The organism is Curtobacterium sp. MCLR17_040, from assembly GCF_003234735.1.
GTDB lineage: Bacteria > Actinomycetota > Actinomycetes > Actinomycetales > Microbacteriaceae > Curtobacterium > Curtobacterium flaccumfaciens.
In genome coordinates this window covers 57,672-106,435 of sequence record NZ_QKTE01000012.1, presented here as the reverse complement: position 1 = coordinate 106,435, position 48,764 = coordinate 57,672, and the positions used below count along the sequence as shown (strand labels likewise).

At 70.7% G+C, this 48,764-nt stretch carries 38 protein-coding genes and 1 pseudogene (1 of these 39 only partly in view); 12 read left to right on the top strand and 27 right to left on the bottom strand.

The features are described from left to right. Positions 1-512: hypothetical protein (locus tag DEJ01_RS11810; RefSeq protein WP_220038685.1), on the top strand; the 512-nt coding region annotated here is incomplete at its 5' end. Positions 513-519: 7 nt separating this feature from the next. Here the strand turns inward: DEJ01_RS11810 and lepA are convergent. Beyond that, complete coding sequence (gene lepA, locus DEJ01_RS11805; protein ID WP_017886664.1) at positions 520-2,367, bottom strand: translation elongation factor 4; 1,848 nt, start codon at positions 2,365-2,367, stop codon at positions 520-522. A 291-nt stretch (positions 2,368-2,658) separates the two neighbouring features. Continuing rightward, positions 2,659-3,825 carry a pyridoxal phosphate-dependent aminotransferase gene (locus DEJ01_RS11800; RefSeq protein ID WP_111093064.1) on the bottom strand — a complete coding sequence of 389 codons (1,167 nt, stop codon included), beginning with the start codon at positions 3,823-3,825 and terminating at the stop codon, positions 2,659-2,661. A 222-nt stretch (positions 3,826-4,047) separates the two neighbouring features. Here DEJ01_RS11800 and rpsT point away from each other — a divergent pair, with 222 nt between their 5' ends. Continuing rightward, positions 4,048-4,308: a 30S ribosomal protein S20 gene (gene rpsT, locus DEJ01_RS11795; protein WP_017886662.1), complete on the top strand. Its 261-nt coding sequence runs from the start codon at positions 4,048-4,050 to the stop codon at positions 4,306-4,308. Positions 4,309-4,494: 186 nt separating this feature from the next. Here rpsT and holA read toward each other — a convergent pair whose 3' ends face one another. The 13 genes and pseudogenes from holA to DEJ01_RS11725 all read right to left on the bottom strand — a co-directional run bounded on the left by holA (position 4,495) and on the right by DEJ01_RS11725 (position 21,670). Then, positions 4,495-5,514: a DNA polymerase III subunit delta gene (gene holA / locus DEJ01_RS11790; RefSeq protein WP_027465301.1), complete on the bottom strand. Its 1,020-nt coding sequence runs from the start codon at positions 5,512-5,514 to the stop codon at positions 4,495-4,497. A 625-nt stretch (positions 5,515-6,139) separates the two neighbouring features. After that, a pseudogene (locus tag DEJ01_RS18575) lies at positions 6,140-7,309 on the bottom strand (ComEC/Rec2 family competence protein); the annotation flags it as partial. A 621-nt stretch (positions 7,310-7,930) separates the two neighbouring features. Next, entirely contained in the window at positions 7,931-8,689 is a 759-nt protein-coding gene (locus DEJ01_RS11775; RefSeq protein WP_111093062.1) for a ComEA family DNA-binding protein, read from the bottom strand. 107 nt (positions 8,690-8,796) lie between these two features. Next, positions 8,797-11,358: a leucine--tRNA ligase gene (gene leuS, locus DEJ01_RS11770; RefSeq protein ID WP_111093061.1), complete on the bottom strand. Its 2,562-nt coding sequence runs from the start codon at positions 11,356-11,358 to the stop codon at positions 8,797-8,799. Positions 11,359-11,408: 50 nt separating this feature from the next. Next, positions 11,409-13,097, bottom strand: coding sequence for a thiol reductant ABC exporter subunit CydC (gene cydC / locus DEJ01_RS11765; protein ID WP_111093060.1), 1,689 nt, complete (start codon positions 13,095-13,097; stop codon positions 11,409-11,411). Further along, positions 13,094-14,791, bottom strand: a complete 1,698-nt coding sequence (cydD, locus tag DEJ01_RS11760) for a thiol reductant ABC exporter subunit CydD (protein ID WP_111093059.1) — start codon at positions 14,789-14,791, stop codon at positions 13,094-13,096. The genes cydC and cydD overlap by 4 nt, the downstream gene beginning before the upstream one ends. A gap of 10 nt (positions 14,792-14,801) precedes the next feature. Further along, positions 14,802-15,806 (bottom strand): cytochrome d ubiquinol oxidase subunit II, encoded by a 1,005-nt coding sequence (gene cydB / locus DEJ01_RS11755; protein WP_110864636.1) that lies wholly within the window; start codon positions 15,804-15,806, stop codon positions 14,802-14,804. 16 nt (positions 15,807-15,822) lie between these two features. Next, positions 15,823-17,235, bottom strand: a complete 1,413-nt coding sequence (locus DEJ01_RS11750) for a cytochrome ubiquinol oxidase subunit I (protein ID WP_071405716.1) — start codon at positions 17,233-17,235, stop codon at positions 15,823-15,825. Between the two features lie 273 nt (positions 17,236-17,508). Beyond that, positions 17,509-18,432, bottom strand: coding sequence for an ABC transporter substrate-binding protein (locus DEJ01_RS11745; RefSeq protein ID WP_110864635.1), 924 nt, complete (start codon positions 18,430-18,432; stop codon positions 17,509-17,511). Continuing rightward, positions 18,429-19,157: an ABC transporter permease gene (locus tag DEJ01_RS11740; RefSeq protein ID WP_071405717.1), complete on the bottom strand. Its 729-nt coding sequence runs from the start codon at positions 19,155-19,157 to the stop codon at positions 18,429-18,431. Before DEJ01_RS11740 ends, DEJ01_RS11745 begins: the two co-directional genes overlap by 4 nt. Beyond that, entirely contained in the window at positions 19,154-19,870 is a 717-nt protein-coding gene (locus tag DEJ01_RS11735) for an ABC transporter permease (protein ID WP_110864634.1), read from the bottom strand. Before DEJ01_RS11735 ends, DEJ01_RS11740 begins: the two co-directional genes overlap by 4 nt. Beyond that, the gene (locus DEJ01_RS11730) at positions 19,867-20,793 is read right to left on the bottom strand and encodes an ABC transporter ATP-binding protein (protein WP_027465271.1); all 927 of its coding nucleotides are present in this window, start codon (positions 20,791-20,793) and stop codon (positions 19,867-19,869) included. Before DEJ01_RS11730 ends, DEJ01_RS11735 begins: the two co-directional genes overlap by 4 nt. A 229-nt stretch (positions 20,794-21,022) precedes the next feature. After that, positions 21,023-21,670: a TetR/AcrR family transcriptional regulator gene (locus DEJ01_RS11725; RefSeq protein WP_111039135.1), complete on the bottom strand. Its 648-nt coding sequence runs from the start codon at positions 21,668-21,670 to the stop codon at positions 21,023-21,025. A gap of 153 nt (positions 21,671-21,823) precedes the next feature. Here DEJ01_RS11725 and DEJ01_RS11720 point away from each other — a divergent pair, with 153 nt between their 5' ends. Both DEJ01_RS11720 and DEJ01_RS11715 read left to right on the top strand, forming a co-directional pair. Further along, positions 21,824-22,888, top strand: coding sequence for an App1 family protein (locus tag DEJ01_RS11720; RefSeq protein ID WP_110864632.1), 1,065 nt, complete (start codon positions 21,824-21,826; stop codon positions 22,886-22,888). Between the two features lie 78 nt (positions 22,889-22,966). Further along, entirely contained in the window at positions 22,967-24,928 is a 1,962-nt protein-coding gene (locus DEJ01_RS11715) for a glycoside hydrolase family 15 protein (RefSeq protein WP_258375701.1), read from the top strand. 114 nt (positions 24,929-25,042) lie between these two features. Here the strand turns inward: DEJ01_RS11715 and DEJ01_RS11710 are convergent, their stop codons facing one another. From DEJ01_RS11710 to DEJ01_RS11685, 6 genes are all read right to left on the bottom strand, one after another. Further along, positions 25,043-26,416 (bottom strand): glucose-6-phosphate dehydrogenase, encoded by a 1,374-nt coding sequence (locus tag DEJ01_RS11710; RefSeq protein ID WP_111093058.1) that lies wholly within the window; start codon positions 26,414-26,416, stop codon positions 25,043-25,045. 158 nt (positions 26,417-26,574) lie between these two features. Next, on the bottom strand, positions 26,575-26,991 hold the full coding sequence (locus DEJ01_RS11705; protein ID WP_027465267.1) for a cytochrome c oxidase subunit 4: 417 nt from the start codon (positions 26,989-26,991) through the stop codon (positions 26,575-26,577). Between the two features lie 4 nt (positions 26,992-26,995). Next, the gene (gene ctaD, locus DEJ01_RS11700) at positions 26,996-28,732 is read right to left on the bottom strand and encodes a cytochrome c oxidase subunit I (RefSeq protein WP_027465266.1); all 1,737 of its coding nucleotides are present in this window, start codon (positions 28,730-28,732) and stop codon (positions 26,996-26,998) included. 11 nt (positions 28,733-28,743) lie between these two features. After that, a complete protein-coding gene (coxB, locus tag DEJ01_RS11695; RefSeq protein WP_027465265.1) occupies positions 28,744-29,646 on the bottom strand; it encodes a cytochrome c oxidase subunit II in 903 nt (300 codons plus the stop codon). A 292-nt stretch (positions 29,647-29,938) separates the two neighbouring features. Next, the gene (locus tag DEJ01_RS11690) at positions 29,939-30,307 is read right to left on the bottom strand and encodes an iron-sulfur cluster assembly accessory protein (protein ID WP_035808216.1); all 369 of its coding nucleotides are present in this window, start codon (positions 30,305-30,307) and stop codon (positions 29,939-29,941) included. A gap of 58 nt (positions 30,308-30,365) precedes the next feature. After that, entirely contained in the window at positions 30,366-31,817 is a 1,452-nt protein-coding gene (locus DEJ01_RS11685) for a dipeptidase (RefSeq protein ID WP_111093057.1), read from the bottom strand. A gap of 52 nt (positions 31,818-31,869) precedes the next feature. Between DEJ01_RS11685 and DEJ01_RS11680 the strand changes: the two genes are divergently transcribed. Continuing rightward, complete coding sequence (locus tag DEJ01_RS11680; RefSeq protein ID WP_111023129.1) at positions 31,870-32,445, top strand: DUF3043 domain-containing protein; 576 nt, start codon at positions 31,870-31,872, stop codon at positions 32,443-32,445. A gap of 233 nt (positions 32,446-32,678) precedes the next feature. On the opposite strand, the gene DEJ01_RS11675 is transcribed toward DEJ01_RS11680, so the two are convergent. The 3 genes from DEJ01_RS11675 to hisD are packed head-to-tail and all read right to left on the bottom strand — an operon-like array spanning position 32,679 to position 35,573. After that, positions 32,679-33,755, bottom strand: coding sequence for a quinone-dependent dihydroorotate dehydrogenase (locus DEJ01_RS11675; protein WP_084741082.1), 1,077 nt, complete (start codon positions 33,753-33,755; stop codon positions 32,679-32,681). Further along, positions 33,752-34,252, bottom strand: coding sequence for a transcriptional regulator NrdR (gene nrdR / locus DEJ01_RS11670; protein ID WP_111054959.1), 501 nt, complete (start codon positions 34,250-34,252; stop codon positions 33,752-33,754). Before nrdR ends, DEJ01_RS11675 begins: the two co-directional genes overlap by 4 nt. Positions 34,253-34,265: 13 nt before the next feature. Further along, on the bottom strand, positions 34,266-35,573 hold the full coding sequence (hisD, locus tag DEJ01_RS11665; protein WP_111093056.1) for a histidinol dehydrogenase: 1,308 nt from the start codon (positions 35,571-35,573) through the stop codon (positions 34,266-34,268). A gap of 53 nt (positions 35,574-35,626) precedes the next feature. Between hisD and DEJ01_RS11660 the strand changes: the two genes are divergently transcribed. From DEJ01_RS11660 to DEJ01_RS18185, 4 genes are all read left to right on the top strand, one after another. Further along, positions 35,627-36,985 carry a hypothetical protein gene (locus tag DEJ01_RS11660; RefSeq protein ID WP_111093055.1) on the top strand — a complete coding sequence of 453 codons (1,359 nt, stop codon included), beginning with the start codon at positions 35,627-35,629 and terminating at the stop codon, positions 36,983-36,985. Then, positions 36,982-38,436: a glycosyltransferase family 2 protein gene (locus tag DEJ01_RS11655; RefSeq protein ID WP_111093054.1), complete on the top strand. Its 1,455-nt coding sequence runs from the start codon at positions 36,982-36,984 to the stop codon at positions 38,434-38,436. The genes DEJ01_RS11660 and DEJ01_RS11655 overlap by 4 nt, the downstream gene beginning before the upstream one ends. Further along, positions 38,436-41,030, top strand: a complete 2,595-nt coding sequence (locus DEJ01_RS11650) for a glycosyltransferase (protein WP_111093053.1) — start codon at positions 38,436-38,438, stop codon at positions 41,028-41,030. The genes DEJ01_RS11655 and DEJ01_RS11650 overlap by 1 nt, the downstream gene beginning before the upstream one ends. Positions 41,031-41,176: 146 nt before the next feature. Continuing rightward, positions 41,177-41,332: a hypothetical protein gene (locus tag DEJ01_RS18185; protein ID WP_175529707.1), complete on the top strand. Its 156-nt coding sequence runs from the start codon at positions 41,177-41,179 to the stop codon at positions 41,330-41,332. 17 nt (positions 41,333-41,349) lie between these two features. Here the strand turns inward: DEJ01_RS18185 and DEJ01_RS11645 are convergent, their stop codons facing one another. Beyond that, complete coding sequence (locus tag DEJ01_RS11645) at positions 41,350-41,928, bottom strand: SGNH/GDSL hydrolase family protein (RefSeq protein WP_111093052.1); 579 nt, start codon at positions 41,926-41,928, stop codon at positions 41,350-41,352. Between the two features lie 50 nt (positions 41,929-41,978). Between DEJ01_RS11645 and DEJ01_RS11640 the strand changes: the two genes are divergently transcribed. Beyond that, positions 41,979-43,094 carry a glycosyltransferase gene (locus tag DEJ01_RS11640; protein ID WP_146247604.1) on the top strand — a complete coding sequence of 372 codons (1,116 nt, stop codon included), beginning with the start codon at positions 41,979-41,981 and terminating at the stop codon, positions 43,092-43,094. A gap of 20 nt (positions 43,095-43,114) precedes the next feature. Then, the gene (locus DEJ01_RS11635) at positions 43,115-43,987 is read left to right on the top strand and encodes a DUF6270 domain-containing protein (protein ID WP_146247603.1); all 873 of its coding nucleotides are present in this window, start codon (positions 43,115-43,117) and stop codon (positions 43,985-43,987) included. Here DEJ01_RS11635 and DEJ01_RS11630 read toward each other — a convergent pair. Further along, positions 43,977-45,716, bottom strand: a complete 1,740-nt coding sequence (locus DEJ01_RS11630; protein ID WP_146247602.1) for a glycosyltransferase family 2 protein — start codon at positions 45,714-45,716, stop codon at positions 43,977-43,979. The two genes, DEJ01_RS11635 and DEJ01_RS11630, sit on opposite strands and share 11 nt — an antisense overlap. Continuing rightward, the gene (locus DEJ01_RS11625; RefSeq protein ID WP_181438431.1) at positions 45,713-47,275 is read right to left on the bottom strand and encodes a glycosyltransferase family 2 protein; all 1,563 of its coding nucleotides are present in this window, start codon (positions 47,273-47,275) and stop codon (positions 45,713-45,715) included. The genes DEJ01_RS11630 and DEJ01_RS11625 overlap by 4 nt, the downstream gene beginning before the upstream one ends. Before the next feature lie 117 nt (positions 47,276-47,392). On the opposite strand from DEJ01_RS11625, the gene DEJ01_RS11620 reads away from it, so the two are divergent. Further along, positions 47,393-48,764, top strand: the 5' portion of a protein-coding gene (locus tag DEJ01_RS11620; protein ID WP_111093047.1) for a CDP-glycerol glycerophosphotransferase family protein. 1,358 nt of this gene lie beyond the right edge of the window; only the first 1,372 of its 2,730 coding nucleotides appear in the window; it begins with the start codon at positions 47,393-47,395; the stop codon falls past the right edge of the window.

Genomic DNA, 48,764 nt, shown 5'->3' with positions numbered 1-48,764 from the left:
GCTATCGTCAGCAGGTGCCCCGCCCCACCCCCGCCCGCCCGCGGTCCGTCGACCGCCGGACCGCCGTCCTCGCCGCGCTCACGCTCGTCGCGTTCGGCGTGGCGGCGACCGCCCGGGTGCTGGTGGACGTGACGACCTCTGCCGCAGCGTCGCCCGCCCGGTACGCCACCGCCGCGATCGCCCCCGAGTCGTGGAACGGCTTCGACACCGCGAACGTCATCGCCGCTGTCGGGGCGAGCTGCGCCGGCGCCGGGGTGCTGCTGTTCGGTGCTGCGCTGGTGTCGGCGGTGCGGCGTGATCGCGGCCGCCGGCTGGCGCTGGCTCTCGCGGTCGTGACGCTCGCGATGGTGGTCGGTGCCGTGGTCGCCGGGGTGGCCTCCGGCGAGCAGACCGACTTCGACGCGGCTGCCCACTGGGCCATCCTGCGGACCGCACTGGCGGGACTGGCCGCAGCGAGCCTCCCGGCCCTCTGCCTGGGAGCCCTGCGGGCCCGCGCCCGCCGGACCGGCTGAACCGGCGCTACTTCTTCTTCTCTTCGACGTCGCCGGAGAGCGCCGCGATGAAGGCCTCCTGCGGGACCTCGACCCGACCGATGGTCTTCATGCGCTTCTTGCCCTCCTTCTGCTTCTCGAGGAGCTTGCGCTTGCGGGTGATGTCACCGCCGTAGCACTTCGCCAGGACGTCCTTGCGCATCGCGCGGATGCTCTCGCGGGCGATGATGCGGGCGCCGATGGCAGCCTGGATCGGCACCTCGAACTGCTGGCGCGGGATGAGCTTGCGCAGCCGCTCGGTCATGAGCGTGCCGTAGGCGTACGCCTTGTCTCGGTGCACGATCGCACTGAAGGCGTCGACCTGGTCGCCCTGCAGCAGGATGTCGACCTTGACGAGGTCGGCGGCCTGGTCGCCGGTGGGCTCGTAGTCGAGCGACGCGTAGCCCTGGGTCTTGCTCTTCAGCTGGTCGAAGAAGTCGAAGACGATCTCGCCGAGGGGCATCTCGTAGCGGATCTCGACGCGGTCCTCGCCGAGGTACTCCATGCCGAGCAGGGAGCCGCGGCGCTGCTGGCAGAGCTCCATGATCGCGCCGACGTAGTCCTTCGGGGCCAGGATCGCGGCGCGGACCATCGGCTCGCGGACCTCGACGATGCGCCCGGTCGGGAACTCCGAGGGGTTCGTGACCTCGGTCACGGCGTTGTCCTCGGTCGTGACCTCGTAGATGACGCTCGGGGCCGTGGTGATGAGGTCGAGGCCGAACTCGCGGGACAGCCGCTCGGTGATGATCTCGAGGTGCAGCAGCCCGAGGAACCCGCAGCGGAAGCCGAAGCCGAGCGCGACCGAGGTCTCCGGCTCGTAGACCAGTGCGGCGTCGGAGAGCTTGAGCTTGTCGAGCGCCTCGCGGAGCACCGGGTAGTCGCTGCCGTCGATCGGGTACAGGCCCGAGAACACCATCGGCTTCGGGTCCGTGTAGCCGGGCAGCGCCTGGGTCGCGGGCTTCTGCGCGCTCGTGACGGTGTCGCCGACCTTGGACTGGCGGACGTCCTTCACACCGGTGATCAGGTAGCCCACCTCGCCGACGGACAGCCCCTTCGTGGGCTTCGGCTCCGGGCTCGAGACCCCGATCTCCAGGATCTCGTGCGTCGACTTGGTCGACATCATCTGGACCTTCTCGCGGGGCGAGATGGTGCCGTCGATCATGCGGACGTAGGTGACGACGCCGCGGTAGCTGTCGTAGACCGAGTCGAAGATCATCGCGCGGGGCGCCGCTTCGGCGTCGCCGACGGGGGCCGGAACACGACGGACGACCAGGTCGAGGAGCTCGGGCACCCCGACGCCGGTCTTGCCGGACACCCGGAGGACGTCCTCGGGCTTGCCACCGATGAGCTGTGCGAGCTCGGCGGCGTACTTGTCCGGTTCGGCCGCCGGGAGGTCGATCTTGTTGAGGACCGGGATGATCTCGAGGTCATTCTCGAGCGCCAGGTACAGGTTCGCGAGCGTCTGCGCCTCGATGCCCTGGGCGGCGTCGACGAGCAGGATCGCGCCCTCGCAGGCGGCCAGGGAGCGCGAGACCTCGTACGAGAAGTCGACGTGCCCGGGGGTGTCGATCATGTTCAGCGCGAAGGTCTCACCGTCGAGTTCCCACGGCATGCGCACGGCCTGCGACTTGATCGTGATGCCGCGCTCGCGCTCGATGTCCATGCGGTCGAGGTACTGCGCACGCATCGCGCGGTCCTCGACGATGCCGGTGATCGACAGCATGCGGTCGGCCAGCGTCGACTTGCCGTGGTCGATGTGCGCGATGATGCAGAAGTTGCGGATCGCGTCGGCCGGGGTCGCTGCGGGCTCCAGCGGTGCGGATGCTTGTGGGCTCACGGTTCCTCAGGTGGGTCGGACGGTCGCAACAGTCTCCCACGCTTCACCCGACCTGGAGGCACGGCGCGCGTCCGCCACGCACGGTGCGCGTTTGGTGCGCGTTCGGTGCGCCCTCGCGCCGGCGTGCTGGACCTCGCACGGTGCGACGTCGGCGGGTCCGTGCGCAGTCGACCGCCCGGTGACCGGATGCTGCGCGGCACGGGGCGAGCAGCCTCGCACCAGGTGGAGGACCACGCACCGTGCGCCGTCCTGCCGACCGGCACCGGGCCTCCTGGCCGTGTGGACCGCGCGTCAGACGGTCGCGTGCGCCGGAGCCGGCAGCGCGCCCAGGCCCCCCCGGAGGTCGTCCGCGGTGGCTGCGAGGCACACGCGGATCCACCCCTCGCCGGTGCGTCCGAAGGCGCTGCCCGGCGCGACGGCGACCCGCTCACGCTGCAGGAACCCCAGCGCCCACTCGGCGATGTCCCCGTCGGACGCGTGCGACATGTCGATCCACAGGTAGAACGCTCCGCGCGGGTCGAGGTACCGGATGCCGCCGGCGTCGAGCGTCTCCTTCGCGACCTCGAGGTTCGCGCGGTAGTGCTCCCGGGCGTCGCGCACCGCGGAGTGGTCCCCCACGATCGCCGCGAGGGCCGCGTACTGGTCGGGTTCGGCGACGCAGCTGATCATGGCCTCCTGCGTGGTCCGCATCGTCGCGCCGAGCCCCTTCGGCGTGACGAGGTAGCCGACGCGGACGCCGGTCATCGCGTACGTCTTGCTGAGCGAGAACGCCGAGAACACGCGGTCGTCCTCGTCGAGCGCCGCCAGGCTGACGTGGCGGGTGCCGTAGGTGAAGTACTCGTAGACCTCGTCGCTGATGACCCAGAGGTCGTGCCGCTTCGCGAACGCGAGGAGCGCACGGAGGGTCTCCTCGCCGAACACCGAACCGAGCGGGTTCGACGGCGAGTTGACGATCAGCACCCGGGTGCGTTCGGTGACGCTCGCCTCGAGGGCCTGCAGGTCGGGCTCGAACCCGTGCTGCGGCTCCAGCCGGTACGGCACCGGGGTCGCCCCGATGATGTGGGCGTTCATCGTGAAGGTCGTGTAGCCGGGGTCCGGCACGAGCACCTCGTCGCCCGGGCTCAGGGTCAGCGTCATCGCCTGGAACAGTGCCTGCGTCGCACCGATCGTCATCCAGATCTGCTCGAGGTCGGCCTCGATCCGGTTCTCACGGCGGAGCTTGTCGCGGACGGCTTCGCGGAGGGGCGCGATCCCGCCGTTCGGGGTGTAGCCGGTGCGGTCCTCGGTCCAGGCACGACGGGCCGCCTCGCCGATGTGCGCCGCCACCGGGACGTCCGGCTCGCCGATCACGAGCATCGTGACGTCGGTGCCGCTCGACTGCAGCAGGGCTGCCTGCTCGAAGACCCTCCGGATGCCGGAGGCGGGCACGGTGTCGATGCGCGGTGCGAGGGAGGGCATGTCCGTCACGGTATCCGGTGCGTGTTGCCGTGGGGTTTCGGCGCGGTCGGCCGCGGGCTTCCGCCGATCCGGCGGTGTTTCGTGCTTTGGTGGCAGCCCGCTTGCCTGGTAGTGTTGGTGGCTGGCTTCCGCGTTCCCCGCCCACGGGTGGAACGCGATGCGACCAAGGGCCCCTCTACCCTGCGGTCGCGCCCACCCGTACGAGACGAGCAGGAGCAATTCATGGCGAACATCAAGTCGCAGATCAAGCGCATCAAGACCAACCTCAAGGCCACCGAGCGCAACAAGGCCTACAAGTCGGAGCTCAAGACGCACATCCGTCGTGCCAACGACGCCGTCGCCGCCGGTGACAAGGACAAGGCCGTTGCTGCCCTGGCCCTCGCGTCGAAGAAGCTCGACAAGGCCGTGAGCAAGGGTGTCATCCACAAGAACCAGGCCGCGAACCGCAAGTCGGCCATCGCGAAGAAGGTCTCGTCGCTCTGACGTCCTGACCCTTCTGGTCCGAAGGCCCCGCACCATTGGTGCGGGGCCTTCGTCGTGTGTGGGGGGCGCTGCGCGCGTGGGCTCTCGAGTGAGCAGAAGACGACGAGTTCCCCGGGATCACACGTCGTCTTCTGCTCACTCGACGACGCGGGACAGGCGCGGGACAGCCGGGAGGCCCGACTCGCCTCAGCGGGGTTCGCCGCGTCGGGCGATGGTGCGGACCATGACCTCGAGCGCGTAGTGCGCGTCGCGCGAGCCACCCTTCACCGCGGTGTCCGCCTCGGCGATGCTGATGATCGCGTTGGCCAGCCCGGACTCGCTCCAGCCGGCGACGTCACGCTGCGCGCGCTGCACCTGCCACGGCGCCATGCCGAGCGCCGAGGCCGCCTGCCCGCTCGGGCCCCGGAAGGCGCTGACCTTCGCCATCGTGCGGATCTTGCTCGCGAACGCGGCGACGATCGGCACGGGTGCCTCGCCGGTGGCCAGGGCGTGGCGCAGCTCGACGATCGCCGGTGCCGACCGGCCCGCGAGCGCGATGTCGGCGACCTTGAACGCGTTCGTCTCGACGCGACCGCCGTAGTACTTGTCGACGACCTTGTCGGTGATCTCCTCGGCCTCGTCCGCCAGGAGCTGTCGGCACGCGGCGGCGAGTTCGGCGAGGTCGTCGGCGAACGCGGTCACCAGGGTGCGGACGGCGGAGGGCGCGATCCGGCGTCGTGCGGCGCGGAACTCGGCGTTCACGAAGTCGATGCGGTCGGTCTCGCGCTTGAGTTCGTCGCACAGCACCTCGACCCCGCCGCCGACACCGCTGCGGATCGTGTCGAGGAGCTTCTTGCCGCGGACACCACCCCCGTGCCGGAGCACCAGGGTGACGTCGTCGGCGGGGGCCTGCAGGTACGAGATCGTCTCGGTGATGAAGGCGTCGGTGCACTTCTCGACGTTCGTGACCTGCACGAGTCGCGGCTCGCCGAACAGCGACGGGCTGGCGAGGGTCGCGAGGAGCCCGGGGGCGTACTGGTCGGCTTCGAGGTCGTGCACCTCGAGCGCGGGGTCCTCGCCCTGCAGCAGGTCCTTCAGCACACCGCGGGCGCGGTCGGCGAGGAACGCTTCGGGTCCGGTGATGAGCACGACGGGCGCCGGACGGATCCCCGACCAGGGCACCTGGTCGATCTTCGCTGCGGCGCGCGCGGGCTTCTTGGCGGCCATGTGGTCCTTCCGGTGGTGCCGGCCCGGACGGTGCCGGGTCGAGTGGTGCACCGTCGATCCTACGGGCGGCCGCCGACGACGAGCGCTCCGTCCACACCCGCACCTCGTCGCTGCCGGACCGGGCGAGCACCACGGTGCCGAGCTCGTCGGTGCGGAGCGGCAGCGTGCCCGCGGCCTCGAGCATGCCGAGGGCCGATGCCGTCGGGTGTCCGTAGGTGTTGTCCGCGCCGACCCCGATGAGCCCGACCCGCGCGGCGAGCCCTCGGTAGAGCTGCGGGTCCTGGTCCGCCGAGCCGTGGTGCGCCACCTTCACGACGTCGATCGGCCCCACCGGCAGCTCCCCGGCGTTCCGGAGCCGACGCTGCGACGACTCCCCCAGGTCGCCGAGGAACACCCCGGTCAGGCACGCCGGACAGGCGTCTCCGTCCGCCGGCCCCGTGACCAGCACGATGCTCGCGTCGTTGCCGGCGGCACGGTCGCCGACCAGCGGCCACACCACGCGCCAGGCGAGCGGCCCGAGGGTGCCGGAGACCCGGTCGTCCGCCGTCCGCACGTCGACACCGGCACGTCGGAGGTCGTCGACCACCCGTTCGTCTGACGCACGTCCGACGGGTCCGACCAGGGCGGTCTCGACGGTGCCGGCCACCGCGCCCACCGCGCCCACGTGGTCGCGGTCGAAGTGCGTCAGGACGAGCAGGTCGATCCGGGTCACCCCGAGCAGGTCCAGGCACGCCCGGAGCCGTTCCTCGTCGTCGCCGGTGTCCACGAGCGCGACGGCGCCGTCGCCACGGAGCAACACGGCGTCCCCCTGCCCGACGTCGCACGCGGCGACCGACCAGTCCCCCGGTACCGAGCCCCGGACGACGAGCACCGGGACGGTGACCGCTGCGACACCGACCACGACCACGACCCCCGCGGCGAGCAGCAGCCGGGAGCCGAGCCGCCCCCGGACCAGTACGGCGATCGCGATGCAGCCACACACGAGCACGGCGGCGGCCACACCGAGCACACCGGCCGGCCAGGGTGCCGAGGCGTACGGCAGGGCGGCCGCCCCGTGTGCGATGCCCCCGACTGCGGTGGCCGGAACCCACGCGACGGCCGCGAGCCCCTGCGCGCCCACCGGCCACACCGGAGCGAGACCACACGCGGCGAGCCCGACCACCGTGACGACCGGCGCGAACGGCTCCGCCAGCAGGTTCGCCGGCACCGCGTAGGTCGGGAGCGCCGCCGACAGCGGGATCGTCACCGGCCAGCACGCCACCTGCGCCGCGACGGGGATCGCGAGTGCCGCGGCGAGCGGCGGCCACACACGACGCGCCAGGAGCTCGGTGAGCGGCGGGCCGAGCACCACGATCCCGCTCGTGGCGAGCACGGACAGGGCGAACGCGAACGACCGGGCGAACCAGGGGTCGACGACGAGCATGCCGACCGCGGCGAGGGCGATGAGCGGGACGCCCCGTACCGGTCGACCGGCCAGGTGCACGACGAGCACCACGATCGCCATCACCGTCGCCCGGACGATCGAGGGGTCGGGCCGCACGAGCACGACGAACACCAGGAGCACGCCGACGGCCGCCGCCGCTCGGGGGCCTCTCGGTAGCCCGCAGGCACGGCCGAGGACCACGACGAGGCCGACCACCACCGCGCAGTTCGCCCCGGACACCGCCGTCAGGTGCGTCAGCGCCGAGGTCTCCATCGCTGCCTCGGTCATCGGGTCGAGGCCGGAGCGGTCCCCGATCGCGAGTCCGCGCAGCAGTGCCGCTCCGGGCTGCGGCAGGTCGGCCGTGGCCCGCACGAAGGCCTGTCGCGCGGTGTCGGTGGCGCCGAGCAGTCCGTCGGGCGGCACCGACGACGGCGTCCCGCGCTCGAACGCCACGAACGCGGTCGCCGATCCGGGTTCGTCCGGCTGCACGGCGGCGGTCACGGTGACCCGGGCACCGGCTGCCAGCACGGCTCCCGGTGCACCGCCGTGCTGGTCGGGGACGAGCCGGATCGGCACGCGGAGCCCGTCGAGCTCGTCGGCGCGCACGAGCGACGCGGTGACGGAGCGGTCACCCGGCACGAGGTCGCGGGTCAACACCGCCTCGACGTCCACGCGCCCCGCCCCCGGACCGGCGACGAGCGTACGGAGCGGCTCCGGAGCCCGCCGGGACTCCCCCACGGTGACCGACACCGCGAGCAGCGTCGTCAGGGCCCCCGCGACGAGCAGCAGCCCGGCGACGGCCGGTACGACCCCGGTCCCCCGACGCCACCGGAGCACGATGCCGCTGACGCCGGTCAGGATCGCCGCGGCCCCACCGACCACGGGTGCCACGTCGGGCACGCCGATGAGCAGGGCGGTCGCGATCCAGGCGGCGGCGACGGGCACCGCGACCCGCAGGTCGATCGCACTCGGCGCGAGCTGCACCGTCGCCCCTCAGACCCGCACGCGATCACGGAGCTCGGCGAAACGCACGTCGCCGATGCCGCTGACGTCGAGCAGGTCCTCGACCGCGGTGAACCGGCCGTGCTCGTCACGCCAGGCGATGATGCGCCCGGCCAGCCCCGGTCCGATGCCGGGCAGGGTCTCGAGCGCGGTCTGGTCGGCGGTGTTCAGGTCGACGACGGCGGCCCCCTCTCCCCCGGAGCCCCCAGCGCCGCTACCGCCCCCGCTCCCGGCTCCGGCGGTGGCAGTCGGCCCGGCGGCAGCACCGTCTGCCATCGGCCGGAGCGCCTCGGGCACCTCCTGTTGCCCGACCCGCGGCACGTACAACCGCTCGCCGTCCGTCAGCACCCGGGCCAGGTTCAGCCGGTCGAGGTCGGCGTCATCGGTGGCCCCACCGGCACGTTCGAGCGCGTCACCGACCCGGCTCGATGCCGGCAACTCGACCACACCGCTCCGCCGCACCGCCCCGAGCACGTGCACCACGACGCGCCCGGCACCAGGAGCGGACGGAGCAGCACCGGCAGACGCACCAGCCGCCGGCGACGGGCCGCCCGACGCCGCACCGGCCGTCGGCGCCCCACGCACGACGACCCCGCCCGCACCCCCGGGACCGCCACCACCCGACACGAGCGCCCCGACGAGCACCACGAGGACGGCGACCACCACCACGACAGCCACCAGCACCACGGCGGCCCGCGGTGACAGCGCGAGACGGGACCACCAGGGTCCGGGAGACGACGGGGACGACATGCCCCGAACGCTACGGAGCCCGGCCGATCGGCCGGGCTCCGGAGTTCACACCCGTGGACGGGTGCCGCGAACGCCCCTGCTGTGAGGGACGACGCCAGCGACGGTCGCTACCCCTTGATGGCGATGTTCACGAGCTTCGGCGCCCGGACGATCACCTTCACGATCTCGCGGTCACCGATGTACCGCTGCACGTTCGCCGACGACCGTGCGAGCTGCTCGAGCTCGTCCGCCTCGATCGACTTCGACACCTCGAACGAGTCACGCACCTTGCCGTTGACCTGCACGACGGCCGTCAGGGTCTCCTGCACGAGCAGCGTCGGGTCGGCCTTCCGCCAGCCGTACGTGGCGACGGTGGCCTCGTAGCCCAGCCGCTCCCACATCTCCTCGCCGGTGTACGGCGCGAAGACGCTCAGCCCGAGCGCGATGGTCTCGACGGCCTCGCGCACGGCGGGGTCACCGGCACCGGGGCCGCTGTCGATCGCCTTGCGGGTGACGTTGACCAGGTCCATCAGTCGCGCGATCACGACGTTGAACTTGAACGACTCCATCATCCCGGGGGCGTCGGCGAGGAACCGGTGTGTGACCTGGCGGAGAGCCCGGTCGCCGTCGGCCCACACGACGTCGCGTGCGGACGTGACGTCGAGCGCCAGGCGGTACGCCCGCGCCAGGAAGCGAGCCGAGGCGGACGGGGAGACGTCCTCCCAGTTGATGTCGTCCTCCGGTGGGCCCGCGAAGCCCATCACCAGGCGGATCGCGTCGACGCCGTTCGCGTCGAGCTCGTCGCCGAGCGAGACGCCGCCCTTCGACTTCGACATCTTCGAGCCACCGGACAGCACCATGCCCTGGTTGAGCAGCGCCGAGAACGGCTCGGTGAAGTCGAGGTACCCGAGGTCGAACAGGACCTTCGTGACGAAGCGGGCGTAGAGCAGGTGCAGGATCGCGTGCTCGATGCCGCCGATGTACTGGTCGACCGGAGCCCAGCGGCGTGCGGCTGCCGGATCGAACGCCTGGGTGTCGTCGTTCGCCGACAGGAACCGCAGGAAGTACCACGACGAGTCGACGAAGGTGTCCATCGTGTCGGTGTCGCGGAGCGCGGGCGTGCCGTCGACGGGGTTCTGGACGTTCACCCAGTCGGTCGCGCCACCGAGCGGGGACGTGCCCTTCGGCTTGAGGTCGAGCCCCTCGGTGTCGGGCAGCACGATCGGCAGCTGGTCCTCGGGCACCGGGTGCTCGGTGCCGTCGGCACCGTGGATGATCGGGATCGGTGTGCCCCAGAAGCGCTGGCGCGAGATGAGCCAGTCACGCAGGCGGTAGGTCTTGGCGGCACGGCCGGTGCCGCGCTCCTCGAGCAGCGCGATGGCAGCGGTGATGGCGTGCTGCTTCGACATGCCGTCGAGCGGCCCGGAGTTGATCATCCGGCCCTGACCGGTCAGCGCTTCGCCGGTGGCGACCGGGTCGAGGGTCGGCACGTCGAAGTCGTCGAGCGTCGCGCCCTCGGGGATGACCGGGATCGCGCCGGTGACGGCGGCGTTCGTGTCGACGACCACCTTGACGGGCAGGTCGAACGCCCGCGCGAAGTCGAGGTCGCGCTGGTCGTGCGCGGGCACGGCCATCACGGCGCCGTGGCCGTAGTCGGCGAGCACGTAGTCGGCGGCCCAGATCGGCAGGCGCTCCCCCGTCAGCGGGTGGATCGCGGAACGGCCGAGCGGCACGCCGGTCTTCGGACGGTCGGCGTTCTGCCGGTCGATCTCGGACGTCTTCTGCGTCGCCGTCAGGTAGGCGTCGAAGTCGTCACGGACGGAGGCCGGCACCGACGGGTCGGCGACCAGCGAGGCAGCCAGGTCGGAGTCCGGCGCGACGACCAGGAACGTCGCCCCGTGGATCGTGTCCGGACGGGTGGTGAAGACCGTGACGGGCTCGTCGCGGCCCTCGATCACGAAGTCGACGTCGGCACCGACCGAGCGGCCGATCCAGTTGCGCTGCTGCGCGATGACCTTCGCCGGCCACCGCCCCTCGAGCTGGTTCAGGTCGTCGAGCAGCCGGTCGGCGTACTCGGTGATCTTGAAGTACCACTGCGTGAGCTTCTTCTTCACGACGACGGCGCCGGAGCGGTCCGAGGTGCCGTCGGGCAGGACCTGCTCGTTCGCGAGCACGGTCTGGTCCACCGGGTCCCAGTTGACCCAGCTGTCCTTGCGGTACGCCAGGCCCTTCTCGTACATCTTCAGGAACAGCCACTGGTTCCACTTGTAGTACTCGGGGTCCGAGGTGTGGATCTCGGTGGTCCAGTCGAACGACGGCGCGTAGCGCTTGAAGGACGCCTTCTGCTGCTCGATGTTCGCGTAGGTCCAGTCCTTCGGGTCCACCCCGCGCTTGATCGCCGCGTTCTCGGCGGGCAGCCCGAAGGAGTCCCAACCGATCGGGTGCAGCACGTTGAAGCCCTGCTGACGCCAGTAGCGCGCGACGAAGTCCCCGAGCGCCCAGTTCTCGGCGTGCCCCATGTGCAGGTCGCCGGACGGGTACGGGAACATCTCGAGGATGTACTTGCGCGGACGGGTGTCGTCGAGGTCGGTGGTGAAGAGCCCGAGCTCTTCCCAGCGGGGCTGCCACTTCTCCTGGATACGACGGAAGTCGTAGGCGTTCGGGTCCTCGGCGTGCTGCTCGGTGGTCACGGTCGTCAACGATACAAGCCGGGAGGCCCGTCCCGCGTCCGCCTGTCGGCTCACCCGGCGAGCAGGCGTCCGTCCCGCATCCGCAGGGTGCGGTCGACCAGGTCCGGCGCCACCGGGACGTGCGAGACGATGACGACCGTCCGGCCCGCTGCGCGGGCCGTGGTGACGAGGTCACGCAGCACGGTGTCACCGAGGTCCGGGTCGACGTCTGCGGTCGGTTCGTCGAGCACCAGCACCGGGAACGCGTGCAGCAGTGCGCGGGCGAGCGCGAGCCGGTGCGCCTGGCCGCCGGACACGAGCACGCCGCGTTCCCCGACCGAGGCGTCCAGCCCGCCCCGCCGGACGACCCACTCCCCCAGGCCGACCCGGTCGAGCACGGCGAGCAGTTCCTCGTCGGTCGCGGTCTCGCGGGCGAAGAGCAGGTTCTGCCGCACCGACTGGTCGAACACGAACGGGTCCTGTTCGATCAGGCCGACCCGGGCCCGCACCGCGTCGGGGTGCATCGCCCTCGCCTCGACGCCGTCGAGCGTGTAGGAACCCTCGTGCTCCACGAACCGGACGAGCGCGTCGACCAGGGTCGACTTGCCGGCACCGCTCGGCCCCTGGAGCACGACGACCTCGCCGGGGGCGAGCGTGAACGAGACCCCGTCGACTGCACGCTCGGCAGCACCAGGCCAGCGGACGGTCAGGTCCTGCACGGCGAGCGTGACCGGCCCCTCGACCACGAGCGACGCCGGGTCGGCGTCCTCGTCGGGCTCGGGGACGATGCCGACGGGCACCTCGGCGGGCACGACCTGCTCGACCCGTTCGGCCGCAGCACGCACCCGGCGGAGCGTCAGGACGGCGAGCGGGACGGTCCCGACGACCTCGAAGAGCGCCAGCGGCACGAAGACCGCCAGTGCCCAGAGCGGACCGTCGAGCGCACCGGACACCACGGCGGGGGCACCGACGGCGAGGATCCCGATCACCGCACCGCCACCGACCAGGCCGACCAGGGCACCGACGAGCGACTCGACCGTGCCACGGCGCCGGACGGCCCGGGTGACACCCGCGTCGAGCCGGGCGATGTGCGCGAGCCGCTCGTCGAGGGTGCCGTACGCGGCGAAGACGTCGAGCGTCCGGACGGTGTCGAGCACCAGGTCCGCGACGCGACCCCGGTCGGCGGCGGTCTCGCGGTCCGAGCGCTCGGCGATGGCCCGGGTGACGATCGTGCCGACCAGGGCCGCGACCGCCAGCGCGAGGACGAGCACGAGCGCCGCCGGCACCGACACGAGCGCCACGGCGACGACCGACAGCACCGCGACGACCCCGGCGGAGACGAGCGGCCCGACGACGCGGATCGGCAGGTCCTGCAGTCGGTCGGTGTCGGTCACCAGGCGCGTCATGAGGTCGCCGCGTCCGGTCCGCCCGAGTCCGGCGGGAGCGATCGACGCCAGCCGCCGGTACATCTCCGTCCGCACCACGGCCAGTTGCCGGAAGGACGCGTCGTGCCCGGCGAGCCGGTCGACGTACCGGAGCACGGCACGCCCCAGCGCGAAGGCACGCACGCCGACCATCACGAGCGTCAGGTACAGGATCGGCGGGTGCTCGGCGGCACGGGTGATCAGGTAGCCGCTCGCGGCGAGGAGCGCGACGGCGCAGACCGCGCTGAGCGACCCGGCGGCGACCGCCTTCGCCCAACCCGACCCGTGCGGCATCGCGAGCCGCAGGACGGAGCCGCCACGGGCCTCCCGGCTCATGCCCGCACCCCGTTGCGGACCGTCACGGACCCACCGGCGCCGACGTCCACGCGGACGTCCGCCGCGGCGACGACCGCGGGTCGGTGGCTGGCGACCACGACGACGGCGCCGTCGGCCGCCAGGGCACGGGCGGCCGCGATGACGCGTTCCTCGGCCTCGGCGTCCAGCGCGGACGTCGGCTCGTCGAGCAGCACGAGGGGCGTGGCGGCGCGGCGTGCGCGGTACAGCGCGCGGGCGACGGCGACACGCTGTGCCTGGCCGCCGGACAGTCCGCTGCCACCGGCGCCGACCGGGAGGCCCGGGTCGAGTCCCAGCCCCGCGTCGCCCAGGGCGGTGCGCACGTCGGCGTCGTCGGGGGTCGCGCTGAGCGCGACGTTCTCGGCGATCGTCCCGCGGACGAGACGCGGCCGCTGGTCGGCCCAGGTGGTGCGCTCGGCGACGGACGCACCGGCCGGGCCGGGCACGGTGACGACGCCGTCGTGCGGCAGGACGCCTCGGAGTGCGGCGATGATGCTCGACTTGCCGGAACCGCTCGGGCCGGCCAGCACGACGACGGTGCCGGGCTCGGCGTGCAGGTCGAACGGTCCGATCACGACGTCGGGTCGGCGGACGGTGAGCCCGCGGACGTCCAGGGCGGTGGCGGGCGTGACGGCGTCCGTGTCGGCGCCGTCGGTCCCGCTCCCGCCGCTTTGGCTTCGGCTGCTGCGGCCGCTGGCCGGAGCGTCACCGTCGTCGTCGGCCAGCACGTCGAGCACCGCGGCCGACGCCTCGACGCCGTCCTGGGCGGCGTGGAAGTCGGCGCCGACCTGGCGGATGGGGGCGAAGGCCTCCGGTGCCAGCACGAGCACGAACATCGCGGCGCCGAGGCCGAGCGAGCCGTCCACCAGGCGGATGCCGATCGAGACGGCGACCAGTGCGACGGACAGGCTCGCGGCGAGCTCGAGCGCGAAGCCGCTCACGAAGGACAGCCGGAGGACGCCGATCGTGCCGCGGCGGTACTCGTCGGTGACCACCCCGATGCGACCGACCTGGCGGCGCGCACGGCCGAAGACCTTGAGCGTGGCGAGCCCCTCGACGGCCTCGGTGAAGGCGCCACCGAGCTTCGCGAGGGCGTCCGACTGCTTCCGCTGCAGCGACTGCGTCGCCAGGCCGATCAGGATCATGAAGACCGGGATCACGGGCAGGGCGAAGAGGATGATCAGCCCGCTCGTCAGGTCGCCCAGGCCGATCGCGACCAGGAGCATCGGCGTCGCGATCGCGGTGAGCGCGAGCTGCGGCAGGTACCGGCCGAAGTAGGCGTCGAGTGCGTCGAGCCCGGGACCAAGCGTGGTGGCGAAGCCGGCGCTCGACCGGCCCGCGAGCCACGACGGACCGCGCTCGGCGGCGCGGGCGAGCACCGTCGTGCGCATCTCGCTCTTCACCTTCGCCGCTGCGCGCGCCGCCAGGTCGTCGGTCGCCCATGCGGCCACCGCACGCAGGACGAACGCCCCGCCGAGCAGCGCGAGCGCCTGCCCGAACGCCGCCGGCGCCGTGCCGTCGCCGACGGCGTCGACCCCGAGGGTGACGGCCGCGGCGATCCCCCACGCGATCGCGATGGTCGCGAGCGTGCGGAGGACACCGGTGCCGGCGGCGGCGACGATGAAGCCGCGCGCCGTCCGGGACAACCGCAGGAGTCGGGGGTCGAGGGGCTTCATCGTCGTCCGCCTAGTGCGCGGCCGCGGTGACGTGGGCGCGGGAGACGCGCTTGCGGAACACCCAGTAGGTCCAGGCCTGGTACGCGAAGACCAGGGGCACGAAGATCAGCGCGACCCAGCTCATCACGGTCAGCGTGTACGACCCGGACGACGCGTTGTACACGTTCAGGCTGTTCGCGACGTCGTTCGAGGCGGGCATCACGTCGGGGAAGATCGCCGTGAACATCGCGAGCACGATCGCGGCGATGGTGACCGCCATCAGCGTGAAGGCGCGCCCCTCCTTGCCCCAGGCGTTGCAGAGCACGGCGAGCACCAGGGCCAGGGCGGCGACCACGGAGAGCACCAGCGAGGCCGGGGTGGCCCGGACGAAGGCCATCGACACCAGGAACGCGGCGCCGACGACGATCGTGACGATGCCGGCCCGGGTCGCCAGGCGCTTGGCGCGGACGCGGATGTCGCCCTCGGTCTTCAGCGCGACGAAGACGACCCCGTGGGTGAAGAACACCAGCAGCGTCGCGGCACCGGTCAGCAGTGCGAACGGGTTGAGCAGGTCGAAGATCGTGCCGGTGTAGTTGTGCCCGGCGTCCATCGGGATGCCACGGACGACGTTGCCGAACGCGACGCCCCACAGGAACGACGGCACGGCACTGCCGACGATGATCATCAGGTCGAAGCGGCGCTTCCACTCGAGGTGCTTGTTCTGGTGCCGGTACTCGAACGACACCCCTCGCAGGATGAGTGCAGCGAGGATGAGCAGCAGCGCCAGGTAGAACCCGGAGAACATCGTGGCGTACCACTCCGGGAACGCCGCGAACAGGCACGCCCCGGCGACGATGACCCAGGTCTCGTTGAGGTCCCAGACCGGGCCGATGGTGTTGATGAGGACCCGACGGTCGGTGTCGTCCTTGCCGAGGAACGGCAGGGACATGCCGACACCGAAGTCGAATCCGTCGAGGACGAAGTAGCCGACGAAGAAGACGCCGACGATCGCGAACCAGAGAACGGGGAGATCCATCAGGCAGCGTCCATTTCTAGTAGACCGTCACTTCGTGCTTGACCTCGCCGGTCTCCTCGTCGACCTCGTCCGGGTCGGCGGGCCCCTCTTGCGCGACCTTCTTGATGAGCTTGAACTCGACGACGGCCAGCGAGCCGTAGATCAGGGTGAAGACCAGCAGCGAGATGAGGACCTCGAGCCCGGTCACGTTCGGCGACACACCGTCCTTCGTCTGGAGCAGCCCGAACACGAGCCACGGCTGGCGGCCCATCTCGGTGAAGACCCAGCCGACGATCATCGCGGCCATCGGCAGCGGCACCGTCCAGGTGGCGATGCGCCACACCCAGCGCTGCGTCGGGAACCGGCCCTTGCGGGTCAGCCACAGCCCGACCAGCGAGACCATGACCGCGCCGACACCGAGGGCGATCATCCAGCGGAACGACCAGTAGGTGACCCAGATGATCGGCTTGTAGTCGCCGGGGCCGTACACCTGCGTGTACTGCGCCTGCAGGTCGTTGATGCCCTCGACCGTGCCGTTGAACGTGTGCGTCGACAGGAACGACAGCAGGTACGGCACCCGGATCGAGAACAGCTCGTGCACGCCGTCGGGCGTGCCGAGCGTGAAGATCGAGAACGAGGCGTCCTTGCCGGTCGCGGTGTTGTACAGCGCCTCGGCCGCCGCCATCTTCATCGGCTGCGTGTCGACCATCGTCAGGCCGAGCTGGTCGCCGGTCAGGACGGTCAGCGCGCCGGCAGCGAGCATGGTCCACATGCCGAACTTGAGCGCCGGCAGCATCGTCTCGAGGTTCTGGTTGCGGGCCAGGTGGTAGGCCGCGACCGAGATGATGACCGCCGCGGCGACCATGAAGCAGGCGAAGAGCGTGTGCGGGAACGCGGCCAGGGCGACCTTGTTGCCGAGCACCGCCCAGATGTCGGTGAGCTCCGCACGGCCCTTGGCCTCGTTCATCGCGAAGCCGACCGGGTGCTGCATGAACGCGTTCGCGGCGATGATGAAGTACGCCGACATGATCGTGCCGGCGCTCACGCACCAGATGCTCGCCAGGTGCAGGCCCTTGGGCAGGCGGTCCCAGCCGAAGATCCAGATGCCGATGAAGGCCGCTTCGAAGAAGAACGCCAGGATCCCCTCGAGCGCGAGCGGTGCGCCGAAGACGTCACCGACGAAGCGCGAGTAGTTCGACCAGTTCATGCCGAACTGGAACTCCTGCACGATGCCCGTCACGACACCCATCGCGAAGTTGATCAGGAAGATCCGCCCGAAGAACCGCGTCAGCTGCAGGTAGTGCGCGCGGCCGGTCCGGTACCAGGCGGTCTGGAACACGGCCACCACGGCTGCCATGCCGATCGTCAGCGGGACGAAGAGGAAGTGGTAGATGGTCGTCAGACCGAACTGCCACCGCGACAGGAGGAGCGGATCGAGGAGGTCGTTCATGCGGCGATTCCGAGACGGGTGGCCGCGCGCTGTTCGTGCACGTCAGTTGCTTCCTGTGGAACGGATACATCAGGTGTCACAGCCCTTGGGACACCCCAACGCTATCGCGCTGGACTCCACTTCGACAACTTGTAGAACCAGTCTCTGCACAAACGTGCACGGCCCCTGCACGGCACAACCGTGCGGCACGGATGTTCGCGCTGCCTGCTCCACGAACGACGACAGGCGCCGGGTGGACACCCGACGCCTGTCGTTTTGTTCGTGAACCTCTGGCTACAGCAGACCCTCGGCCTTGAGCCAGTCCTCGGCGATGGTGGACGCCTTCTCCTTGTCGGCCGTGCTCTTGGTGTTGAGCTCGATCAGGGCCTCGGTCGTGAGCTTCTCGTTGACCGAGTCGATCGCGTCCGCAGCCTTCTCGTTGACCTTCTTCGAGACGACCGGCACGACGTTCTGCGGCAGGATCAGGTTCTCCGGGTCCTTCAGCGTGACGAAGCCGTTCGCCTTGATGCTCGGGTCGGCGGTGTAGATGTCGGCCAGCTGGACGGTGTCGTCCTTGAGCGCCTTGACGGTCAGGGCACCGCCGCCGTCCTCGATCGCCTTGAAGTCGACGTCGACGCCGTAGACCGACTTGAGCCCCTTCGGGCCGTACGGCCGCGTCTGGTTCTCGGAGTTGGCGCCCACGGTGAGCTTCTCGTCGACGTTCTTCAGGTCGGCCAGGCTCGTGACGTCGTTGTCCTCGGAGAACTTCTTCGTGACGGTGTAGCTGTCCTGGTCGGTCGCGTCGGCTTCGTCGAGGACCCGGAGGCCCTTCGGCAGGGCCGTGTCGAGCCCGTCGTCGATCTGGTCGGCGGTCTTCGCGTCCGAGTCCTTGTCGAAGTACTGCAGCAGGTTGCCGCTGTACTCGGGCATGACGTCGATGGCGCCCTTCTCGAGCTGCGGGATGTAGACCTCACGCTGCCCGATGTTGAAGTTGCGCTTCACGTCGAAGCCGTCCTTCTCGAGGACCTGGGCGTAGAGCTCGGCGATGATCTCGTTCGAGTAGTACTGCTGCGAACCGACGACGATCGTCTTGGAGTCGGACGAGTCGCTGGAACCGCTGTCGAGCGGGTCGCTCGACGCGCAGCCGGCGAGGGCGGCGACGACGCCGACCGCCATCGCGGCGGCGACACCGGCGCGGATCTTGGGTGCTGTGATCACGAGGGATTTCCTTCCGGGAGTGGATTGCGGGCTCGCTCACGCGACCCCTGACGCTGTCGGGCCGACGGGTCTGCGGTGCCCTTCGGCACCGCCGCCCGCTGCAGCACGGCGAACACGATCTCGAACGCGATCGCGAGGGCGATCACGAGGATGGAGGCGCCGAGCATCTCGGCGTAGTCCTGGGTCTTCAGGCCGAGGAAGAAGTACCCGCCGAGGCCACCGGCCCCGACGTACGCGGCGAGCGTGGCCGTCGCGACGACCTGCAGCACCGCGGCGCGGATGCCACCGATCAGGAGCGGGAGCCCGAGCGGGATCTCGACCTTCCACAGGATCTGCCAGCCGGTCATGCCCTGGGCCTTCGCGGCGTCGACGACCCCCGGGTCGACGGACTCGATGCCGGAGTACGCACCGGCGAGCACCGACGGGATCGCCAGGATGACGAGGGCGAGCAAGGGAGCCTGCAGCCCGATGCCGAGCAGCAGCCCGAACAGCGAGAGCACGCCGAGCGTCGGGAGCGCCCGCACCCCGCCGGACACCGCGATCGAGAAGCCACGAGCGCGGCGGGTGTGGCCGATCGCGTACCCGACCGGCACGGCGATGACCGCGGCGATGAGCACCGCGAGCAGGGTGATCCAGACGTGCTCCCAGAGGCGCGTGGGGATGCCGTTGTACCCGCCGTAGTTCGTGGGGTCGAACACCCACGCGAAGGCCTGACCGATGATCACGAGGAGACCTCCGCTGCTTGCAGGACTCGGCGAGCCTGTCGGCGTGACACCGAGTTCGTCCGGGTCCACGGCATGACCAGGCGCCCGAGCAGCACGAGGAGGCCGTCGAGGGCGAAGGCGAGCACGAGCACCATCACGATGCCGGAGAGGATCTCCTCGTAGATCCCGCGCCCCAGGCCGTCGGTGAACAGCAGGCCGAGACTCGGGATGCCGAGGACCGCGCCGACCGTGGTCAGCGAGATCGTGGAGACCGAGACCACCCGGAGGCCGGCCAGCAGGACCGGACCGGCGAGCGGGAGCTCAACACGGAAGAACCGCTGCGCTGGCGAGTAGCCCATGGCGGTCGACGCGGACTTGGTCTCGGAGTCGACCGAGGTCAGCCCGTCGACCGTGGAACGGACCATCAGCGCGAGGCCGTACAGCGTCAGACCGATGACGACGTTGATCGGGCTCTGCAGGCCGGTGCCGATGATGCTCGGGAGCGCCACGAACAGGGCGAGGGACGGGATGGCGTAGAGCAGACCGGCGAGGGTCACGATGCTGCTGCCCACACCCGAGGCGAAGCGCGAGCCACCGGGGCGCTGCAGCCGGACCACCAGCCACCCGATCGGGATCGACAGCAGGAACGCGACGATGATCGGCGGGATCGCGATCGCGAGGTGGGAGACCGTGTTGTCCCAGATCGTGTCGAGGTTCGCCAGCACCCACTTCACCGGGTGCCCCCACCCTGCGCCGGGGCACCCGGTGCGTCGTGGGACGCTCCGGCCTCTGCTGCTCGGGAGTCGGACTGCGGAACGGCCTCGGCGGCGTCGACGACCCCGACGGGGCCCGTCAGCACGCCGGCTGCGCGGCCTTCACCGTCGACGACGATCGGACCGGTCGGGGTCTGCTCGACGCGGAGCGCGCGGCGCCCGCGGCCGGCGCCGATGAACGTGGCGACGAAGTCGTCGGCGGGTGCGGCGAGGATCTCGGCCGGCGTCCCCTGCTGGGCGATCTCGCCGCCCTTCTTGAGGATGACGACCTGGTCGCCGAGTTTGAACGCCTCGTCGATGTCGTGCGTCACGAACACGACGGTCTTGCCGAGTTCGCGCTGCAGGCGGATGAGCTCGTCCTGCAGGTCGTTGCGCACCAGCGGGTCCACCGCACCGAACGGCTCGTCCATGAGCAGGATGTTCGGGTCGACGGCCAGGCCGCGGGCCACACCGACGCGCTGCTGCTGGCCGCCGGACAGCTGTGACGGGTAGCGGTCGGCGAAGGCACGGTCGAGTCCGACGGTGTCCATGAGCTCGAGGGCGCGCTTGCGGGCGTCGGCCTTGGAGACGCCGGTCAGCAGCGGGACGGTCGCGATGTTGTCGACGACCTTGCGGTGCGGCAGCAGCCCGGAGTTCTGCATGACGTAGCCGATGTGGCGACGGAGCTCGACGGGGTTGATCCCGGCGACGTCCGAGCCGTCGATCTCGACGGTTCCGGAAGTGGGGTCGACCATGCGGTTGATCATGCGGAGCAGCGTGGTCTTGCCACAGCCGCTGGATCCGACGAAGACGGTGGTGGTCCGGGACGGGATGACCAGATCGAAGTGCTCGACCGCAGTCGTGCCGTCCGGGTAGGTCTTGCGCACCGAGCGGAACTCGATCATGGGGTGCCCTTCTGTTCGGAGGTAGCCCGACTCCGGATGAGAGTACCCGGGGGTGCCGACATCGGTTCGCTGTGACGATCCGTGACGGACCCGCGGCGGTGCACAGGTCGGTGGGGATGCCGACGGGAACCACGGGATCGGCGGGGACGACGACGCCCGCGCCTCGGTGTTCGGAGGCGCGGGCGGGTCGGTTCGGTCTCCGGCGTGTCGCGCCGGTTCGACGGGACGGTCAGGAAGCGGCGATCACCGATTCCAGGTGCGCACGGTTCATCCGGCGGTACTCCTCGATCAGCTCCGTGTCGGGGTGCTCGCGGTCGCGGTGTGCCCGTGCCAGCACCGCGTGACCGGACTCGGCGAGGACGACCCAGGCGCGGGTGATGCGCTCGTCGTCCGGCAGGCCGAAGCGGTCGCGCATGATCTGGCCGACGGCCGCGCCGAGCGCACCCATGCGGTCCTCCGCGTCGCCCGTTCCGGTGTCCGCCGGGTCGCCGAAGCGGATGGCCCGGAAGCCGGGCTCGGTGCGGTACATCTCTGCGGTCATGTCGATGAGCGCGTCGTTGGCGTCCTGCCAGGTCACGGCGCCGCTGGCGTCGAGCGCCTCGACGAAGCGGGCGGCGAGCCGCTGGGTGCAGCGGATCGCGAGTGCCTCGACCACGGCGATGCGGTCCGGGAAGTACCGGTAGACGGTGCCGATCGACGCCCCCGCGCGCTCGGCGACCATGGCGGTCGTGAGCCGTTCGAACCCGATCTCGTCGATCACCGCGGCTGCGGCGTCGAGGAGGCCGGCGAGGCGCGCCGAACTGCGGGCTTGGACCGGCTCGTTCCTGAGCAGTGATGATCCCCCCGGCAGAGCGTTCGTTACCTCGGTGACGAGCACGTGTTCTCCTCTTGCGCTCCAGCGCGGTTGGTTGGTGTGACGGGGACAACTTTCGCAGAACGCACCTGGAACGTGGCTGCGACTCACCACTTGCGACGCACCAGTTCTGTACAGCGCGCGGGTTTCGTCAGCCGCCCGTGGGAGGATGACGCCATGCCCGACCCGACGCCCCACGAGCCGTCGTTGGCCGAGCCGCTCCTGCACCGCGCGGCCCGCATCGAGGACGCCGTCCAGGAGTTCCGCGAGCACCGTGCACGCCGTCGCGGACTCGTCCCGACGGTGGTCCCGTACACCGGCTACGGCGCGCCCGGCTGGGTGCGCATCCTCTGCCGTGTGCTGCTGACGCGCCGGGGTCTCGCCTCAGACGTCTCCTACGCGGGTGTCCGCGGCTGGAAGAGCTTCACGAGCGTCGCCGTCGACCACGCCGAGGTCACCGTCACCGCCGGCGGGGTATCCCACGTGGTGCAGACCGACCGTGGCGGCGTCGTCGACACCATCGTCCCGATCGACCTCGAGCCCGGCTGGCGCACCGTACGGCTGTCGGCGGGCGGCGGGCGCGACGTCGAGGCCGACGTGTTCGTCGTGCACCCGGACACCCGCTTCGGGCTGCTGTCCGACATCGACGACACCGTCATGGTGACCTCGCTCCCCCGCCCCATGCTCGCCGCCTGGAACTCGTTCGTGCTGACCGAGCACGCCCGCCGCCCCGTGCCCGGCATGTCCGTGCTGTACGAGCGGATCCTCGCGCAGCACCCCGGTTCCCCGACGGTCTACCTGTCGACCGGAGCGTGGAACGTCGCCCCGACGCTGCAGCGCTTCCTGTCGCGCAACATGTACCCGTCCGGCACGCTCCTGCTCACCGACTGGGGTCCCACGCACGACCGGTTCTTCCGCAGCGGGCAACTGCACAAGCAGGAGAACCTGCGCCGGCTCGCGAAGGACTTCCCGGACATCCGCTGGCTCCTGGTCGGCGACGACGGACAGCACGACGAGAGCCTCTACGGCGACTTCTCGCGGGAGCACCCGGACAACGTCGCCGGCGTCGCCATCCGGCAGCTGTCCACGAGCGAAGCGGTCCTGGCCGGTGGGCGCTCGCGGGCGCAGGAACGCTCCCGTGACTCGTCGGCACCCTGGGTGTACGCACCGGACGGCGCCGGCCTGTGGAGCGAGCTCGCGCGGGTCGGCATCATCGAGTCCGACGCCTCCGACCCGGCCTGAGCGACCCTTCATCACGATCTCGGCCCGGAACCCCCGTCGCCGACCGCGGCGCTCGGGCACCGGGTGTTCGATCGGTCCATGAGCACCGAGCCGGCCGCACCGCCCGAAGCCGCACCACACCCAGCCGCACCGCGCCCAGCCGCACCGCACCTAGCCGCACCGACCACACCGCCGAACCGCATCGAGGACCACGCCCTGATCGGCGACACCGGCACCGCTGCCCTGGTCGGCCGCGACGGGACCATCGACTGGGCGTGCCTGCCACGCTTCGACAGCTCGTCCACCTTCGCCTCGCTGCTCGGCACCGAGGACCACGGCCACTGGACCCTGCGACCCGTCGACGACGAGGCCACGGCCCAGTGGCGGTACCACGGCGACACCCTGGTGCTCTCGACCGTGTGGACCACCCGTGACGGTGTGGTCGAGGTCACCGAGTTCATGCCCGTCGGCGCGCACCGCCCCTCGATCGTCCGCCGGGTGCGCGGGCTCCGCGGCACCGTCGAACTCCGGCAGACGCTCCGGATCCGGTTCGACTACGCACGGGCCCTGCCGTGGATCCGGCAGATCGGGGACGAGGACGAACCGGCGCTGCTCGCGACGGCCGGTCCGGGCTCGGTGATCGTCCGGGGGCCGCAGTTCCGGGCCGACGACCACCGGCACACCGCCGTCACGACGATCCACGACGGCGACGTGCTCGACACGGTGCTCACCTGGTACCCGTCGCACCGCGAACCGCCGGAGCCGCTCGACGTCGACGCGGCCCTCGCCCACACGGTGCAGTGGTGGACGGCGTGGACCGCCCCCGTGCAGACCACCGGCCGGTACGCCGACGCCGCTCGACGGTCGCTGGTGTTCCTCCGCGCGATGACCCACGGCGAGACCGGTGGCGTCGTCGCCGCGGCGACCACGGGCCTGCCGGAGGACCCGGGTGGCGAACGCAACTGGGACTACCGCTACGTGTGGCTGCGCGACGCCTCTCTCGCGCTCGCGTCGCTCATCGCCCACGGGTACCGCGACGAGGCCACGCACTGGCGCGGCTGGCTGCTGCGCGCGATCGCCGGTGACCCCGCCGACGTGCAGATCATGTACGGCATCGCCGGCGAACGCGAGCTGCCCGAACGGGAGCTGCCCGAGCTGCCCGGGTACCTCGGCTCGACGCCCGTGCGCGTCGGCAACGGCGCCTCGACGCAGTACCAGGGCGACGTCTTCGGCGAGGTGCTCGCGGCACTGCACGACGCCCGCGAGCTCGGTGTCGAGGAGAACGCCGACTCCTGGGCGCTGCAGCGGGCGCTGCTCGGCTACGTCGAGGAGCACTGGCAGGAGCCGGACAACGGCATCTGGGAGATGCGCGGCCCCCGGCGGAGCTTCACGCACTCGCGGGTGATGATCTGGGCCGCGTTCGACCGCGGGGTCGCCGCGGTCGAGGAGTTCGGCCTCGAGGGCCCCGTCGACCGATGGCGCACCCTGCGCGACACCGTCCGCGCCGAGATCGAGGAGCACGGTTGGAACGCCGAGCGCGGTTCGTTCCGCCAGCACTACGACACCGAGGAGGTCGACGCGAGTCTGCTCGTCCTGCCGCAGGTCGGGTTCTGCCGCGCCGACGACCCCCGGATGACGGGCACCGTGCGCGCCATCGAGGAGGACCTGCGGGTCGGCGACGACGGTCTCGTGCTCCGCTACCGCACGACGGCCGGCTTCGACGGGCTGTCCGGCGCCGAACACCCGTTCCTGGCGTGCTCGTTCTGGCTGGTGGAGCAGTACGCCGCCTCGGGCCGGGTCGAGGACGCCGAGCGCCTGATGGACGTGCTCGTCGGGTACGCCAACGACGTCGGCATGCTCTCCGAGGAGATCGACGTCGCCACCGGGCACCACATCGGCAACACCCCGCAGGTGCTGTCGCACCTGACGCTCGTGTCGGCAGCGGACGCCATCGAGCGCGCCCGTGGAGCGACCGTCGGGCACCGCACGCGGTTGCCCGTCCACGACGGCGGCACCCGGTCGTGGACGGGCGAGGGTGAGCGCGCCGGCTCCCCCGCCTGATGCGTCTCGCGATGCCCTGATGGCGACCCCACGACGGACGGGAGGCCCGGTGCCAGCTGGCACCGGGCCTCCCGTCCGTCAGGGCGTCCGTTCAGGACGTCGGCAGCGCGTCCGTCAGGACGACGACTCCCAGTCCGCCGGGCCGCGCGAACCGGCGCGGTACTCCTCGAGCGGGACCTCGTCGGCCTTCCACGCGGCGACGACCGGCTCCACGATCTCCCAGCAGCGCTCGGCCACGTCGCCGCGGATGGAGAGCAGCGGGTCGTCGTGGAAGATCCCGTTCAGGACCTCGCCGTACGGGGTGAGCTCGCCGTCGCTGAACGACGACGACAGGGTGACCTGGCCCATCTCGAACGGGTTGCCACCGCCGTTGGCCGACACCGACAGCTCGATCTCGTCCGGGTTCAGGACGATGCGGAGCGTGTCCGCCTTCGGGCGACCGCTCAGACCGGAGGGCAGACGCGTGACCGGCTTGAAGGTGATCAGCACCTCCTTCCGGCTGTTGCCGAGTGCCTTGCCGGACCGCAGCGTGAACGGAACGCCCTTCCAGCGAGCCGTGTCGACCTCGACCGAGATCTCGGCGAGCGTCTCGGTGCTCCGCGACTTGTCGACGCCGTCCTCGTCCTGGTACGACGGCAGCTCCTTGCCGTCGATCGTGCCGGCCGTGTAGACGGCGCGACGCGACGCGATCTTCGGGTCGCCGCCCTTGAGCTGGGTCGAACGGAGCACCCGGGCCAGGGACGAGCGGAACTCGACCGCGTCGATGTCCGCCGGGGCGTCCATCGTCACGATGCCGAGGATCTGCAGCAGGTGCGACTGGATCATGTCGACCATCGCGCCGGCCTCGTCGTAGTACTGGGCGCGGTTCTCGAGCCCGAGGGTCTCGTCGTAGAAGATGTCGACCTTCTCGATGTTCTCGGCGTTCCAGATGGGCTCGAACAGGCGGTTCGCGAAGCGCAGACCGATGATGTTCAGCACCGTGGTGCGGCCGAGGAAGTGGTCGGTGCGGTGCACGCGGTCCTCGGGGACGAGCTTGAGCACCGTCTCGTTGAGGGCCTGGGCGCTGGCGACGTCGGTGCCGAAGGGCTTCTCGAAGGCGAGGGTCGTGCCCTCGGGGAGCTCGACGTGCTCGAGCGCCTCGCAGATGTCGGAGGCGATCTGCGGCGGGAGCGCGAAGTACAGGATCGGCTCGGAGTCGGCCGCGGCCAGGAGCGCCTCGAGGTGCTTCGGATCGGTGGGGTCGCCCTGGATGAACTGCGTCGACTCGATGGTCGCGTCGACCTCCGGCCCCTTGACGTCCTGCGACGCGAAGGACTGCGTGACGATGTCCTTCCACTTCTCGGGGCTGCGCTCACTGCGGCCCGTGCCGATCAGCTGCACGGGGACGGCACGGCCGCTCTGCAGGAACGTGCCGAGGCCCGGCAGGAGCAGGCGGGAGGCGAGGTCGCCCGTCGCGCCGAAGATGATGAGGGTGCGCTTGTCGGTCACCTGAGGTGACTCCTTTCGCTGTGGTGGGAGGTCCGCTCCAGTCAAGTCGCGGGCGGGCCCGTTTGTTCCGGATCGGGACCGGAGTTCGTCTCCTGGACGCACTTCGGGCGGCACCGTACTGGTGCCGCCCGAAGTGTCAGGTGCGCTGCAGCGCCGGGTCAGTGCCCGAAGTTGCCGCGGTAGTACTCGTAGACCCAGCCGACCAGGGTGATCGCCACGAGGACGAGCCCGATCGGGACGATCCACAGGCCGGCGGCCACGCCGAGGAAGCACACGGCGACCGCGGCGGCCAGCAGGATGGGCCACCAGGACCACGGGCTGAAGTGCCCGAGCTCGGCGTCGCCGTCCTCGATGTTGGCGTCGGGACGGTCCTCGGGCAGGACCCCGCCCTGGGACGACATGACCTTGCCGAGGTAGAAGGCGATGAACGCCGACATCAGGCCGGTCAGGCCGATCGCGACGGTGCCCACCCACTCGGGCTCGCCGTAGTAGATCATCGCCCACGTGGTGTAGGCGGCGTCCGCCAGGATGAAGAACCCGAAGAGGATCCAGAACAGGTTGGTGTTCGCGCGCATGGCGTTACTTCACCTCGCCCTTCGCGGCGTCGTAGGTCGGGGCATCGGGGGCGTCCTTCGCGGGACCCACACCGATCGGCACACCGGCCTCGGGGTGGTTCAGGTCGAAGGCCGGGGACTCCGAACGGATACGCGGGATCGACGTGAAGTTGTGGCGCGGCGGCGGGCAGGAGGTCGCCCACTCGAGCGAGCGGCCGTAGCCCCACGGGTCGTTCACGGCGACCTTCGGTGCGTTCCGGGCGGTCACGTAGACGTTGAAGATGAACGGCAGGAACGAGATCGCGAGGATCATCGAACCGATCGTCGACAGCTGGTTCATCCAGGTGAAGCCGTCGTTCGGCAGGTAGGTCGCGTAGCGACGCGGCATGCCGATGACGCCCAGCCAGTGCTGGATGAGGAACGTGGTGTGGAACCCGATGAACAGGAGCCAGAAGTGGATCTTGCCGAGACGCTCGTTGAGCATCTTGCCGGTCCACTTCGGCCACCAGAAGTAGAAGCCGGAGAACATCGCGAAGACGACGGTTCCGAAGACCACGTAGTGGAAGTGCGCGACGACGAAGTACGAGTCGGACACGTGGAAGTCGAGCGGGGGCGACGCCAGGATGACACCGGTCAGACCACCGAAGGTGAAGGTGATCAGGAAGCCGAGGGCCCAGAGCAGCGGCGTCTCGAACGTGACCGAACCGCGCCACATCGTGCCGACCCAGTTGAAGATCTTCACGCCGGTCGGGACCGCGATGAGCATCGTCATGAGCGAGAACCACGGGAGCAGGACTCCGCCGGTGACGTACATGTGGTGCGCCCACACCGTGACCGAGAGGGCCGCGATGGAGATGGTCGCGTAGACCAGGGTCTTGTACCCGAAGATCGGCTTGCGGCTGAACACCGGGAAGACCTCGGAGACGATGCCGAAGAACGGCAGCGCGATGATGTAGACCTCGGGGTGCCCGAAGAACCAGAACAGGTGCTGCCAGAGCAGGGCCCCGCCGTTGGCCGGGTTGAAGATCTGTGCGTCGAACACGCGGTCGAGCCCGAGGCCGAAGAGCGCCGTCGCGAGGACCGGGAAGGCCATCAGGACGAGGAGCGCCGTCACGAGGGTGTTCCACGTGAAGATCGACATGCGGAACATGGTCAGACCCGGGGCACGCATCGTGATGATCGTCGTGATGAAGTTCACCGCGCCGAGGATCGTCGAGAAGCCGGTCATGCCGAGCCCGAAGACCCAGAGTGTGCCGCCGAGCCCTGGTGTGAACGTCGTGTCACTCAGTGGCGCGTAGGCGAACCACCCGAACGAGGCAGCACCCTGCGGGGTGAGGAAGCCGCCGACCGCGATGAGCGAGCCGAACAGGTAGAGCCAGAAGGCGAAGCCGTTGAGTCGCGGGAAGGCGACGTCCGGCGCACCGATCTGGAGCGGCATGATCGCGTTCGCGAAGCCCGAGAACAGCGGCGTCGCGAACATCAGCAGCATGATCGTGCCGTGCATCGTGAACAGCTGGTTGTACTGCTCCTTCGTCGCGACCACGTGCAGGCCGGGTTCGAAGAGCTGGGCACGGATCACGAGGGCCATCACACCTGCGAGCAGGAAGAAGATGAACGACGCGATCAGGTACATGTACCCGATGGTCTTGTGGTCGGTGGAGGTGATCCACCGGACGACGATGTTGCCCTTCCGACCCACCTTCGACGCCTGGAAGTCCGGCGACGAGGTCTGGGTCGGTTGGCCGACGAGTGACGTTGTCATCTGACGAGCCCCTACTTGTTCTCGCTGGACGCCTCGACCGGCGCCTTGTTGTTCGGTTCGTTGGTGTTGGTGTTGTACTCGTCACCGAGCAGACCGACCTTGCCCTGGTCCTTCAGGGTGTCGAGGTAGTCCTGGTACTGCGCCGGCGTGACGACCTTCACCTGGAAGAGCATCAGCGAGTGGTACTCACCGCAGAGCTCCGCGCACTTGCCCTGGTACGTGCCGAGCTTCTCCGGGATGAAGTACTCCCAGTTGGTCTTGCCCGGGAGCATGTCCTTCTTGTAGAGGAAGTCGATGACCCAGAAGGAGTGGTCGACGTCGCGCGAGGAGAGCTCGATCGCGACCTTCTTGCCCTTCGGCAGGTAGAGGGTCGGCAGCTGCGACTCGTCGATCGCCCCGTTGGCGTTCTCTTCTTCCTGGGCCTGGATGCCCTGGTAGTAGACGCTCTCTTCGGGGTTGTCCTTGTTGATGTAGTTGAAGTCCCACGCCCAGCGCTTGCCGTACACGTGCACGGTGGCGTCGGGGTCGGCGAAGGGCTTCTCGATCGCGGCCTGGTCCTTCGCAGTGAAGGCGAAGAAGCCGAGCACGAGGATCAGCGGCACGATCGTGTAGAAGATCTCGAGCGGCATGTTGTACCGCATCTGCACGGGCAGGCCGGTCTGGCCCTTCCGGCGGCGGTAGACGATCGCGGCCCAGATGATCAGGCCCCAGACGATGAGACCGACGGCGAGGAGAACGACCCAGCTGGTGGTCCACAGGCCGACGATGCGGCTCGTGTGGTTGGTGACGTTCTTCGTCTCCTCCGTGCCGGGGAGCCATCCGTTCATCTGCTGCTGCGTGCAGCCAGCCAGTGCGATGACCAGACCGACGGCCACCGGGACGGCCGCCCAACGTATACGGCGATTCGAACGCACTGTTACCTCTCGCAAAAGACGTGAGCTTCGGAGGTCAGCCCGTCGAGTCCGACGGCGTGCCGCACGAAGGCGGCGCATGGCTGGCTCCCAGCTTGATTGGAACACTCCTAGCTTACTCGCAGCTCGGTACCGCTCGCGCACACACGACACGGTTCTGGCCTCGATCCGCACGTCTGCGGGCACGATTTCGCCCGGTCACACCGCGCCCCGGCGGGCCACGTCCGGTCACACGAACGCGAGCGGGGAACGACCCTTCCGGTCGCTCCCCGCTCGCGTGTCGGATCGCTGGCGATCAGTGGAAGCTGTCACCGCAGGCGCAGCTGCCCTGCGCGTTCGGGTTGTCGATCGTGAAGCCCTGCTTCTGGATCGTGTCCTCGAAGTCGATCGTCGCGCCGTCGAGGTACGGGACGCTCATCTTGTCGACGACGACCTCGACCCCGTCGAACTCGGCGGTGACGTCACCGTCGAGCAGGCGCTCGTCGAAGTAGAGCTGGTAGATCAGGCCCGAGCAGCCGCCGGGCTGGACGGCGAGGCGCAGGCGCAGGTCGTCGCGGCCCTCCTGCTCGAGCAGGCTCGCCACCTTGCCGGCAGCGGCGTCGCTCAGGAGGACGCCGTGCGACTGCGTTTCGGTCGCCGGTGCTTCGGTGATGGTGTCGCTCATCGCGCGTCTCCCTCCGGGCGGTGCTGGTCACCGCGCCTGGCGTCGATTGTAAGCACCCTCAGCTGCGCGTCGCGAGCCTGGCGAGCAGGATCGTCTCCGACGCGATGGCACGGTGCAGGACGCCGAGGTGCTGCGACTCGTTCGGGCTGTGCGCGCGGGTGTCCGGGTCCTCGACGCCGGTGACCAGGATCTGCGCGTCCGGGAACTCCGCGGCGAGGTCGGAAACGAACGGGATCGATCCGCCGATGCCCTGCTCGACCGCCTCGGCACCCCAGCCCTCGCGCATGGCCGTGCGGGCCTCCTGGACGGCCCAGCCGGCGGTGTCGACGAGGAACCCGTCGCCGCTGTCCGGCTCGGTGATCTCCATCCGTGCGCCGAACGGGACGTGCTCGCGCAGGTGTCGCTCGACGGCCGCGGACGCCTGCCGGGCGTCCTGGCCGGGGGCGACGCGGACCGAGACCCGTGCCGAGACCGTGGGCAGCAGGGTGTTCGAGGCGTTCGCGACGCTCGGCACGTCCATGCCGGTCACCGTGATCGACGGCTGGAACCACATGCGGGACAGCACGGCGCCGGTGCCGATCGGGCGGACACCGGGCACGAGCGCGGCGTCGACGGCGAGTTCGTCCTCGGTGCGCTCCGGCACGTCGGCCTCGTACGAGGACAGCCCCTCGACGGCGACCGAACCGTCGGCGTCGTGCAGCGAGGCGAGCAGCCGCACCATGGGGATCATCGCATCCGGGGCCGCTCCCCCGAACATGCCGCTGTGGCTGGCGTGCTCGAGCGTGGTGAGGGTGAGCTTGAAGGTGACGTTGCCGCGCAGGGAGACCGTGATCGACGGGACCTCGGTGGACCAGTTGTCGCTGTCCGCCACGACGATGACGTCGGCGGCGAGGTGCTCCTTCTGCTCGCGCAGGAACGTGCGGAACGAGCGGGAGCCGAACTCCTCCTCGCCCTCGACGAAGAGCACGATCCCGAGGTCGAGGTCGTCACCGAACTGGGCGTGCACCGCGCGGAGCGACGCGATGTGCGTCATCACGCCGGCCTTGTCGTCCGAGGCACCGCGGCCGTACAGGCGGTCACCGCGGAGGGTCGGCTCGAACGGCGGCGTCTCCCACAGGGCCTCGTCGCCCTGCGGCTGCACGTCGTGGTGGGCGTAGAGCATCACCGTCGGCTTGCCGTTCCGCGCCGGGCGCACCGCGAGCACCGCGGGCTGGCCGAGCTCGGCCTCCGCGTCGGCCTCGGCGACGTCGGCCGTCGAGCCGGACACCGCCGACCGCACGATCCGGACGTCGTCCGCCCCGAAGACCCCGGTCGACCGGGCGAGGTCCGCGACGGCCTCGGCACTCGCGCGCACGTTCGCCGGGTCGAAGGCCGACCAGGACACCGACGGCAGGCGCACCAGCGCGGACAGGTCGGCGATCGTCGTGGGCAGTGCACCCTGCACGTGTTCGCGCAGGGCGTCGAGGAGCGCGGGGTCGGTCGCGGGGCTGTGCTGTTCGCTGTCGGTCATGCCCGGTAATCTAGAGGAGATCCCGCACGCACACCGCCGTTAGGAACGCACCGTGGCGAAGGCAGCCCCCAAGACCAACACGACCGTCAACCCGACCGAGGCCGAGCTCCTCGAGCAGGGCAAGGGCCGCCCCACGCCGTCCCGCCGCGAGCGAGAGGCAGCGAACCGCCGCCCCCTCGTCGGCAACACGCCGGTCGACAAGAAGGCCGCCCGTGCCCGCCTCAACTCGGAGCGCGAGCGTGCCCGGGTCGGCATGGCCAACGGCGAGGAGCGCTACCTGCCGGCGAAGGACCGTGGTGAGCAGCGACGCTTCGTCCGCGACTGGATCGACGCCCGCTGGAACGTCGGCGAGGTCATGATGCCCGTGCTCGTGCTGTTCCTCATCGTCGGGTTCGCGGCCGCGCAGACCGTCATCGCCTCCTACTCGCTCCTGCTGGTGTGGGCGTTCGTGGCGCTGTTCATCATCGACTGCGTGGTGCTGTGGCTGTCGCTCCGCCGCAAGCTCACCAACAAGTTCGGCGAGTTCCAGCGCGGCACGTTCCTCTACATCCTCACGCGGGCGTGGCAGCTGCGCTTCCTGCGGCTGCCGAAGCCCCAGGTCCGGCGTGGGCAGTACCCCACCCTCTAGCTCTACGCACACGACGAAGCGCCGCCCGGCCTGCCGGGCGGCGCTTCGTCGTTCCCATTCCCTTGTTCCCCGCTCCCACGCTCCGCATCGGCGATCGAGTGAGCAGAACACGACGGGTCGACTGGCGAGCCACGGCGTGTTCTGCTCACCCGATGGCGCAGGCGCGCCCCCAAGACGGACTGGAGGCCCGTGGCGGTGTCGCCACGGGCCTCCAGCCCGTCAGGTGGTCGTGTCTACCGCGCGGCGCGACGCAGCCGCCGACGGCGCAGCCGGTTGATGCGCGCGGCCCAGGTCGGCCCCTCGTAGAGGAACGCCGTGTAGCCCTGCACGAGCGTCGCGCCGGCGTCGATGCGGTCCTGCACGTCCTGCTCGGTGGTCACACCACCGACGGCGATGACGCAGAAGTCGGCGGGCACCGCGGCGCGGACGCGACGCAGCACCTCGAGGGAGCGGGCGGCGACCGGCGCACCGGAGAGTCCCCCGGCGCCCATCGCCTCGACGTCGGACGGATCGGCGGTCAGCCCGTCGCGGGAGATCGTCGTGTTGTTCGCGATCACCCCGGACAGCCCGAGCTCGACCGCGAGGCCCGCGATCGCGTCGATCTGCTCGTCGGTCAGGTCCGGCGCGATCTTGACGAGCACCGGCGTCCGGCCGGCGGCGTCACGCACCGCGGACAGCAGCGGTCGGAGCTGGTCGAGTTCCTGCAGCCCGCGCAGACCGGGCGTGTTCGGCGAGCTGACGTTGACCGCCAGGTAGTCCGCGAACGTCGCGAGCCGGCGGGTGGACTCGAGGTAGTCGTCGATGGCGTCCTCGACGGAGACCACCCGGCTCTTGCCGATGTTCACGCCGATGACCGGTCGGCCGGGGTTGCGGCGGGCGCGCTCGAGGCGTCGGGCGGCCGCTGCGGCGCCGTGGTTGTTGAAGCCCATGCGGTTGATCAGGGCACGGTCGCCGATCAGCCGGAACAGGCGCGGGCGCTCGTTGCCGGGCTGCGGCTTGGCGGTGATGGTGCCGACCTCGACGTGGCCGAAGCCGAGCAGGCCGAGACCGGCGATGCCGCGGGCGTCCTTGTCGAACCCGGCCGCCAGACCGAAGCGCGACGGGAAGTGGATGCCCATCGTGGTGATGCCGTCGGCCGCCGCGGGACGGCAGTACCGCTCGACGACGCCGCTCAGGAACGGCACGCGGGGCAGCCCCGCGATGACGGCGAACGCCAGGTGGTGGGCGCGCTCGGGGTCCATGTTCGCGAACACGGAACGGAACACGACGCGGTAGCCGCCGCGCACGATCCGTTCGGCGATGCCGCTCACGCGCGCGTGCCGGACGGTGTGGACGACCCGGCGGCCGTGTCGGATGCCCCGTGGTGGTCGCGGCGGAGCTGGCCGATGGCGTCCTCGAAGTCCTCGAGCGAGTCGAACGCCTGGTAGACGCTCGCGAACCGCAGGTAGGCGACCTCGTCGAGCTCCCGGAGGGGTGCGAGGATCGCGAGGCCGATGTCGTTCGCGTCGATCTGGCTGGATCCGGAGGACCGCACGGTCTCCTCGACGCGCTGCGCGAGCACGGCCAGGTCACCGTCGGTGACCGGGCGCCCCTGGCACGCCTTGCGGACGCCGGAGACGATCTTGTCGCGGCTGAACGGCTCGGTGACACCGTTGCGTTTCACGACGTTGAGCGATGCGGTCTCGGTGGTCGAGAACCGTCGACCGCAGTTGGGGCACTGTCGACGGCGGCGGATGGAGGTTCCGTCGTCGCTCGTCCGTGAGTCGACGACGCGGGAGTCCGGGTGGCGGCAGAAGGGGCAGAACATGTCGTTCCCCAGGCTATCGGTTCGTGCGCTCCGTCACGGCGGCCCCGTGCGCGGGGAGCTGCTCCTCGGTGGACAGGGCGACGATGTGCGGCGCGACCTCGGCCAGGGCCTCGGGCGTGTACCGGACGATCTGCTGGGGTCGCAGGAACGTCGACGCGGACAGCCCGGACCCGAACCGGGCCTGACCGCCGGTCGGCAGCACGTGGTTCGACCCGGCCAGGTAGTCCCCCAGGCTCACCGGCGTGCTCGGCCCGACGAACACCGCGCCGGCGGCGTCGATGTCGGCCAGCACGGCGTCGTCGTCGACCGTCTGAATCTCGAGGTGCTCCGGCCCGTAGGCGTTGCTCACCGTCGCGGCGTCGGTCAGCGAGTCCACCAGGACGATCGCGGACTGCGGTCCGTCCAGGGCGGTCTGGAGGCGCGCAGCCGTCCCGAGCACCGCCGTGCGTTCCGGGATGGCGGCTTCCACCGCGTCGGCGAACGCCGCGGACGTCGTCACCAGCACGCTGCCGGCCTGCTCGTCGTGCTCGGCCTGGCTGATGAGGTCGGCGGCCACGAACCCGGCGTCGGCAGTGTCGTCCGCGATCACGAGGATCTCGGTCGCCCCGGCCTCGGAGTCGATGCCCACCACCCCGCGCACCAGGCGCTTGGCGGCGGCGACGTAGTTGTTGCCCGGCCCCGTGACCAGGTCGACCGGCTCGAGGTCGATCTCGGCGACGCCGTACGCCAGCGCGCCGACGGCTCCGGCGCCGCCCATCGCGTAGACCTCGTCGATGCCGAGCAGCCCCGCCGCCGCGAGGATCGTCGGGTGCACCGCGCCGCCGTGGTCGCGCTGCGGCGGCGACACGAGGGCGATCGAGGGCACGCCCGCGACCTGGGCCGCGACGACGTTCATCACGACGCTGGACGGGTAGACGGCCTTGCCACCGGGCACGTAGAGCCCCACGCGGCGCATCGGCTGCCAGCGCTGGTGGACCTCGGCGCCGTCGGCCAGGGTCGTCACGGACGGGGCGGGGATCTGCGCGGCACTCGCGGCCCGGACGCGGCGGATGGCCTCGTCGAGTGCGGCTCGGACCTCGGGGGTGAGCCCCGCCACGGCGGCGGTGATCTCGGCAGCGGGGACCCGGACGTCCGCGGGAGCCCCGCCGTCGAAGCGCTCGGCCTGGTCGTGCAGGGCCGCGGCCCCACGGTGTCGGACGTCCTCGATCAACTCGCGCGCGGCGTCGACCGCGTGCGACACGTCACCCGCGGCGCGGGGCATGAGTCGGAGGAGTTCGGCACGGGCGGGGAGGCCGCCGCGGAGGTCGATTCGCTGCATCATGAGGGGTCCGATCCTACCGAGCCGAACGCCGACGCCCAGTAACGTGAGGGCTGATGAACTTCGAGAAGGCACGGCGCCTCGTGAGCGACCTCGTCCGGGTGAACGAGCGGTACGCACGCGACGGCCACTACCGCAACGACGTCCGTGAGCGACTCGGCCGGACGGTGTCCCGGGTCGACGTCGGTGTGGCTCGGCGGGAACGCGATCGTGCGCCGCTGGCCGCGCGCCCGTTCGACGGCCTGGTGGAGACGAGCCTGTCGCTCGCCGGCATCCGCACCGTGGACCGCGATCCCGAGGTGGTGCTCGTGGTCGACGAACTCCGCGAGGGTGCCGCCTTCGCCGGGGTGCAGACCGCCCTCGCCGTCGCCCTCGCGCTCGGCGACCGGCTCGGCCGGCGGGTCCGGGTCGTCATGGTCCGGTGGACGACACCCGGCAACAGTGCCGCCGCAGCCGAGGCGCTCGTCGCCGACCGGTTCCCGGAGTCGCGCGTCGACGGACGCCCCGGCGTCCGCGTGGTCCGGCGCGAGGACGTCCTGGACACCGAGTTCGGCCGCGACGACGTCTGGGTCGCCACGCACTGGAAGACCGCGCACCCGATCGACGTCGCCGTCACCGCCGGGGTCGTCCCCCGGCACCGCGTCGTGTACCTGGTGCAGGACTACGAACCCGGCTTCAGCCCGTGGTCGACCGAGTACGCGGTCGCCGCCTCCACCTACCGCGCCGGCTTCCGGATGCTCGTGAACTCCGAGCCGCTGCGCCGGTACCTGGCCGACGTCGAGGGCCTCGACGTCCCCTCCGAGCACACCTTCGCACCGCACCTCGACCTCGAGCTGCTCGAACGCGTGGCCGCTGCCCGCAAGCACGAGGACGTGGTCCGGATCCTCTTCTACGGCCGTCCGAGCAAGCACCGGAACCTGTTCCGCCTCGGCGTCGCCGCGCTGCGGGTCGCGGTGCAGGAGCTGGCCGACGACGGCATCCGGGTCGAGTTCCACTCGGCCGGTGAACAGCACGGCGACGTCGAGCTGGACGGGGGCCGAGGCGACGTGAAGCTCGTCTCGCACGGCACCATGCCCTGGGACGACTACTTCCGGTTCATCGCATCGACGAACGTGGTGCTGTCGCTCCAGCACAGCCCGCACCCGAGCCACCCGCCGTTCGACGGCGCGGTGTCCGGCGCACGCGTCGTGACGAACGAGTTCCGCGGCACCCGGGCGCACCTGCACCCGAACCTCGAGGCGGTCCCCGCCGACGCCCGTTCCCTCGGCCTGGCCGTCGCCGACGCCGTCCGGCAGGCAGCTGCGGATGGCCCGACCGGGCACGTGCCCCTGGCCGCGGGAGTGCTCGGTGGCCCGCTGGAGACCGCCGTCGACGCCCTCGCACGTGCACTCGAAGCAGAGGAGTCCACCCGATGACCCGCTCCACCCTCGTCGTCGTGCCCGTGTACGGCGACCTCGACTCCCTGCTGCGGTGCGTCGACGGGCTCCTCGAGCACCTCGACACCGAGCGGCACCGCGCCCTGTTCGTCAACGACTGCGGGCCCGATGCGGACACCATCGAGCGGGCGCTGCTCGACCGGATCGGCGACCGCCCCGGGTTCCGGTACGAGCGGAACGACCACAACCTCGGGTTCGTCGGCACGTGCAACCGTGCTGTGGACGAACTCGACCGCGGTGCCGACGAGCCCGACACCGAGGCCGTCCTGCTCCTCAACAGCGACGCCGTGCCGACGGCGGGGTTCCTCGACGCGATGCTCGCGGTCCTCGACGAGGACCGCACCGGCGTCGTCACGGCGCGCAGTGACAACGCGACGATCGCGAGCATCCCCTACCGCCTGACCAACCGGGGTGCGGCCCGCACCGAGGACCGCACCCGACGGGTCTGGGACGAGCTCGCACCGCTGCTCCCGGTGTCCCAGGTCCTGCCCGTCGCGATGGGCTTCTGCTTCCTCACCCGCCGCGAGCTGATCGCCGAGCACGGTCTGTTCGACGAGGCCTTCGCGCCCGGTTACGGCGAGGAGAACGACTACTGCCTCCGGATCGCCGCCCACGGCTGGCTCGCCAAGATCGCCAACCGCGCGCTGGTCCTGCACGCCGGCGGCAAGAGCTTCTCCGGCAACCGCAGCGCCCTGCGCGCCGCACACCAGCGCGTGCTCGAGGGTCGCTACCCGTTCCTGCCGGACGCAGTGGCCGCGTACCAGCGGCACGGCATGACGGCGACCGAGCGGTTCGCCGACGTCCTCGTCCCCTCGGGGCAGCGCCCGAGGCTCGCCGTGGACCTACGGCACGTCGAGGACGCCGACACGCTCGTCCGCCAGGTCGACGCGGCCTTCGGGGACGGCTTCGACCTGGAGGCCCGGCTCCCCGCCGGCACGTCGGCACCGGCCGCGTGGACCGTGACCACCGGAGACCCCAGCCCCGACGACCTCGTCACCGTCGCCGTGCTCGTGGACCCGGCGCCCGCGGACGTCGTCACGGCAAACCGCCGGGCGCTCCACCTGGTGGTCGTCCGGGCCGCGCAGAACGCGGTGCCGTGGTCGTCGCGAGCGCACCGGACGGGCGCCGACACCCTCGCGGCCGTCGTGGACCACTTCGCCGTGGTCGTCGCACCGGGCGCGGTCACCGACGCCCGTGCACGCATCGAGGACGCGCTGACGGCCCCCCTCGCGGGCACGGCCGACGCGCTCGAACGTCGGTGGGCGGCACTGCTCCCCCTCGACCTCACGGCCGCCGACGTCGCCGCGGCCAGCGCAGCGGACGAGGTCGTGCGCCTGCGCCGGGAGCTCACCGACCTGCGCGCGAGCAGGTCCTTCCGCACCGGCCAGGCGATCGCGAAGGTCGCCGCACGACTGCCGGGGCGCCGCTGATGGCCGAGGCGAAGGGCATCGGCCGCGTCGCACGGCGCCTCGCCCGACCCTTCCGGGGCCCGGACCGACCGCTGACCGTAACCGACCGGCTCGACCGCTGGGCCCGGCGGATCGCCGAGTTCGAGGTGCTCGACCGCGCGTACTTCGAGGCACAGACCGGACGGACGTTCGACACCGACGCCGACGCCGTCGCGTTCTACGTGCACAACGACGGGCAGCGTGGGCTCTCGCTGCACCCGCTCATCGAGCACGAGTGGATGCGCGAGCACCAGCCCGTCCCCGCGATGTCCTGGTACGACGCCCTGCACCAGGAGGGGCCCGAGCTCTTCCAGACCGGGCCGCTCTTCGACGCAGGCGTGTACGCCGCCTCGGTGCCGGGAGCCGACCGCCCGGCGACCACGCTCGATGCGCTCCGGCACTTCCTGCGGAACGCGACCGACGCGACCACGCTCCCCGTGCCTCCAGGCCGCCGTGGCGACGCTCCCACCTGGGGCGCCGCACGCGACGCAGCCGTCGCCGATGCTCGCGCCTTCGCCGGTGCGCAGCACCGCACCCGGCGACGCTACCGGTCCACGTGGGACGGGCCCGAGGTCGCCGAGGCCCTCGGCCGGTACCCGCGCGGTGTCGCGCGGCGCGACGCGGAGCAACCGCTCGTGTCGATCGTGATGCCGGTGTACCAGCGCGCCGACGTGGTCGGTGCGGCGATCGCTTCGGTGCGAGCGCAGCAGCACACGAACTGGGAACTCCTCGTGGTCGACGACGGGTCCGGCGACAACACCGTCGACGTCGTGCGCGGGCTCGCTGCCGAAGACGGGCGCATCCGGCTCCTCGAGCGGGAGAACGGCGGTGCCGGCGCCGCACGGAACACCGGACTCGCGGCCGTGCGTGGCGACTTCGTCGCGTTCCTCGACGCCGACAACACCTGGCGTCCGGAACACCTGACCGCGGCCCTCGCGGCTCTGCTCGAGACCGACGGGCCCGCCGTGCACACGGGTCTGCGGATGGTCGGCGCGAACAACGCGGACGACCGGACCGCGCCCGTCGAGACGTACCGCGGCGAGGACGGCACGCTCGACGACCTGCTCGCCGGCAACTTCATCGACCTCAACGCGCTCGTGGTCCGCCGTGACGTCGCCGCAGGGGTCGGCCCGTTCGACGAGACGCTCCGACGCTGGATCGACTGGGAGTGGCTGCTCCGCATCGGGCAGCGGTTCGGGGTGCCTGCGTACGTGCCCGTCATCGGCGTCGACTACGACAACGTGCGGGACCAGCGACGGGTCTCCTCCGCCCAGCCCGCGTCGTGGCAGGAGGTCGCGCTCGCCCGCCACCGCATCGACTGGGACGCCCTGGCGTCCGCCGCACCGACGCGCGACACCGGACTCGTCTCGGTCGTCGTCCCGGTGTTCCGCGACTGGACGATGACCCGGCGCGCCGTCGATGCCGTCCTCGGCGCGGCCGACCACGACGGCGACCGCGTCGAGGTCGTCCTGGTCGACAACGGCTCTCCGCGATCGGTCTCCGCGATCCTCGGTGCCTGGTTCCGTGACGAACCCCGGGTGGTCCTGCAGCGCGAAGACCGGAACCGGAACTTCGCCCTGGGCAGCGACCTCGGACTCGCCCGGTCCTCGGGCGGCACCGTCGTCATGCTCAACAACGACACCGAGGTCACCACCGGCTGGCTGCGGCCACTCGTCAGCGCGCTGGACGACCCGTCGGTCCTCGGCGCGCAGCCCCTGCTCGTGTACCCGGACGGCGTCGTGCAGGCCGCCGGCACGGTGTTCGGCGGGGACAAGGTGCTGCCCTGGCACTTCCTCGGCGAGCACCCGCGGCACGACGCCGACCGCGTGTTCGGGTCGGGCTCCGCCGGCGCAGCGCGGTTCTCGGCGATCACCGCAGCCGCCGCGGCGTTCCGTGCCGTCGACCTGATCCGCTGGCACGGGTTCGACCCCGTGTACGCCAACGGGCTCGAGGACGTGGACCTGTGCCTCCGCGCGCTGTCGACGTCACCGGCGGGCTCCGCCTTCGTCGTCGTCCCGTCGTCGGTCGTCGTCCACCACGAGAGTCGCACGCCGGGCCGGGACGACGCCCGGGTCGACAACCGCCGCGTCTTCGACGAGCGCTGGCGCGGGCGCTACCCCGACGCCGACGCCGACGCCGTCGACCGGTACGACGCAGCCGGACTGCGCTACCTCGGAGTGGCCCCCGGGCTCCCCAAGGGCCACGGCGTGATGGTGCGGTCCTCGCGACCGGTCATCGTCCGGGAGGAGGGGGCTGCAGGCTTCCGTGTCGCCGTCAAGCACGACGGCACGCGCGTCGCGGACGTGTCCGCACTGATCATCGCACTCGAAGCCGCGGGACACGTGGTGCAGGTCGACATGCCGACGTCCTGGTACCGGGGATCCAGCGGGTTGGACGAGGTGACCGTGCTGGTCGTGGGGGCACCGTCTTCGGGGCCGGGTGGTTCGTCGTTCGTGCCGCAGCCGGGGGCGCGGAACGTCGTGTGGCTGGCTGAGGGGCAGTCCGTCGCGGACGGGGACTTCGCCGTCGTGGTCGGGGCTGTGGCGGAGGCGGGGCAGGTCGTCCGGTCGCTGTGAGCGCTTCCCGACGCGCGTGGCGAGCGGACACCACGAGCCCGCGGAGCTGAGCGCGTTTCGACTCTGAGGCGGATTCTTCGGGCACGTTCACCAGGTTCCGAGACAAACGCGGCCTGCTGTTCACCTTGCCGGAGCAGGCTGCTCGCATGTCGCTCCTCTCGGATGCAATGCGGTCGACCTTCACGACCAAGTGCGCTGTGTGCGGCGCGGTCATCCGGAAGCGCGATGCGCTCGACCACGAGGGGCTGGCGTTCTGCTCGGTCCTGCACGAGGCCGAGTACATCGTCGCGACGCTGGACTGAGCGCCCCCGACCTCATCTCACTGGTTGAGACCCATCGTCGCCGCTGCCTGCCGGATGAACAGGCGCATGCGGACCGCCGCCTCTGCGGAGACGTGCGGGAGGGGGTGTTCGCCGTCCTCGGACATGCCGCCACCCCACGAGTTGTTGGAGGCCCGGGCGAAGGCGAACGGATCCGCGACCACCCACCCTCGTCGCGATCCGAGGTCGAACAGGTGCCGGTTCGCCACGACCCCGTTCGCGCGCTGGTTCACCGTGCCGTTGGTGCGGTTGTTCGGCGGGACCAAGCAGATCAGGGGTGTCTGACACTCCGCGAACCGCACGATCTTCTCGATGTTCGCGGTCATCTCCTCGAAGGGCACGCCCTCCCGGACGTCGTTCATGCCGATCATGACCACGAGCACGTCGGCCAGTGAACGACGGACCTGACCGAACGCACGCTCGGACGTCGCACCCTCCTCGGCGAAGCCACCGACCAGCCGCAGACGGCGATCGCCGAGCTGGTCACGCCAAGACTCGGGGCGGGCCGTGACCGAGTCACCCGACACGGCGAAGGTCAGCGATGTATCGGTGGTGATCTTGGATCGAGCTCTGAACATCCCTCGATGCTATCGACCGGAGCACCGGCGACCCCTCGTAGGATCGCCATGTGGCTCCAACAGCGCACTCGCGTCCTCGCGACGGCCGTCCACCGCGGCTCGCGGTCTTTCCCGTCTACCGCGACAACCCCTACCTGAACCTCATGCTCCTGGCTCCACGAGCCTCGGGGTGGGACGTCCTCGAGTCCGCGAGGCTCGAGCGTTTCGAGCACGACCTGAGCTCCCTCGGCACCGGAGACGTCGTGCACGTGCACTGGACAGCTCCGATCGTGCAGCGTGCGGACGACGCCGCCGAGGCCGTTGCCCGACTCGCTCGGTTCCGGGCCTCGGTCGACGGAGCGCGGGCACGCGGTGCCCGAGTCGTCTGGACGATCCACAACGCGCTCGCACACGACGTCCGGCACGAGGAGCACGAGATAGCGCTGAACCGCTACTTGGCCGCGACCGCGGACACGGTGCACGTCATGAACTCCCGCACGAACGACGTGGTGGCACCGTTCTACGACCTCTCCGGGCGAACGGTCGCACACCTCCCCCACCCGAGCTACCGCGGCATCTACGACGGCAACGGGTCCCGGACGGAGGCACGAGCACGTTTCGGACTCGATGACGACGACGTCGCCGTGCTCTTCTTCGGACAGATCCGTCCGTACAAGGGAGTCGACGTCCTGATCGAGGCCCTGCAGCAGGCGTCCGCCGCCGACCGGTTCGTCCTCCTGCTCGCCGGGAGGACGTCGGCCGAGGACGAAGCGACCATCGATCGGCTCCTGCCCGAAGGGCTCCGCACCGTCCGTCACCACGACTACGTGGCCGACGCCGAGGTCAAGCGCTGGTTCGACGCCGCGGACGTCGCGGTGCTGCCGTACCGGCGCGTCCTGAACTCCGGCAGCCTCCACCTCGCCGCGACCTTCGGCGTGCCGGTCGTGCTGCCCGACGAAGCGCACCTCCGGAGCGACTTCGGCGGTGAAGCCTGGGTCCGGTGGTTCGAACCCGGTGATGCCGGCGCGCTCGCCCGGGTGCTGTCGGAGCCGTTGCCGGAACGCGGTGCCGCACTCGGGTTCACGGCCCGGCTCGCGCCGTTCGCGGTCTCCCGCCGGTACGAGGCGCTCCTGCGGCACACGACGGCTGGCCTGCCGACGCGGACCGCAACGCACCCTGAGGCATAATCAAGCTTTGTTGCTGGCTCATGCTCGATCGAACGGAGAACTCGGTGTCACGGATCAAGGTGGCCATCATCGGCTCGTGCGTCACGCGAGAAGCGTTCATCACGCGGAACAACCCGCACTACAAGGACGTCTACGACCTCGGTCCGCTCGCGTGGCAGACCGGTCTCGTGAGCTTCCTGTCGGCGCCCGTCGCTCCGGACATCGCGCAACGGATCCAGCCGGGTGACAAGGTCAACGAGCACGGGGCGCGCACGATGGCGCGCGACATCGCCAAGTCGGACCGCGCAGAACTCGAGTCGTTCGCGCCCGACTACCTGCTGTTCGACCTCTACTCCGACGTCCGGTACGGGCTCGCGCGGATCGGCGACGCGACCATCACGAACAACCCGAACAGCTTCCGGAAGACGGACTTCTTCGCGGCGGGTGAGGGGTTCACGACCCTGCACATGGCGAACGCGAGCGCCGAGTACGTGCCGCTCCTCGAGCAGGCCGTCGACGAGCTCGTGGCATGGCAGCGACAGGCGCTCCCGGAGACGACCCTGGTGTTGAACTGCTTCCGGTACAGCTCGTACTACCGGACGAGCACCGGCGACCTGGAGTTCGTGAAGTACCGCGGAGACCAGAAACGGGACGACCTGTACAAGCGGCTGCTGCGGGAGAACGACCGGTACGACTCGCTCTACCGTTCGATCGCCGCCCGCCACGACCTCCGTACCATCGACAACCGCGACCGTTCGTACCACTCCGACGGCGCGCACCCCTACGGCATCTCGCCCTGGCACTTCGGCCGACCGTTCTTCCAGGACTTCATGGCAGACCTCGACCGCATGGTCATCGGCGATGCCCTGACCGCCGGGGACCCGGCCGACGAACTCGCCGGCCTCAGTTCCTGAGCCTGGCGCGCGCTGCGCGCAGGAGCCGTCGGGCGAAGTGCCCGCTCGGCACCCGACGGTCGACGAGGAACCGCCAGCCGTCCGCACGGTCGGCCAGGGGCTGCAGTTGCACGCCGCTCGGAACGGGCGGGAGCGGCATCCTCGCGGTCACGACCGGGAAGTCGAGCCCGAGACCACGGAACGAGATCCGGACCACGGCACGGTGTCTGCCGGTGGCGATGTCGCCGTTCTCCAGGCGCAGCGACCAGCGGGACGAGCGGTGATCGACCCGGAGGACGGCCTGGGTACCCGCTGCCCCGGCTCCGGTCAGAGTGGCGTTCTCGGTCGGGGTTGCGGTCAGGACCATGTCGAGGGAGACCCCGTCAGGCACCGTCCCGGCCACTGGTCCGCTCAAGGTCAGGCCGCCGGCGTCCGGGTGCGCCTCGTCGACGACGAGCGGTGCGAGGTGCCGCACCGTCGAGACCAGCTGCACTGCGAGCGGGTCCTGCCCGTGGACGGCACCCGCCATCGCGCGCAGGAGTTCGGAGTTCCCTTCGACCCCTGCCGTCAGCGGACCCAGGTCCGTGACGGCGGATCCGAGCACCGACACGTCGGTGTGCTCCGCGCGGTTCGCCAGCAGGACCAACGGCCCGTCGTTCACGAGGGATCCGCGACCGAGTGCGAAGACCGCTTCCTCTCCGAGCACACCGACCGAGCGGATCACGTCCACCCAGGCGCGGAGCAGCACCGGCGGCACGTCGCGGTCGTCGCGCGCGTCGTGCAGCGCAGACGCGAGGCGCACGGCGATCTCCCCCGCTCCGTTGGCCACCGCGAACCAGAGCGCTCGTCGCTCGGCACGGAGCGCCTGACGATCGGCGGTCGGCACGACCGCGAGCAGATCGTGCACCGCTCCGATGACCCGGTGCAGGTCGTTCGCATCCGGCTGGCTGCGGAGGAACCGTTCGAGGTGGACGTACCCGTCGGCGTCGAGGACGACCTCGGCGTGCGCGCGGCGGACCTCCGGGGCGGCGTCGGCGAGCAGTGATGCCACCTCGATCTCCTGATCGAAGTAGCTCAGCACGCCATCGATGCCCGACGCCCTCGCGGTCATGGACGAGGCTCCCGGACGCTCGCGGTAGAGGTAGACGACCTCCGGCACCACCGCGACACGGTCCGCGGCGAGGAACGCGCGGACCATCGGCACGATGTCGTTGGAGCGCGGGGCGTTCGGGAACCGGACGCCCGACGCGCGCAGGAAGTCGGTGCGGAAGACCCGGTTCCAGCATGCGCGGTTCGCCAAGAGCCTCGGCATGGCCTGGAGGTCCGTCACCGACTCGGTCAGGACGTCGTACCAACTCGACATGGGCTCCCAGGTCGACCCGGAGCTGAACTTGAGGTGCCGGCCGAGCGCGATCACGGCGTCGCTGCGCTCGGCTGCGTCGATGAGCGCCCGGTACGCCCCGTCAGGTACCAGGTCATCACCGTCGGCGAACACCAGGTACTCGCCCTGCGCGAGGTCGATCCCCTGGTTGCGGGCGGCGCCTCCCCCCGCTGCTCGGGATCGGTGCAGTCGCACACGGGGGTCGCCGGACGCGATCCGCTCCACGATCGCGACCGTCTCGTCGGTGGACCGGTCGTCGATGACGATCACCTCGAGGTCGACATCCTGCCGCAGGACACAGTCGAGCTGCTCCTCGATCCACGGCGCGACGTCGTGCACCGGCATAACGACGGAGAGCTGTGCGCTCACGGCCGACTCCTCGTCCTGAGCACGGCGGCGACGCGGCGCAGTGCCGACGGTGCGACGGCCACCTCGACACGGTGGATCCGCCCGTCGCGCAGCGTGAACTCGACGCTCCACCTGTCACCCGGCCGAGGCCTCGCCGACGACACGACCGTGTCCGATGACAGCACGCCCCGGTGCACTGCCGTCCGGGTTCCGTCGCGCTCGAGCACGACACTCCCCGGTGCCGGGTGCTCGAGACCCGTCATGCTGATCCGGAGACCACCACGGTGTCGGTCGGCGGTCGCACGGACGCGACGATTGCGTCGGAGGAACACGACGTCGTCCACTGCTCCGTCCCGCAACGCGGACAGCACGACCTGTTCGTGCTCGTCCAGCCCACGGCCGACGAACTCGTCCCAGAACGCCGCGACGAGCTCTGGACGGACAGGGAGCGGATCGCCACGCTGTGCGGCATCGACGACCGGCCGGAACAGGCGTTCGCGCCACAGGTCAGCGCCGCGCTCCGTGTCGGGACCGAGGGCCCGCTCGCACTCGGCGGCGAGACTGCCCCACCGCAGGACGACGTCCTCTGCCGGGCGGTCGAACGTCTCGACGAGCTCGGCCGCGAGTCCCGGCTCCTTCGCCCGGAGCAGGGCGTAGGCGGCGCCGGGGTAGGCGCTGAGGTCGTCGAACTCGGTCTCGTCGACCCAGGTGCCGATCCACCGCACGAAATCGGCGAGCAGGCGGGCGCCGGCCGGGTCGAGCACGCCGATCCCGCGGACCCGCGTCCACGCCTCTCGGCGGATCAGCCGCCGTCCGAAAGCCGCCGTCGCCCCATCCGCCCCGTGTGCCGCGTACGTCTCGACTGCTGCACGGGTCTGTTCGACCCAGTCGTCCAGGTCGTCGCCCCGGCCGATGCCCGACGTCACCGACTCGTCGTGTCGCCGGTGGCTGTACACCACCTCGGGCAGCACGTCGACCCTCGCTCCCACCGCGAGCCGCGCCCACCAGGAAACGTCCTCGCAGGTGGTGCCGGTCGGGAACTCGACGCCGGACTCGAGCAACCACCTGCGGTTGAAGACCTTGTTCCAGGGTGTGTGGTCGAAGGCCAGCTGCGGCGTGTCCGAGAGTCGGAGGCCGGTCCCCCCGGTCGTCCAGAGTGCGTCGTCCGTCGTCCAGTAGGTCGACTCGCGCCCGTCCCCGGTGAACTGCTCAGCCCTGCCGCTGACGAGCACCGGACCGGACTCGGCGAACACGGCGAGGAGCCGTTCGTAGGCAGCGGGCGGCACGAGGTCGTCGGCGTCCGCGAACACGACGAAGTCGCCGGTCGCGACGCGCAGCCCGGTGTTCCTGGCGTTGCCGGCTCCGCCACGTTCCCCGATCTCGAGCACGACGATGCGCGGGTCTTCGGTGGCGAGCGACCGGACGGACTCCGTCACCCCGGAGCTGAGCCCGTCGAGCACGAGGATGATCTCGAGCCGACGGTGGCTCTGCGACCGGAGCGCCTCCAGCGCGACGTCGAACCACGGGCCGACGCTGCCGACCGGCACGACGACCGACAGCAGGGGAAGGGGTCCGCCCACAGCACTTCTCCTGGAGTTCATCACGTTCGGGTTGCGCAGTGCGCGACGAGCCAACCTCGACTTCAGCCCTAAACTATCGCAGCACGTGCATCACGACGACAGGGAGCCGATCAACCGATGGACTCAGCGATCCGGACCACACCGCTCATCTCAGTCGTCGTGGCGGCACTCGACGTGGAACGGTACCTCCCGACGCTCCTGCGGTCGTTCGAAGGGCAGACGTTCGACCACGACCGTGTGCAGTTCGTGTTCGTCGATGACGGGTCGACCGACTCGACGGGGTCGCTCCTCGACGACTGGGCCAGGTCCGCTGGAGCCGACGTGACCGTGATCCACCAGGACAACGCCTGGATCGCCGACGCACGGAACACCGGATTGACCCGTGCCACCGGGCAGTGGGTCACCTTCGTCGACGCCGACGACGAGCTGGAGGAACGGTACTTCGAAGAGGTCGCGAAGTTCATCGAGTTGCACGCGTCGGACGATGTCGCGCTCCTCGCGGCCCATCAGCTCCTCCTGGACGACGACGGCGGCGTGACGGACGGGCACCCGTCCCGCAAGCGCTTCGAGAAGGGATCGCGCATCGTCGACATGCGGTTGGACCCCATCGTGCAGACCGGCGTGAACGCGGCGTTCATGCGTCGTGACCTCGTCGAGGCGGCGGGTCTCCGGTTCGACGGTCGTGTCCGACCCACGTTCGAGGACGCCCACTTCGTCGCGCGCTACCTGCTCCGCAACGGACTGCACCGGATCGGTCTGATGGCCTCGGCCAAGTACCGCTACCGTCAGCGCGGCGATGGCAGCTCCACCATGCAGACCAGCCACGAGGACCGACGGAAGTACACCGACGTGCTCCGTCACGGTCACCTCGGGCTCCTCGACGAGGCGTCGGCGAGCGGACGCATCGATCGTTGGGTGGCGAACACCGTCCTCTACGACCTGGTCGGGTACTTCCGGCGCGAGCGTGCGATCCGGTCGCCCTCGGCCCTCGCCCCCGCTGATGCGTTCGACGAGTTCCACGAGCTGGCGGCTGCGGTCCTGCAGCGGGTCGGTCCGGAAGCGGTGCGCTCCTTCGACCTGCTGCCCGTGGAGTTCGCGGTGCGGCGGGCGATGCTCGTCGGGTACCGGGACGAACCGGACCGCCCGAACACCGTCAACCTCGCTCAGGTCGATGAGGCCCACCAACTCGTGCAGCTCCAGTACTGGTTCACCGGCGAGATCCCGGCGGAACAGATCGCTGTCGACGGACACGAGGTCGTCCCCGAGTTCGAGACCGTCCAGGACTTCGTCTTCTACGGTCGGCCGCTGGTTCGCCGACGCGTGATCTGGATCCCCCGGGGCCACGTCACCGAGATGCACGTGGACGGACAGCAGGTCGTCTTCGCCCGGGGTGAAGTGCCGAACCACTACGCAACCCTGACCCGCCGCCAGCTCGAACCGCAGATCCTGGCGCAGCGCCGACGCGTGGTCGATCCCAACGAGGTGGAGC

What these genes read in the sequence shown, in the direction of transcription:
- DEJ01_RS11775 (WP_111093062.1), bottom strand. Translation starts at nt 8,689, where the DNA reads ATGTCGTCCCCGTCGTCTCCCGGACCCTGGTGGTCCCGTCTCGCGCTG.
- cydD (WP_111093059.1), bottom strand. Translation starts at nt 14,791, where the DNA reads ATGAAGCCCCTCGACCCCCGACTCCTGCGGTTGTCCCGGACGGCGCGC.
- DEJ01_RS18185 (WP_175529707.1), top strand. Translation starts at nt 41,177, where the DNA reads ATGTCGCTCCTCTCGGATGCAATGCGGTCGACCTTCACGACCAAGTGC.
- nrdR (WP_111054959.1), bottom strand. Translation starts at nt 34,252, where the DNA reads ATGTTCTGCCCCTTCTGCCGCCACCCGGACTCCCGCGTCGTCGACTCA.
- ctaD (WP_027465266.1), bottom strand. Translation starts at nt 28,732, where the DNA reads ATGACAACGTCACTCGTCGGCCAACCGACCCAGACCTCGTCGCCGGAC.
- DEJ01_RS11750 (WP_071405716.1), bottom strand. Translation starts at nt 17,235, where the DNA reads ATGAACGACCTCCTCGATCCGCTCCTCCTGTCGCGGTGGCAGTTCGGT.
- holA (WP_027465301.1), bottom strand. Translation starts at nt 5,514, where the DNA reads ATGGCCGCCAAGAAGCCCGCGCGCGCCGCAGCGAAGATCGACCAGGTG.
- DEJ01_RS11720 (WP_110864632.1), top strand. Translation starts at nt 21,824, where the DNA reads ATGCCCGACCCGACGCCCCACGAGCCGTCGTTGGCCGAGCCGCTCCTG.
- rpsT (WP_017886662.1), top strand. Translation starts at nt 4,048, where the DNA reads ATGGCGAACATCAAGTCGCAGATCAAGCGCATCAAGACCAACCTCAAG.
- DEJ01_RS11715 (WP_258375701.1), top strand. Translation starts at nt 22,967, where the DNA reads ATGAGCACCGAGCCGGCCGCACCGCCCGAAGCCGCACCACACCCAGCC.
- DEJ01_RS11685 (WP_111093057.1), bottom strand. Translation starts at nt 31,817, where the DNA reads ATGACCGACAGCGAACAGCACAGCCCCGCGACCGACCCCGCGCTCCTC.
- cydC (WP_111093060.1), bottom strand. Translation starts at nt 13,097, where the DNA reads ATGAGCCGGGAGGCCCGTGGCGGCTCCGTCCTGCGGCTCGCGATGCCG.
- DEJ01_RS11650 (WP_111093053.1), top strand. Translation starts at nt 38,436, where the DNA reads ATGGCCGAGGCGAAGGGCATCGGCCGCGTCGCACGGCGCCTCGCCCGA.
- DEJ01_RS11800 (WP_111093064.1), bottom strand. Translation starts at nt 3,825, where the DNA reads ATGCCCTCCCTCGCACCGCGCATCGACACCGTGCCCGCCTCCGGCATC.
- DEJ01_RS11660 (WP_111093055.1), top strand. Translation starts at nt 35,627, where the DNA reads ATGAACTTCGAGAAGGCACGGCGCCTCGTGAGCGACCTCGTCCGGGTG.
- DEJ01_RS11690 (WP_035808216.1), bottom strand. Translation starts at nt 30,307, where the DNA reads ATGAGCGACACCATCACCGAAGCACCGGCGACCGAAACGCAGTCGCAC.
- cydB (WP_110864636.1), bottom strand. Translation starts at nt 15,806, where the DNA reads ATGGATCTCCCCGTTCTCTGGTTCGCGATCGTCGGCGTCTTCTTCGTC.
- DEJ01_RS11655 (WP_111093054.1), top strand. Translation starts at nt 36,982, where the DNA reads ATGACCCGCTCCACCCTCGTCGTCGTGCCCGTGTACGGCGACCTCGAC.
- DEJ01_RS11635 (WP_146247603.1), top strand. Translation starts at nt 43,115, where the DNA reads ATGCTCGATCGAACGGAGAACTCGGTGTCACGGATCAAGGTGGCCATC.
- DEJ01_RS11645 (WP_111093052.1), bottom strand. Translation starts at nt 41,928, where the DNA reads ATGTTCAGAGCTCGATCCAAGATCACCACCGATACATCGCTGACCTTC.
- DEJ01_RS11705 (WP_027465267.1), bottom strand. Translation starts at nt 26,991, where the DNA reads ATGCGCGCGAACACCAACCTGTTCTGGATCCTCTTCGGGTTCTTCATC.
- DEJ01_RS11730 (WP_027465271.1), bottom strand. Translation starts at nt 20,793, where the DNA reads ATGATCGAGTTCCGCTCGGTGCGCAAGACCTACCCGGACGGCACGACT.
- hisD (WP_111093056.1), bottom strand. Translation starts at nt 35,573, where the DNA reads ATGATGCAGCGAATCGACCTCCGCGGCGGCCTCCCCGCCCGTGCCGAA.